We start from the raw sequence: 51,855 nt of genomic DNA, 5'->3' as shown, positions 1-51,855 counted from the left end.
TCGAAATTTCCACCAAAAGTCATGGAGATATGCACGACCTAACCGATGAAGTTAGTCGAATTGTGAAAAATTCTGGGATTAAAACGGGAATGGCTCACATTTTCAACATAGGCAGTACGGCAGCCATCGGCACGATTGAATTTGAGCCAGGACTGCAACGCGATTTACCCGAACTTCTAAATAAGCTGATTCCACCTAGTCGAGAATACGGACACGAACAGATGTGGCATGACGGCAACGGACATTCTCATTTGCAAGCAACGTGGCTGGGACCTTCTCTGACTGTGCCAGTACACAACGGCAAGTTAGAGCTAGGAACCTGGCAGCAAATTTTTCACCTGGAATGCGATATCAAACCGCGACAGAGAAAGATTATTGTGACCGTTTATGGAGAATAGTTAAAAAACAGCCATATACTCGATGCTTCTCCTTCAACCAAAACTAACAGGGCTCATGCCATTTTTACCATAAGCCAAGAGCTAATTTGCATAACGATCGTCCACTCATCGTAGAGATCGATATGGTAGAGCGATCGCCCATCTTTCAACTCATTCTTCACACAATTAGGAAGCTGAGTTGTACCGCTCTGGAATCATCTCGAAGGAGAGTACCTGATGATAGAAAACACGCCTGCTAATCCACATGACACCTGCGAATCCTTTGAAAAGCCAACCGAGATCGCGATCGTGCGCCCCGACGCGGCAATACTAACTCACGAACGGTTGTCCCATTTTGTTGGTATTTCCGCAAACACAACAGGGGCGAAGGGAATTTCAATGAATCTCGTAATTATTCCTCCTGGTGGAATTGCCGAGCCACATCTTCACCCAGAGCATGAAACAGCAATTTATCTTCTCAAGGGTCGGGTTGAAGTCTGTTATGGGCAGGGACTCCAGCAGTGCCGAGTCTGCGAAGCAGGTGATTTTGTTTTTACTCCCCCAGGCGTTCCCCATCAGCCGCGTAATCTCAGCGCAACAGAACCCGTTTACGTGCTAGCTGCCCGCAACGATCCAGACGAACAAGAGAAAGTTGTACCCTACGATCCGACATTGGAAAGTTGAGCGAATTTTAGAGCAGCAAACAATATCTAATTCTGAGTTAAGTAAGTTGATTTATTGTTAACTAAATTTAGACAAAGTTCGCTTTAAATAGTGCAACTAAATAGCTGAATTAAAAACGAATTGAGCGACTCAAAATATTCATAAAACTCGCGATTACTTTGATATGATACTTACATCTAAAACTTTGATTTTAGTAGTAGTTGTATCTTGAGTTTAAATGTCTGTCGATAATATTTGCAAATATCTTTCCGAACAGTACCCTGAAAGCTTTGTTAACTGGATTCTAGGTGTAACTACAACTGATGCTAACATTCTCAAATCTGAGTTAACTGTTGAACCAATTCGCGCTGATTTCGTTGCTTTATTGCGCCCCCAGGAACGGATTTTACATTTAGAGTTTCAGGTAGAAGCTATCTCAAATCCACCACTACCTCTAAGGATGTTGGATTACTATGTAAGGCTTTATCGACAGTACAATCGTCCAGTCGATCAGTTTGTTATCTTTCTCAAACGCACTGGCTCAACAGCAGCTTACACTGACGAATTCATAACTGATAGTATTACATATCGCTATCGAGTTATTCGATTGTGGGAGCAAGATCCAGCTCCTTTATTAGCAAATCCTGCACTGCTGCCTTTAGCAACACTGGCTCAAGCAGATTCTCCAAATACTTTGTTAGAGCAAGTTTCGACCCAATTGGATATGATTGAGTCACGGGAGCAAAGAAGTAATATTTCGGCTTGTGTAGAAATACTTGCAGGTTTAAGGTTTGAAGAAAGTATTATTCGCCAATACTTGAGAGAAGACATTATGAAAGAATCAGTAATCTATCAAGGAATCATCCGTGAAGGCATACAGCAAGGAAAGCAGGAAGAAGCCCTATCGTTTACCATGCGTCTACTCACACGGCGAATTGGTGAAGTTGCTCCCCAATTACAAGCCCAAATCCAAAACTTAACCACTCCCCAGCTTGAAGAATTGGGAGTGGCGTTGTTGGACTTCAATAATGCTGACGAGCTAGCTGCTTGGTTACAAAACCAGTCGTAGGATATGCTTCAGCTTCCTGCTTCTCGCTCGACATCTTCAACCCCATACTCTTGCTCTATCAACTGCAACACCTTATCCTCCAACGGCGTGAGATAAGTCTGTTTTCCCAAGTGTTCCAGCATGGTGTAAGCTACGCGATCGCGAAATCCAGGTACTTCTCTTACTTTCCTTATCCGCTGCAAAATCTGTGGTAACTGCCGATGGGATTCGGGAGAATCAATCTTATTCAAGTTTTCTGGCTTCACAGTTAGAGTTGCATCGTGAACGTCAACCATTACTGTAAAGTCTCTCGGTTCCACTGCGATCGCCCAACAACCGTTATATTTCTTTTCTTTACCTTCTAGCCTTACCAAGGTGAATACGTCACCAACCTGGCAGTAGTTTTTGGCATTCACCAGGGGCTTTTCTTTGAGCTGCTCGACGATCCCTTTGACCACCCGCCCTGATGGGACTTTACCGTTAGATGCAACTAATGCTTGTTGCCAAACTTCACATTGCTCGTCTGGCTCTAGAGCAATCAAAGATCTAACTTGACGTTCGCTGGTGGGTAAAATTTGGGAACCATTGGTTCCCATTTGTAGATTTTCTACCACTTGAGAACCAGCAATTAGATAGTTTACGTGACGGCGAGTAAATCCAAACCTGTCTTGGCAGTAAGCCTCAAAAGTTTTATGGGTAGAGCGATACAATCGTCGCTCTCGTAATTCTGCCAATGCTTTACCCGCCTCACAGAATGCCCTCTCTACACGCAATTCTAGACGATGGCGATCGCGCTCCTCACCTTCGTCTAGTTCTTCCAACACCTCGACTTGAACCGATTCAGCCTTAGCTAAACTCGATTCGTCGTATGATTCTGGGTCGGGTTCGCGGACGCGATGATGATTCGTAGCCATAGCCCGCTCTCCACGCTTGACGGTTAGGGTTGAGTTGTCTGTCACCATATCTGAAATATCTGTAACGCTGTCACTTGATGAGGCTATCGAGGTAGAGGACGCGGTGGAGGGCGATCGCTGCCAGTCTAGGGTCGAGACAATTTCCAAGTGCAGATCGCCGCTGCCTAACAACTGGGTCGCCGCTCTTAACTCCAATGGGTCTGTCCAACTCTTCGGCAATCCGAAAGCCGCCTCTAAAAATTCGGGATTGGCTACCTGATTTCTCCCCAGCAATCCCAACTGCTTGCACTTGCCCTCGAACTTGCTCGTACCAGGGGGTCGGCTCTTGGTTGAATTGTTGGACAACGCGCCTGGACGTGGCAACCAACAATAACCGAGCGCCAATCCAGGGCGTTTCAAAGTAGGCGCTGGAAACACAAACCCATTCCGCATCGTACCCGATGCTGTCAAAGGTTCGGAGCAAATTTCGGAAATATGAACCTGGTGGTTCCCCCGATCTAATTGGGCAGGTGAGCAATCCTGGGACGTTTTCGATGACTGCAAACTTTGGTTGGAGGATGGCGATTGCATCTGTGACTGCTGGAATGCAATCTCTTGGGTCGTCTGCTCCCAATCTTTTTCCTTCAAGGGAGAATGGTGGACAGGGGGGTGAAGCTGAGATGAGACTTGGCAGTTGTCCTCTCCACAATTGCCAATGACTTCGCTCTCTGACATCGTGGAAAATGGAGACGTAGGGAAACCGTTGGAGCAAGATATCTCTGATGTATTCATGTTCTCGGTCGGCGATGAGATCGCACAGTCCGACGAGTTCAAATCCTTCGGTAACGATACCAGCGACGGGGAAACCTGCGCCGATTCCCGAACAAAGATCGAGTTGGGTAAGGAGCACATTCAATGACTTCAAAATAGTCGCGGTGAAATAGGCTGTTGTCTGTCGTGCGTACCAAATCGAGATCTACCCTGTCTATCTCAAACTCCATTCCGGCACAGACAAAATGCAAATCGTTAATACGAATGCGTGAAGCGGAGCTATCCCGAAGGGAATCGCCTACTTGGGGAGTTGGGAGTCGGGAGTCGGGAGTCAAGCTAATAGGCAATGGGTAGTGGGTAATAGGTAATGAGTTTGCTTTTCCCCTAGAACTCGCCATGATACGCCTTCTCCTCGCACTCGTCCTCCAGTCCCAAGTCTGCCCGTTCCATCCGTTTCAAGTTGGCTCGTTCCATTTCCTCTTGCTTTTTGGGGTCTACGTTACAAGCTTCTTCATGCCGCTGCTGCACTTCCACTTCTTCATCTGGAGTGCGATCGACCGATCTCATGCTCATCCCCTGAGCCAGCAGCCTTGTTTCTAGAATCTGCCGCTGTCTCTCTTTGACCGTGGCAGTCCAATTATCCCGCTCGATCCTATCCAGTTCACCGCAAATACCTCGGTTGAATCGCTGGTCGTATTCCTCGCAGTGGGTATAGGCACTACCAGCAGAGCATCGATAACACGCCGGATGTAAGTCTTTGTCATAGTCGTAGCCTGGAATTACCAACTCGGCTAGTTTTGGTCTAACTATTCCAGTATCGTGACAGCAGAAGCAGCGCCAGTCTGGATACCAAATCTCAGCGTCAACACTCTTATCTTTATCCGGTCTGATTGGCTGGCGGTCTAGTTTAGGCAGGCTCATCGGCTATCCTCCCCGCGTATGCATTGGTTTTCTGCGCCCACATGAGAAAAGCAAGCCTTTCCTCCCTCTCAAATTCATTCTCAACCGCCCACGGATGTCCCTCCCAATAAGCCTTGTGCAACCAGTCCATCAGGCGCGGGTCATTCTCCCAGTCATATTTGCGGGCGATCGCTTCCTGTTTTGCCTCCCGTCCCGCCGAGGACGCTAAAAAATATTTGTAAAGTTCTGTAAAGTTCGCGGCAATCCATTTGTCTGGAAGCTCAGGGGGGTGTGGTAGGTTGGCTGCCTTCTTTCTGCCAAATTCCAAAAAAATCTCTCTCTCGCCTTCTGAGAGAGTCTGAATAAAGTCTATATAAGTCTTATTAGTCTGAAGAGTTCTGGGAGTCTTGTCTGGTAATGGTTCTGGCTGCTGGCTGTTTCCTACAGGAAACTCCGGTTTCCTATAGGAAACTTCGGTTTCTTCTGGGAAATCTTGGTTTCCTATGGGAAACCCTGGTTCACTCTGGGAAACGTCGTTTCCTATAGGAAACGATGCAACAGCAGACTTATCTGCCTTGATCCGGATCTTGACTCGTGTTAACTCTACGTGGACAAGACCTTTTGCATCCAAACTCTTGATAGCCTTTGAAACTGCTCCCTTAGATAAACCCAGATCCTCAGCCACCGCAGTGACGCTATACTCCAAGTTGCGATCGCCAAACGGATCTAGGGTTCGCACGTAGAGAAAAACCTTAATCTCTACTCCTGTCAAGTCTTTTAAGTCAAGCACCTCTTCATGGGTTAGGGGGTAGAAAAGAGGCTTTTTAGTAACTTTTTGCTCAGATGTCATTACTTCTTAACCTCCTCACCAGTAACTTTGACTGCAAAACCCAGAACCGCTACCTCAATATCTGCTAGTGCTAAGAGCGCACTAGCAGTTCCAAACAAGTGCAATCGTTTTTGGTGTTGTGGATAAAAACCTGAGTAAACCAGTATTTGACCTAGAGCCGCTTTCCAATCTTTGACAGCCTTAACTTCAATAATTTCAGTGTCGGTAAGCAAATCAATTCTCCCAGCAGGAGTAATAACTTCTACTAATCCGCCTAACTCGGCATGAAGGCGATCGCGTATTTGATATTCGACACTATTAGACTGATTACAAAAGAATAAGTTGGGAAAAAATTTTAATTCAGCAATCTTCTTCACAGATCGCTGGACAGTTCTCCTGGTAAGCCCCAACTGTTCTGAAATAAATGCGGTGTCTATTTCGATTCTTGAATCTGGAAACGGATTCTTAATCATTAAATAGAGGTATACCCGAAGCTCAGCATCAGTTAAAAGTGTGTTGAGCTTGAGAAACTCATCCATCGTCAATGGGTAGTGAGTTGGTTTTGACATCTCTATACCTCCTCACAAGTGACTTTGACTGCGAAGCTTAAAACAGCTGCTTCAATATCTGGCAATGCTTTTAACTCTTTGGTAGAACCAAACAAGTGCAGTCGTTTTTGATGTTGTGGGTAGAAGCCTGAGTAAACTAAGATTTGACCCAAAGCTGCTTTCCAGTCTTTAATTGCCTTAATTTCGATAATTTCGGCATTGGTGAGCAGGTCATTTCTGCCAGCGGGAGTAGCAACTTCCACTAATCCGCCCAACTCTGAATGAAGGCGATCGCAAATTGATTTTTCTATCGTGTTGACGCTGCGAACCTTGACCCACTTAGGCAGTAACTCCATCTCTTGGAACCTGGCTACAGCTCGGTAAAAGGTTGCCTTGCTCATGTTACACTCAGCCATCACTGTGAGCGTATCTAAGTTTTGATAGCGATCGCCCCAAGAATCCAACTTAGTTAGGTACGCCCATAGCTTCCACTCTGCGGCAGTTAGTTTTGCATCCATTAGTTTGTCCAATACACCGTGAGTTAGGAGGTAAAATTGCTCATCAACATTCATGCCTGTACTTCCTCCCCCATGACTTTGATTCCAAAACTAATGACTGCTGCCTCAATATCTGCTAATGCCTCTAGCTCACTAGCAGTCCCAAATAAGTGCAATCGTTTTTGATGTTGTGGATAGAAGGCAGAGTAAATTAATACCTGACCTAGTGCTGCTTTCCAGTCTTTGATTGCTTTAACTTCAATAATTTCTGCTTCAGTCAACAAATCAATACGACCAGCGGGTGTAGTGACTTCTGTTAGTCCACCCAGAACAGCATGAAGACGATTACGTATTTGGCATTCAAGATTATTGTTGCTTGACGTAGAAAAGACTCCAGGTTCTATCAATCTCCCTTGCTCTAATGTTCTAATAGCCTTTGAAACCGCTCCTTTAGATAAACCCAACTCCGAAGCTATTGCACTAACGCTATATTCCAAGTTGCGATCGCCAGACGGGTCGATGGAGCGCACGTAGTAAAGAACCTTAATCTTCGCACTAGTCAAGTCTTTCACAGTTTCAACCCGTTCGCTTCGAGTCAGTGGGTAGAAAGGAGCTGTTCTTTTCGTTCTCTGCTCTGCCTTCATTGGCTCACCTCCTTTACCCCCATCCCTATTTTTTGGCTGATAGGAGCATTTCCAGTTTCCTCTTGAAGGGTTAACCAAAAATAGATTTGCTCAAGTCCGATTGATTTTTCTATTCCGATACGAGTAGCAAGCGATAGTAGGGCTTGTAGAGTCGATTTTTGAATCAAAAGCTTAGTTTTCATTTACTGCACCTCCCTGAAGCATTGAGATGATGCAGCAGCTGCCAAGGGATTGCGACAGCGCCCCGAAAATGGTACATTCATAGGTAATCCTCCCTCGTAAGAGGGTAAATACATGAAAGCAAAAGTCAAACAGACTTACAACTGACATCCGGTGGCTCGGATGTTTTGTTGTTTGAAAATAAGCTATTATTGACGTAACCGTCAAAAACTTATGATGGCATTCTATGGCTATTGTGACTAAAAAGTCAAACAAGCAAAATTTTTTAGAATCTAAACTGTCTTTTTTAGCGCAAGAGACAAAGGTAGATGTTGCAACATGGTCTAGATGGCTTAATGGAAGTCGTTCGCCAACACTCGACACTCTTCGATGTCTGGCAGAAAGCTTAGATATGCCATTGTTGGATCTGATAGAAGCGTTTGAGGAAAGACGATCGCGTACCATCGCGGGAAGAAAGTCGGCTTGAGTTAAGCGATAGCATCTTGCATGTCGCAGCGCAGCGTAGTAAGGTTCAGTGCCAGCGCGTTGAATTGCTCGTGTTGTGCTACAGCTATGGCAGAGGGATGTATGTGTAATTACTGCACTGGGTTCCAGTAGGTTTAGATGATGCGTGGGAGCGATATGTTTCATACCTCGTCCCCCTTTACTGACTTATGTAGGATTTCGTCGGCAACGCTCGCATTTACGATTCTTTGGCGATGCCTTGTTGTCCTTACCTGGTACAAGCAGGTAGCAACATAACCCTTACGCCTGTAATTCTCAAGATAATCTTCTTTAAATTTCCTAGCATCTCCCCCCGTGAGCCGATTATGCTCGTGAAGGCTGAGGGTAGCATTAGTAGCTCGTCTTTCTAGGCTGTAAATACTTTCAAGCGGTACTGTTTCATGAATGGCGAGTCCGTAATCAGTAGCGTAAAGCTTTCCATTCAGACCTAGAATGCTGCCAAGGCAGAGTAGCCCTAAGCTACTAGCTGGGAAATCAGGATAAAGAATGACTGTCTGATTTGCTTGTAGATCCCACCGAAAAACGACACAGATGCCAATACGGGATGCAAGATAGACGGCAAACCGCTGCCACTTTGGATCGAGGGGGCGGGTGAGAAAATAACATGGCATTATCACACGCTCCCTGCTGATTTCGACTCACATAACCACTTGACAAAGCAGATACAATTGATACACCGCAGCACTACGTAGCGCAATCTTTGAATTGATGGCAGTGTCTGTGAGACAGGCGATGAGAGTGAGACTTCAATAACAGTTCTATTCTCATCAACCGTTGCTCTCAGTTCTTTGTGCGTATATACTGCTGCACCCAAGAATATATCTGGCATATTTGGCATAAACCAGTAAAAGCTGTTACTCATCGCTCTAGCAGATAACATATCTTTGGAAAACTTCCCCATATTCCGCGCTATAGCTTTTTGTGCGTCAGTTGTGATAAATTCGCTCATGCCGATTTTTCGCTCCTCACTAAGAAAGGCAATCCTGTATTAAGGTGGATTAGCCGTCTGAATAGTATTTATGTTTCACAGACGAACATTTTCCTAAAATACTACAGAGAATATAAGCTATCGTGAGACCCTAAAGCAATTTTTTGTAATAAATTCTTTATCAGGCAGCAATAATGATGTTAGACAAATCAGAATTTTGCACGGTAAAACCTAGCTTTCATCACCTTTCGCCCTTACTCTTGCCCATCAATGAGCGTTTTAGGGAATGTTTCATCTGGAGGCAACACACTCAGCTTGTAGCTAAAACCGATTTATATCAAAGTTTTTTAAATTGGCTTCATATCACTTTACAATATGTCCCATTTTGCAGGTATCTCGATGGACACTCGACTATAGAAACTATTTTTACTATTCCTGTTAGTCATTGCTTTGGGAAGCAGAATCTTCAAAACCATCCTCATCTGACTCTTCTACTTCTTCTTTTAATATTTCAAGGAAATCTTGAATTGGAGCTTTAATCTGATTGAGAATAGATGAACTCTGTGATTGTGGTCGTACTATATTAACAATTTGCTTGGTTACTCTAGATTGGCTAGATTCTGCTATTAATTCAGGCTCGCTAAACTGCTCTAAAACACCAAATGTTAGATCCCGTAAAATTAGAGCGGGAGTTCGTATAGGCTCATCAAACAAGATAGAAGTTGCTTTATAGATGGCTGACGATACTAGATCTGAAATATCGCGCGAACTAAGAGGTTGTCCTAAACTTGGAAGCTTATTAGTAGTTCCAAGTCGAATAAAGACTAGATTGTCCTTTGGTAAAATCTTTGGTAAAAACTGTTCAACCCAAACGTCTAAATCTTCTGTTAAAAGCCTGGGTATCTCAAACTCTTTATTTGTTTTATGTTTAGTATTTAGGCAAATTCTATAGTTATCCCGATCGCGAATTAGAGATTGTCCTAACTTTAATTCTCGAATTTCCCGTTGACGTAACGGTGTATAAGTCAACAAAGCTACAATGAGATATCGCTGCCAAGACCTCATAATCGCACTTTCAGAACGTGCTATTCCTGACTTTTGTAGCGGCGCACAACACTGATGAAGATATTCGACTACCATAACACTTTGTTTAAAAGTCATCGGTATTCGTTCGCTTTTTTCCTCTAAAGCTTCTTGAAATTTTTGATTTAAAGAGTGGAGGTACGCTTGTAAGTCTGCAACTGGCTTCTCTTCGATTTTAGACATGGAAAATAGCCAACGGGAAACGGACAAAGCTGCTTTAGTTACATTCAAAGCCCAGCCATATTCATTTTTTCTTGTTTGTATTCCCCACTCTACAAATTTCTGTAATTGGCTAAGATCTATAATTTGTTCTAAGCTAAGTTGTTTTAAATCTTCTCCTTGAACATTTTTGAGCCACCCTAAAATACATAGAATCTTAAACTTATAGAGTCTAAAAGTAGCTGGATCTATAGTATTTTCTCGATCTAATTGTACAGCCGTGCTTGTCCAAAAACTCTCCAGCTGTTCGAGGTGTTGCTTTAGAGTATCAGTGAGTTCTTCTTCCTTAAGAGCATAAGGATTTGCTACCAAGTTACGTCCCCCTCGACGTGATGAAGCCAAAGTATGACCGCTAGCCATCTGAGGTGTACGATCGCCAATCTCACTACTGCTCAGGTAACTTTGCCAACCTTGTGCATACAGCCATTCAAAGAATCTTACTAAAGCTGAGCGGTAGTTAGCGATCGTACCGTTAGATATTGATCGGGACGCATTACTTCGATCGGCTTTACTACTCAAATTGTTGAGCAGTTTTGTTGCATCTCCAATAAGCTTTGATAGCGGAACTTGAGCGAGGCATTCCTCAAGGTTACTCCGCTTCAAATCTTTTGGATTAAATCCATAAGTAGGTAAAATATACTGTCTGAAAACAGTTCGCAGATTGTGGACAAGTCTAGGATTCTTTTTACACGCCTGCCCTACGCTAAATTGCTTGTATGCTTCTAGGACTGTTTCTGGTTGCATAGTTGATTGACTGACAAAAGTATTGGATTACTTGCTAGAATAAGCCACCGAGCTGTGTAATGTTTACAGGACGAAAGAGACGATGCTGTTGATAGTAAATTTAGCTCAACAGATGAAACTTACCTCAAATATCTTGTATGATGCGCCACTTACACTGACAAATCAAGGTGGCACTTGGCGCTGCGGTTCGACTCTGCAAGTAGGGTAGTATTCTAGGGCTGTGAATTTGGCAGATTCGCAGAGTGGAAGTCTGGGGCTACTAAACTGAGTAGGCGTGAGTTGATGTTGAGTAGTGCAATAAAATGTGGGAGTGTAATAAAAATAGTGATGTAGAATTTTGGCTTCCAGCGAACCGTTTTATTAAGAATAGCCTACGAAAAAATGCCATTTTCCGGTTAGAGCATTTGCAATAAGAGACTTAGTTTAGAACAAAATGCTAAAAATCAGTACTATCACTATTTTATTAGGCTCCAATGCCGTTCGTATGCTCCCTGTTCATCCGTACAAAAGAGCTTAACAGATCGAACTGATTTAACTACAATCGCGAGCATCAAGAACTGAGGGAGGCGATCGCTTCCACCCCAACCGTGGGTACTACCCGAATAGAAATGGATGCAGGAGAGCGATCGTGGGGTGTTGGTCTTTTAATGCCTGGTTCTATTGTTGAATATTTTGGTGGAGCGGGACAGTGGACAGTCAAATATTCTACTGAAATCTTTGCCAAGATTGTCGTTCGCTATGGAGAAGAGGAGATAGTCAGCTGCGGATACTTGAGGTTAGCGGGGATAGTAGCATGAATAAAATTCGAGACTGTAAATTGATTTGTGGCAATAGTTAAAACCTGATTCTCAACCACTTAAAGTAAACTATTGCAACAACAAGACAACAAAGATGTCTATCCGACCCGAACTGATTGATGAGCTGCTCCAAGATTACCAAAATCCTCAAGACTTACATAGAATAAGCTTTTTCAAATAATCTTACCGAAAATTACAGGGCTTTCGGTTCAATGCCACCATGTTTTGTAACTTCTGTGCTGTGACGTTGAGGGCATTCAGTTGCTAGCCAAACAGTCATAAGACTTAACCAAGCTTTTTACTTATTGTACTCAACCAATCGATCTAGAACATCCCCCTATTTAGTTTGGCACTGTATAGCTTGAGTGAAATTATTGAGATTTAATATTTAGAGTTCCTCCTTTTTGTCAAAGTCTCAGTAAAATTTCAGTTGTATAGCTTCCTATTTAAAGATATAACACTTAACTAACATATAATTTACAGTCGATTAAATAGTCAAGTCTAACAATTGAGGCAAACTACTGTAATGTCATATCTAACTCTTATTAATCAAAAAAAATTTGCTTTGATTAAAACTTTTCAAGCTATTTTTATTTTGTTTCTCCTATTGTTTTCCTTCGTGATAAACTCACCTGCTAATGCTGCATCTGGTATCGACAAATTATTAGAACTAAAAGGTTATAGTAAAACTGAAAAGTTTGATGTGTACGATACCTCATCTTATCCTGACTATGAAAATCCTCATCACGATTATGTAGAAAGAGGAGATGGTGACATAAAGGTAATTCCTATAGATTTAGAACAAGGTATTTCATATGTTTTTTTAGGCTCAATAGCATATACTTATACTGACTCTTGCTATAATATGGAACTTAGTCTTTTAGACGATCGAGGAGAGCTGATTTCTGAAAGTGAAGGATATTCTAAAACACCCATGCTTCAAGTATCCGCTCAAAAAACAGGAAGATACAATCTTGTTGCCGCAACGCCTAACCACTCAAGCAATACTACATCTTGTGGATTTAATATAGACGAATATTCCAATCAGACTGAGAGTTGATATTAAACGATAGAGCCTTTATTGACACTCAAAAAACGAAAAAGCCATGTAGTATTTACTACATGGCTTCAATTCTTCTATGCTTGTTCAAAAGCTTGTTCGAGCTTTTTCAACATACGGCGATATCTTTTAGGAGTACTCGGAGCGCCTAAACGGACAATCCACATTAGGGCAGTATTGTGGTCTAGTTTTAATTTAGAAGCTACTTCCTCCACCAAGTCCCAGTCCATGTTCCTTAAGAGTACAGACTTGCGCTGTATATCTTCACTTGAACTACGGACAGAACACAACCAGCGAAGTGGCACGATTCTGTTGCCCATTTTCTGGTTTAACTGGGGTTGAAATCGCAGAATCATGGCTGTCTCAATCACGGACAATAGTCCGAGAGCGCGGCATTCTAACCAGGCGATCTTAATGTCCCCAGTTCTTGCCTCTAGCTCCTGAATTCTGTGATGAGTCCACCAACGCCGTAGAAGACTAGTTTTAGATAATCCGATATAAATAACTCGCTCGTTTTCGAGAACGAAATAAATTCCAGGCACATTTGGTAATTCTTGCCGTCGTGCCAAGGGGAGCCAAGGAAGAGATAAAACATCTGTATGAGCTGCAATCTCTTCGGCTTGCTGGTGGAATTGTGCATCTTCTGCATCTAATTCTGCCTTAATTGTTCGTAACAACTGAAGATTGTCATCTTCTAAGTTGGTAGGTGTTGAAAATTCGTTCATGGTTGAGTCCTTGCGGGGTTTGATTTGATAAATTGATAATTCCTTCCCGCGATCGCGTGGTGATTTAAACCAGCGATTTCGACTGTTGGAGACAGTCTCATCAGGCGGAAAAATAACCGCAGATGGAACAAGCCATCTGCGGTATTTAGGTGATTGCTGCTGACGAGTCAAGCATTAGTAAACTCGCCGCCACGATCTTGTAGAACATTATCTGTATGCATCCAGTAGGGGACGTGCAGCTCTTTTCCCCTTATATGAATTGGTTACGGCTTTGCATGGGACATTCTCGATGAAGACAAGCCCGCGACAAGCTAAGAGACATAACACTCAAAAGCTCTATCTGCCGATTGCAGCATAGGCTGGAACCTCACGGTATCCAATAATTGATAAATCTATTATTTTTGGCTACTACGAATCTCTTTCCACCACTACCCACGATTGAAAAGTAAGGGCAACTCCGATGTGGCTGAGAGGTTTGAATGTGGTGGCAAACTTTATATCCTAATATGTATTATTATACACAAAAATAATTTAATTGTCAAATGCTTTATGTTTCTAAGCTAAAAGCAGGATCGGGCTATGATGCGATCGCTGACAAACAGTAACCAGAGGTTGGCTGAACCATAACTTTTTTGACAAAATTTGGCGGATCGTCTTTAGCCAATGCTTTGATGCTACTGAATCAACAAATCTAGGTTATCTGCTGATAAAGTTTGAAAGTCAGTCGGCGCTGTTTCTCCAGCTCCCTCCTCAGATGCCGTTTGAATTGCAGCGCGAGCCGTTTCGTTTAATTCCTTTAGTTTAGTGGCGATCTTTTCCACCGTTGATTCCGGCAACCAACCAGATTCCACTAGCACTTTCACGCACTCTAGTTCGTGCATCCTCTCGCCAAGTACCCGCTCAATTGCCCATTGCGGCGGACCTCGGCGGACTGTTTTCGTGGAACGCTTAACTAACTTTACATTCCCGCAGCCATCTTCCAGAATTTCAGTCGTTTCCCATGTTTCTGTGGTGCCTTGAAATAGGTACTCAGCAAGACTTCTTTTTGCTTGTCGCTTCAAGGCTGTCGGACAGTTTCGTTGATATTCCTGCTTTGCTTGCGCGACCCCCTGCGCGAACTCGCCATGTTTTCTCAGCCACTCGTAAAAGGTGTTTTCGTTAATCTCTCCTGCCTCCCATCCAGCGCGATCGCCCCCTTCTTGGCGAATAGCTGCCAAAATTATTTCTACTCGTTCGGGAGTGTATTTTGTTTTCGCCATCCGAATCGCGTCCTTGCCACAGCAATTTTATCGTTCAAAATTTGGTGCAATTCATCTTAGCCGATCGCTTTTTTAAGTACGTCTAGTAGGATAGTTAACTAACACATTGCCATAAACATCGGCAATCATCCCAGCCAGATGCAAACCCAAATTAGATCCCGATTGCAACATTAGCAGCAACACGGGCGAGACTGAGGCATCACCCTACATCTGCATTATCATCGGAAGACACTCCCTCTAACTGCGCTTCCAGTTCCTCAATTGTTGGCAAACTGCCTTTGATCTTTTCTGGCAAAGCATTATGGAGCTGATAAGTAGAAACGCCAATCGGCTTGTTCAGATCGCGTAGGGCATACTCTGCAATGACTCGATTTTTGCTTCTACATAAAATAATACCAATGCTGGGCTGGTCGTCCGAGTGTCGTAGTAGGTCGTCCACTGCTGACAGATAGAAGTTCATCTTGCCCGAAAACTCCGGCTGGAAGTCCACTATTTTCAGGTCAACTACTACAAAGCAGCGCAAGCGTAAATGGTAGAACAGCAAGTCTAGGTAGAAATCTTGTCCTCCCACCTCTAAATGGTACTGGCTTCCGACAAAGGCAAACCCAACCCCTAACTCTAGCAAGAAATCACGGATGCGCTCGACTAAAGCTTTTTCTAAATCCCGCTCCTGCGCTGATTCTCCTAAACTGAGAAAGTCAAAATTGTATGGGTCTTTAACAATCTGTTGTACTAATTCCGATTGCGGTTTGGGGAGGGTGCGCTCGAAGTTAGTGACGGCTTTTCCCTGTCGGTGGTACAGTCCAGTAGAGATCTGATGGACTAAAACGTTGCGACTCCAGCCATGCTCGATTGTTTGCTGGATGTACCACAGTCGCTCGGTGGAGTCTTTGACTTTATCTAGAATGGTGCAGTTGTGGAACCAAGGAATTTGTCCAGCAAGCTGCTGGACAAATTGCTCGTCAGGGTAAGCTTCGGCAAATGCTCTCATGTAGAGCAGGTTAGTACGGGAAAAGCCCTTCATTTGGGGAAATTCCTGCTGCAAATCTTTTGCTAACTGCGTAACGACTTTTGCTCCCCAGCCTTGTTGCTGTTGACGAGTTAGAATCTCGCGCCCAATCTGCCAGTAAAGCAGCACTAACTCGCTGTTAACCGCAAGTATTGCCCGCACTTGGGCGCTGCGGATGCGTTCTTTGAGATCGTGCAGAAAGTCATTGTAGCCCGCAGCTATTGGAGATTGGTCATTCGCCATATATTTGTAGCATTTCAACAATTCACCATTTTGAGTTTTTGCGTGTTTAAAAACTTAAATTTTGTTCTGCTGGCATTCTATAACCTGAAGAAAAAGACGACAAGCAGTTTCTCCTCCCAATCGCTGCTATACTTGTCGCTGTCTCTAAACTTTTCAGATTTTTGCGTATTTAAAAACTCAACCATTCAACAGTTTAACTTTCTGGTAATCTAAAAACTCAAGTATGGCGATCGCGACACCATCACTCAAACTTTTAAAATTTTGCGTATTTAAAAACGCGAACACTTAAAAACCTAAGTATTTGACACTTGAAAAATTTAAAAGTAAAACCACGAATATGATTCTCACAGTTGCATCGTTCAAAGGTGGCGTGGGTAAAACTACAACAGCGGTTCACCTTGCTACCTACTTGCATTCAAAGGGCGAAACGCTTCTGATCGATGGCGATCCAAACCGCTCTGCCACAGGCTGGGCGAAGCGCGGCAATCTGCCTTTTAAAGTGATTGACGAAAGGCAAGCAGCTAAACACGCCCCCAAGTTCCAGCATATCGTGATTGACACCCAAGCCCGACCGGAGCAGGAAGATTTAGAAGCACTCTCTGAGGGATGCGATTTACTCGTACTGCCTACTACTCCTGATGCCCTATCGCTAGATGCTCTGATGCAAACTGTAGATGCCCTGAAGTCACTTGGGGCTGAAAAATTCCGCATCCTCATCACCCGCATTCCTCCCAAACCCAGACGGGATGGAGAAGAAGCAAGAGTTATGTTGAGCGAGGCGGGATTACCCCTGTTCGCAGGAGGTATCCGCGAGGGGGTAGCTTTTCAAAAAGCTGCGCTTGCTGGTGTTCCAGTCAATGCAGTTTCAGATCCACGCGCAGGGATGGCATGGCGTGACTATCAACGTATCGGTCAGGAGGTAATCGAGTGAGTAAATTTAAGAGTATTTTAAGCGCGGCTAAGAATAGAGAGCCAGAGCCGGAGCCAGAAGAATTCAGCCAAGATGCCGTTGTCAACCAACCGCAGCCAGTTGTTGAATCCCAGCCAACCCAGAAACGGGGCAGACCTAAAGGAAAGCGATCGCATCCCGACTACGAGCAAGTCACAGCCTATATCCGTAAGGAAACCCACCGAGACATCAAAATTGCGCTACTGTCTGAGGGCGATGGGCGAGAGTTTAGCGAGTTAATCCAAGAGCTACTGGAGCAGTGGCTAGTTTCGCGTACTTAAAAACTCAAAACTTCAAAAACTTGAAGACTTAAATATTTAAACGTCTAAATTTTTTTTGTATTTGCACCACAGCACGTTTGGGGGTAGCGGCAAAAGTTACCGAAGATGTCAGGCATTTGTTGCAGCAAACACCTATCAGTATGGAAGAGTTCGTGTGGGATTATCAGGCGAGATGGATGTTATAAAGCCAGCACCAACTGTAGCTGAGAATGAGGATTTTTAGTATCCTCTGGCAACGGTTCAGGAGAATCTTCAACGGCTGAGCAATAGCGCGAATAAGTGCAACGATAACTTCGTTAAGCTTCGCTAACGCACTGTTCCCCTGGCTGCGGTTCCCAGTCGCAATCCGTCCGCAGTTGCCAAGCAATTTTACCAATGACAGTCTCTACCAGCTGCTTGTGTTCTGGAGTAGCGTCAAAACTTACCTTCTCCCCCGTCCGCAGATAAATCAAACTCAACTTCCGCAAGCTCTGACGATACCGCTGCTCAAGGGCAAGGTAGTACAGTCCGATTTGTAAGTCGATTTCGTCCTCTTTTGGTAGTTTGATTTCCTTGGTTGACTTGTAATCAATTAATTCCAGCCCATTGTCCAGGTAGTCGAGGCGATCGTAACGTCCGGCGATCGCAAACTCAAGATTCGCCACCTGTAAGCTTGCCTGAATTTTTCCCTCTACCGCTAGGGGTTTATGAATTGCAACTTCAGAGGCGATGAAGTTTTGATAGTAGATTTCTAAAATCTGCTTGCCATCCTCAGCCTGGGCAGGACTTAAGCTATCGGTGTGCTGCCCCCAGCAATCTAACAACCAATTCATCTGGGGCAATGGTTCTTGGTAGTGCCAGTCACGGTAGGCTTGAGCCAAAGTTTGGTGTAGTGCTGTTCCCAGTGCTGCCGAACCAAAGAATGCATTAGTTTTCAGCCCTAATTCATACCTGAACTGATATGCCTGGGGGCAGCGGTGGTAGGTTTGCAACTTGGTGGCTGAAATTTGATAAGCCATAAGCCGGAGATACGAAAAGCAGCATTTGGGTCATCTTACATTGTTTCTCGCTGCCATTGAAACCCGCACTGAATGAGTGAGAGTAGTTAGTAACCCGTGTTAAGCGATTGGTTGTTGGTGAGGAGCGATCGCGCAATCGCGTGGTGAGCTAGTCGGCAATACGGCGTTGTCGATGCGATCGCTCCAAAACTGCTGTTGCCTCTATTTCTATCAAAAAGTCTTTAACAGCAAGGGAAGAAATACCAATCCAGGTTGTTGCAGGTGGATTACCATCAGCAAAAAATTCTTTCAGACCATCAGAGATCGCATGAATTTCTTTGTCTGGGTCGTAGTCAACCATGTAGATCCGCAATGACACGACATCCTTAAGCGACCCACCGATAGCCTCCATCGCTGATTGAATATTTCTTAGAGCTTGACGCATCTGCTCAGAGCGAGTGATACCGACAATTTGTTCTTGGGCATTAAATGGTGTCTGACCAGATAGATACACTGTCCGCCCACCACCACTAGTGACAATTTGAGAGAAGCCATATTTCAAGCCCGAAAATAAGGATGCTGGATTGACATATTCTTTTGACATACTGAACCACCTTTTCAAACGATATACAAGCAACTACAAATGTTGAGCGACCCTTAAGCAACTTGCAGACTGCGCTATTGAGCTTTAAGGCAACTCAACCTTGGCTTAACAATATAGATTTACCTCGTTTGTGGTCTTACAGGTTATTGCTTGTTTTACAGATTTTTGCTGCTATTGACAAAGGCTTTTGGCGTAGTATTTACTAGGCGTTTGAAGTGATAGCCCAGATGCCCTTGGTTAGCAAATCCACATTGAACAGCAACGTCAGCGATACTCAGATCGCGCTGTCGCAGGAGCTGCTTTGCTCGTTCCACACGTTGTCTAATCAAGTATTGATGAGGAGTAATACCCACTGACTGCTTAAATAGCCGCGCAAAATGGTATTGACTCATATCTACGACTTGAGCCAGTTCAGACAATCCTATATTTTGAGCCAGATATTCATCAATATACTCAACCACCTGAGCCAGTTTGTGTGTAGGCAATCCACCTCTATACTCTTGAATAGGTTTTCCCAGAGGCGAGTTGATTTTGAGTAAATGTACCGCCAGCATTGCTGCTGCTGATTCCCCATAAAGACGACCCGATAAACAACCAGACTCAAGTTCGGACTTAAGAGCATATGCAAGGTGTTGAATTAATGGATCGACAATCTTAAATTGCGGCGTAAATTCAATATGTTTTGGATCGAGCGACTCATAAGCAACTTGTTCGACCAATTGAGGTTCAAGGGCAAGCAGTATACAACTGTTCCTCTGTTTCCAAACTAATGATTTGCCAACAAGAGCGGGACAAAAGATGATATCTCCACCTTGGAAGTAATAGCGTTTAAGCCGTTCGTCTAAACAACATTCAATTAAGGATGGATTGCCTAATTCACTGCAAATTGTGAATGTATGTTGACTGAGATAGTGTTTTGGAATTTCACAGGCAGGTTGCTGATAATAGGCAAGAAAAATGTTATTCCACCCTGCTTGATGGCTCGATACAACAGGTGCAACAGGCACAATTTTGTCTGCTAAATTCTTCATTTGGGCTATCCTGACAGTAGGATCTTGCTTTCTTGTCATTAGATGCTTTATTTTCCGTCTTCTTCAGGTATAAGACAGCAATCGTACAACTTCAGCCAAAATCTAATTTTGAGTTTAATTTATAGGCTTGATACAATTGAACATTAAATTAATTTATCATAGAAAAATTTTAAACTACTGTCTCATCAACAACCGAAGCCGTATAACTAGTTATTAAACGGAAACTTTCTGACTATTCACCTTATATGGGGTGATATCAAGAACTGTTCGGGATATTCACTTTATTTAGAAAGATATCAAGAATTATTCTATGCTTCCATCCCGAAGGCTGGACAAACTGTAAATCAGCGCACATACTAGCTCTTTGCTGCTTAGCCTCAAATTCCGCCTCCACAAATAAAGCAGCATAATTGACATATTAGGCACAAATTTTTGGAGGGTAGCTTGCAGCCGGAGTACGTGCTGGATGGGGAGCGGTTTGACACCAAGCGCGGAATTTTACGCGCCCAGTTGGACGGGTGTTTGCTGATGGTGAGCCGTGGGGCGAGAACCTAGAGGCGCTTAACATCCTGTTGCAGGGTGGCATAAGACAGATACCAGGCATAGTTTCGGTTGGTTTGGAAACACGCCGAAGCGATCGCGCCAACAACTGGGCTATCCTGAAACAGTCCGGCAGCTAACGCTACAGCTAAGAGATTGCCACCCAACCGCACTCATCAAGACGGCGTGGGCATTACGAGCGGCACTGCGGGGACAAGGAGCAACCGCATTCGACTGGATAATAGCGCTCGCTCTCGGAGCATCCAAACGTAGAACTCCTTCTGGTAGAGACTGACTAAGACATTGCATTACTCTCATTTAATGGCAGCATGAAATAACCAGCAAATACTAACTTGAGCAATCCCCGATGCATAAATAGTTAGAAATTGAGGAATCTACTTAAGTTTTCTCATTTCAAAGTTAGGTGACTATGCCATTCCTGAACTCGTGTTTTTACTGATTTTCTTTCCGTGCTTCTTAAGCCAGAATCGACGCAAGCGGATTTCCCATTTTGCGGAGCAAAACTCGATGATTTCCGAAGCGCTGAAGCCAAACGTACAAGACTTGCAAAAAGATGTTATCGATTTGCTGGAACAAATTAGTTCTCTGATGCATCGCGCTAGTACAGCACTTAGCTCTGATGGTACTGGCAATAAGTATGAAGAATTTAAGCAGGAAGTAGATGAGGAAGCGAAAAAGGTAAAAAATCTTGAGTTGAGAATGGCGATTGTTGCGCCGATGAAAGCAGGTAAGTCCACTATCATTAACGCGATTATCGGACAGGATATTTTACCTAGCCGCATCACTGCTATGACAACTCTGCCAACAGAGATTGTCTTTAAGGCTGAGTTAACAGAGCCAATACTAACGCTGAGTCCTGAAATTTTCTCGGTGTTTCAAGAGACATTTTTGGCTTTGCAGAGCAAAATTCAAGCATTAGGAATTGAGGGGACGCGGCAAAAAATAGCTCATTACCCCCATTTAGTTAAGTTGGCAGAGGAAATTAGAGATACAGTAGAGCCGCCAAGCCGTACCAAAATTTTTGGGCGTGAAGAAATTATCAAGATACTGACGAAGCTGAATGACATAATTCGGTTATGTAGCGAGATAGTTCCGCTTCAAAATTCACTGAGTCAATTAATGAATGTTCCTCGCATTGAGGTTCCCTTTTGCCGATCGCAAAATACTAGTCACAACGAAAAGCTAGGTAATCTAGTCATTGTCGATACGCCAGGACCAAACGAAGCAGGAGAAAACCTCAGACTAACTGCTGTGGTAGAAGAACAATTGAGAAAAAGCTCAATTGTCTTGATTGTTTTAGACTTTACTCAACTGAAAACAAAAGCAGCTGAAGAAGTTAAAAAAGAGGTTCAGAAGGTTATTCAGTTACGAGGTAAAGAAAATCTATACGTTTTGGTCAACAAAGTGGATCAGCGTACAGAAGGTGACATGACTCCTGAGCAAGTACGGCAGTTTGTCGCTGCTGAACTCGGTATAGGTGACTCTGGTAACAAGAACCGAGTATTTGAAATAGCTGCAAGATGGGCTTTCTGTGCTACTAACTTTTTGTTAGAACTTCAGCAATATCCAGACCAAGATATCGAGCAGATGATAACTGCACCAGCCTTAGCTCAACAAGCTCTTGGGGCAAGGTGGGAAACAAAACTGAAAAAGGTAAGTGCAGAAGACTTGCAAGATGAAGCTGAGTATCTTTGGGAAGAATCAGGCTTTGCTCCATTTCTCGACCAGGCGATCGATGCACTTATGGAAAGTGCTGCGCCTCGTTGCATGAAGTCCGCACTTCATCTAAGCCGTAGCCGCTTGGAGAACCTAAAGGATTACATAGGTATCCGTAGTCGTGCCATTGCTCAAGATGCTGAGAAACTACAGAATGAAGTCGATCTGCTGGAAGCTGATTTACATCGTCTTGAATTGTGCCACGATCAATTAAAGCAAGTAAATACAATCAAGACACAACTTCATCAAGAACTTAATACAATTCTCAACGATCTCAAGAAAAAAGCTAAGGTTAGCCTTGAAACTTTTTTGGATCAAGAAGAGTATCACCGTGCTGACTTTATCAATAAACGGGGAATAGAAGCAAGGAATATTACTAACTGGTTTTTTAAACAGTTCAGGCTGCAAATAGAGATGAAAGGCAGTAATCTTATCGAATTTGAGACTTCTAGGGAGGCAGATGAGTTTGCGGAAAAAGCCGTACTTTATGCGAAACAGAGAATTGACGGCTTGTTAGATGACATCCGTGAAAAGACACAAAGGCGAATTGAAACAGCGCGTAAAAACTTAATCGTTCGCTTGGATAGTGAAACCAAGCCAATTATTGAAAAAGCACGTCAACGTCTAAAACAAGCTTTCGATGTAGAATTATCACTGCTGCCACCACATTTAGAAACAGAAGATATGGAGGTTGCTAAACCTCATATTAAGAGCCAATGTCGTTACATAGACCAGGGCTATGAAGAAAGAGAAGTCGAGAAGAGATCGTTTTGGCATTGGCTTTGGATAGTTCCGTATAAAGAGACGGAAAGAATTAAACGACCAGACAAGGAAGTAAATTACTATACTGTTTCCCTAGAAGAACTAGTTTCTCAAATCAACTGCTCCACCGAGACAAGTATCGATCATATTAACCAAGGAATAAATAAGTATCTTGATGTAGACTTTAAGCAGCAAGTTGATATCTTCTTTGAGAACCTTGATGGTTATCTCCGTAATTACAGAGATAGTTTGAAACAGGCACAAGCAGATCAAAAACTATTACAAACTGAAAAGGAAAAATTAGTAGAAGAGCTAAATTCATTGGTTCCAGATGCAATCAAAAAAATCAAAGACGCAAATATTTGTATAGAACGTGTAGATTCGTTATTGTCAGGTGAATAATGTTTGATACATCCTATACACAAAATGTAGGTATCCCTAGCAAATCAACCTGCCGTCTTGAAGAACTCCAACGTCAAGTTCCTGTAGTTGGTGACAAAGCTTTAGTAGACCTAATCAATGGGATTCACGTTAGCAAAGACATCATTCGCTATCGTAAGCGGCGGGGTTTCTTCGGGCAACTGATAGACACGCTGGATGGCAGCGATCGCCAGCGCCAACTTTTGTTAGATGGAAACCTGATTGCTGGTCAAGAAGCACTTTCCAACTGGGTACTAGAATTAACTGACTCGCTTCGCATCAGTCAAGTTGCCTTGGCTGTTACCCAAAACTCTTTGTTAGAGGCGCGGGATGCTATTCGCAGCCAGAAGCAACAATTACACGCACAGCAATATGCTTTACTGGCACTGAGCCAACAATTAGATCGAATCGCTTGTCATGTAAGCACGCGATTTGACCAACTGGAGGCACGAGTGCGTCAGTTAGAAGTGCGGGTTGCTGCTAACGAGGATTTAGACCGGATTGTAACTGCTTGGGCTGCGGGGCAAACGTATGCTAAGTTACCTTGGGCTGTGCAAGTTGCTTTGTTATCGCGGGAAATATTCAGCAGTTCTGTTGCTATTTACGAACTAGAAACGGGCGATAAAGAACGTTTCCGCCAACTACTGGTTAATAAAATCCTTGCCGATAGTAAACATCTACCTAAAAGTTTCTTTGGACTTGCTGATTTATTAGACCAAACTTGGACAGAAATAGCAAAAGGAGATCGGGAATTAGTCGCTGATTTACTAGAGGTTCGCTCTGTTCCATTTCAGCGAATAGTGAATACACCTTACCTATTTGTTATTGGGACAACTTTAGAACTAGTAAACCTTCCAGAAGCAGCTAGACCAAGTAAGCCAGGACAAAGCGCGATCGCACTGTGTCACGCCCAAGTTGATAAGATCTCTCGCACTACTGATGCTCGTGAGTTTGTGACTAATATTGTTGAAGAAACAGCCAATAATTGTTTAGCAATAATCTGAGGAATCCACCGTTCGCTTTGCATTTAAAGACTGTCAAACTCAAGAGAATTCGCTAAAAAAATAAAGTATTTTTTTAAAAAGCGATGGAAGTTTATTTAACAAATCTACAAAATGAAGCGAAACAATATATTTACTAAATCAACATTCTCAACATTATTAGATAAATTACACATATTAGTATGAAAGCTGCTAATCCTCACTTTGGACTTGTACTTACGGGTGGCGGTGCTAAGGGAGCTTATCAAGCTGGTGCATTAATGTATCTTGCAGAAATCGGAATAGAGCCACAGATCGTTGCAGGCACTAGTATTGGCGCTCTCAATGGTGCTGTTTTGTCAGCACACCGTCCCTTTTCCTATGCGGTTCGACATCTCAATCAACTTTGGGATCGATTAGGTCAATCGGAGATCCTACGCCCTAATACAAATGCCGCTCTCCATATTCTCAGCTACGCTGCCCAAACTTTCGTACCAACTCTAAGAGAATGGGTACTGGATTTTTTGATACACCAAGGGATGTTGAAAGACAGCAGCACGATCTTCGATCCCCTTCCGATTGAGCAGATGTTAAGGGCAGCAGTTAACCCTACCCAGCTAAGAAGTGGAATAGAGTTGTGGGTAACAGTCTTTCCCGCCTTAAAAATTCCTGGCTTGCACTACGACTGGTTAATTGACTTTGTGCGTGCCAAGACTGGGACTGATGCTTGTTGGTTGTGCGTCCAAGATGTTGCCGATGACGCTGAACTCTACAACTTACTCTTAGCCAGTGCCGCTATCCCCTTAGCATTTCCCTGCCGAAAAGTTAACGATCGCTTTTATGTAGATGGTGGTTTAGCTGATAATGTACCTCTAAGGGCTTTAGCTGCCCGTGGATGCCAAAATGCGATCGTCATTCACCTAGAAAATGGAGCAGCATGGAACCGCTACGATTTTCCAGAACAAACTATTATTGAAATCCGACCGGAACAGCCGATCGATAAATTTGATACTCCGCTTTTGGGTTCGGTAAGCAGCCTGCTCAATTTCAGTGCCGAACGCATCACTGAACTAAAGGCTCGTGGCTATGAAGATGCCCAACGCTGCCTAGAGCCTATCATCCAGACTTTTCTTACTGTTGGCAGCCAGCGCCAGTCTCATAATATTTTGCTCAACTCCACGCAGAGGCTTCTAGACGATTCCATACTTTGAGGTTGAAACTCTCTGTTTAGATAACGAGCGTCAACTTTATTGTCTCGCTTGTCTTTACTTACCACTGCATCTGTCGCATTTCGAGATCGTTTCTCTAATAACTATTCGTTTCGTTAGCTCTAGCCAATACTCGCAAATCACGGTGGGGAATTACAGCCTTGCGAGAGTCCTTATTCAGGTAAAATTATTTTCAGCTAACAATGTTTTCGGCTTGCGTCTTGGAGTGCCTAAATCTCTGCCTCCGCACAAAACACCTTTCTCCCAGCGCCGCGATCGCGAATTTCTCTACCTGAGCGAAGTCGATGCCTTGGTTGCTGCGTTGGGATCTACTCGCTCCCCCACCAGAAATCAGGCGATCGCCATCCTGCTATTTTGCCAAGCCCTACAGCCAGCCGAATTGTGTTGGTTACGTTGGCGTGACGTAGACTTTGCCGAAAAGATTTTGCGTGTAGATCGCATCCGCTCAAAGCCTGATTGCCAACAACCCCAAACTCAAGCCCCAGTCAATCTGCAACTTCTATGTGAGGCAGAGATTGACATTCTCCGACAGCTTGAGGAGCAACGCATTACCGATTGGTTATTTGCTTCGGAACGCAAGCAGCGGCTCAGTGAGCGATCGCTACACCATATCATTCAACAAGCCGGAGCGATCGCCAATCTACCTTTCCCGACTCACCCGTATATGTTACGCCGTTCTGGTTTGTATTACCGTGCTGCCATACTATTACAACCTCTAGGCTTAACGCTACGGCAATGTTGCTTGCTTTGGAATTGGCATGGAACCACAGTGGAGTTCTCCCCCCAAGAGCAGGAAGACTACCGCGCCATTGACCCAGCTACGGTCACGGCTTTTAAAGCAGCACTGGAAAAACTCAAAGCTTTTGCTGGGATTGCAGTCTATCAAAATGTCGTCGATTACCTGTTGGGTGCTTTCCTGCTGTTTCCCCGCCTCCAGGGTATTTCCCAAGACTACTGGCTGGCTCTCAATCGCTGGTATATCTAAACTTTGCCGAAAACATCGGGCAGTGACTCACGACGAAACACAAACAGATTTCCTGTTGCGCCTCGTCCTACCCTAACTTCAGAGTCTAAGTAGGAAGTCGTCCACAAAGCCTCATTCTGGAGGAACTCTAATACTGGGATTTTCAATTCGGGTAAACTCCAGTTAGACAGACCAAAGGGCTGTGTTGCTTGTAGAGAAAATGTGCTAAATTTCACCTTGGCAACCTGCTCGTCCATACCCCACGTCCAAACTCCCAATGCCCGTAACTGCCATTCTCCTAGCAAGGGTAAGTCTAGAGCGGCATTGTTGGAAGCAGAAATTTTTTCCGTACCGCCTGCAACCAGCTGTTGCCATACTCTTTTAATTTTTATTGCTTGCCCTATAGCTGGAATTGATACGAAGGAGCGCGTGACGACTGTTCCCTTAGAAGCATATACCAATTGCCAATTACCAAATAGAGAAGGTAGATGGTTGCGCGAGAGTGGATGTGGGATGGGATTGATGCTCTCCAGTTGTTGTACGATTTCATCGATTGGCTCTCCAGAGGATGGAAATAGGCAACGCTCCGGTCCCAATGCTTCTACTTGTCGCTCCAGTTCAGTTTTCAAGGCAGCTCTCGTTGCGTCATCCCCTATCATGTCCTGATGCTCCATTTCCATTACCAGGGCGATCGCATCTTCGATTTTAGCTCTAAGTGACGTTTAAAAAACCCATACATTGGAATATCTAAACTTTGCCGAAAAGATTCAGCAATCATGTCTCGCTCGAAGCAAGCTTATCGAAGCGAGCGCAGTTTTGTCAACCATTGGTTAACGGTGTCACTCCCACTACCAATTCCAAAGGCTGAAGTCTATATACTTTGCCGAAAACATATATCACTTTCCCTACCGCTCGTAGACAAACTAATTGCAGCATCATTCCCCTTTTTATGGCAAGATTACTTGTCAGAATATAACTTGCGAGAAGGGTAATTCTAATAAGTGATGCTCAAAAGTACTCCAGTCTCCCTGGTCCTAACCGCACCACTGCCCCTGACCGAGCATCCAGCGGCGGTATACATATCGTCCCTCGCACCAGGATCGCGTCAAACCATGCGACAAGCCCTAGACGCGATCGCCTCCTTGTTAACCAATGGGGAATGCGATTGCTTTACCTTGGACTGGTCTAAGCTGCGTTACAAGCACACGGCTGCTCTCCGCGCTGCTTTGATGGAGAAGTATGCGCCAGCAACGGCAAACAAAATGTTGTGTGCGCTACGGCGAGTGTTGAAAGAAGCCTTGAGATTGGAGTTGATAGAGCCAGTGGACTATGCCCGTGCTGTAGATATTAAAAGTATTAAGGTGACTAACTCTTTGCGGGGTCGCGCCCTGACTGAGGAAGAAATTGCGGCGCTGATGGAAGTTTGTTATGGCGATCTCACTCCTGCTGGTTACAGGGATGCAGCGTTAATGGTCATTCTGCGCGGGTCGGGGCTGCGACGACGTGAAGTTGTGAGTCTGGATTTGAATGACTTTACCCCTAGTACTGGGGCTATACTCGTGCGGGCGGGCAAAGGAAAGAAATACCGGACTGTATATCTGCCAGAAAGTGCAATTGGAGTGGTGTCAGAGTGGATCTATATTAGAGGTAAAATACCTGGTCCCTTGTTGTGCCAAGTTAATAAAGCTGGAAGGGTGGTATTGAAGCGGCTCACGCCACAAGCCGTACTGTTTTTGTTGCAGAAACGTGCCAAGGAAGCCTCTGTTGCATCATTTTCTCCCCATGACTTCCGGCGGACATTTGCAGGTGACTTACTGGATGCTGGCAACGATATTGTCACCGTACAAAAGTTGATGGGACATTCCTCACCAGATACGACTTCTCGCTACTGTCGTCGGAGCGAAGAAACTAAGCGCCGCGCCGTGCAGACATTGAAGATCCCTGGTACGGGTAGGAGGAAGGGGTAGCGATCACTCGCACGCTAACTAGCCACACCAACTCTAGAACGGGAGTTGGTTTGACAGGCGCGGCAGAGGAAACTGCAACGCCCGCGCCGTGCAGGTGTTGGATCTGCTGGGGAATGCGAGCAACTACAGATGAGATTCACGCGCTTCTTGACGGCGTTTGTCCAGTATTGAAATGTTTCCCCACCAATATACCTACTCTCCTCGCGGTAGATTTGCTCTAAGCAGCGACAGAAAGACTGTGCGTAACTCTCCAACCCCAAAGCCATCAAACATTTCAAAATTCGGGTGATGCGGAGGTAGTTATGATCCAATGGGCAAATCCATTCCTTTTTTCGGATGGGATACTCCTCCGATCTAGTGACAACAAATTGCCCGTTGTTGTCCGAATCGCCTTGCAGACCGTAAAATCCAAGCATGACGGTAAAAGAGCGAAGCAAATTCTGACGTAGGCGAGTGTTGGCGTGAAAAGCTTGAATTACCTCATAGTCAACAATTGGAGCGTTACTGTTAAAAGAACTCCTCTCTGGCAATGGAAATAGCCACGCTCATATAGTCGTGTTCGCATTCTAAGTCTTCAAAATCCCACACCCAGATTTGTTGGATCGTTCGCCCCTCAATATCGGGCTGCTCTCCTAGATAGAAAGGCACGAGCATCGCGGTCAATTGCTTTTTATTCATAAAAACCTAACTAAATATTTTCACTTTTGAGCCGCTCTACCCCCTACAATTGTTAAGCCCCAGTTTCATTCTTATCGCACGTTTCTTCGAGAGTGCGGGATAGTTTGCTAATTGTTTGCGCCTGTTCGATAGTAACTTCAGCCAGTCGGCTATTCGTTTCCGCCTGAGTGCGTAATAATTCGCTAATGAGCTTTGTTTGTTCGACAAAAGCTTCAGTTAGTTGACGATGGGCTTGCATTTGTTCTTGAAGGAGTAACCGCAAGTCAGCTATTTCTGACTCTAGGCGATCGCTCCTTTTTGCTTGCTCAAGAGTTAATTGTTTAAATTCGGACAGCAATGGCGATTCGTATTCAAAGGGTGAATACAATTTATTTTCAGTTTGAATTTCATTTACTTGCTCGTTTGTTCGATCTAACTGTGGTGACGATAGTTTATTTATAGGTATGACATTACTCTTGTGAATCCGCTCGTTTAAATTTAAATACTTAATTAAGTTTTCCGTGTCTTCCTCTTTTAAATACGATGGGATTTTATTAAGCGGCGGATTGAAATATTTAATCAGAATTGTTTCAATGCGTTGCAACGCCAATGAATCACTTTCTTTAAGCCACGCAATCCTTACGCCTTCTAAAGCTTCCAGTAGAGGTAGCCTATGATGCCCCCTCAAGCGTTCCCGAATATCAATCGAGCGCCCAATATACAAAACCCTACCTTGGGATGACAAAGCAAAGTAAATACCTGCAAAGTGAGGCAGTTTACCCTTATCAGAGAGAGGGACGCATGGAAGAGAAGAAAGGTCAAATGACTCTGGTGCGAACGCGGACATCGTGTTTACCTCACTCACGGGAATATCAAGAAATTCATCAACCTCTTAGACTTCTCTCCATTGCTCGCACTCAAGTCTATGGCGAGATAGAGCGTTGCTTCTCCACGATCGCCTATCTAATCCACGCTTCTACAGATGGGAAGCGATTTACCTAGCCGTCACTTTCTAGCGGCAGCATTGCGCTGACAAGCCTTTACCTGTACCTAGTCTCTCCTTCCTTATTAGTACACAACTTGAAAGCCCTGTCTAGACTGGTTTTGCTTTCGAGCATTCAAGCTTTTGAGGTTGTAGGTTTTTGCTTACCGGATTTTGAGTATCAATAGATACGAGCGAATTTCGGCAACGGTAGTTATATAGCTTATCTTTCAATGCTCGACAAATCCTCTCGCAGCAGATAATATGTAATTTAATATACTACTAAAAATCATTTTTCTAAGTATTCCCTCAGATGAATGACATAGATCGTCCGTCAGAAGAAGCTGCAATTAAATATATTGACGCAGTGCTTAAACAATTAACAACCCGCTGGACGAGTGTAAAGCAAGCAAGAACAGACTTGGACTTCAAGGCAGTAGCTCAATTACTTGATGGAGTTGATGAAAACATCACGCGACTGTCAACCAGTTGGAACGAGTATCAAATAGTCATTGAAAATGCGATACAAGTCGATCGGGAATTTGTTCTGTCAGATGAATATCCTCCGCAAGTAGAAAAGGCACTGAAAGATGCAGATGTTCCGATAAAAGGTGAATTTCCTAACTACGAGTTTCCTCCATTCAAGCTGACATTCTTTTGTGACGGTGGTTATGTAAAGCTTGGGATGGGACGGAAAACACGACAATCTAAGGCTCTAGCACCGACAACATTAGCCGCATGGGTAGCTAAAGAATATCAACGAGTAGTCAATAGCAAGTTGAATACCGAGCGATTCTGTCAAGAATTGCTTAGTGCTTACGAAATACTCAACCGACTAACTCTAAAAGAAGATTCAGTAGTTTGGGGACACCCTGTTACTCTTAAGGAAATCTACAAACTATTAACTTTAAAATATTCGTCAAAGCTAGAATATTCCGAAGCAATTTTTACCTACGATCTGGCGAGGTTAAAGGAGAATTTTGATATTTGTTATGAAGGACATCGATTTGAGCTTGTTCCTTCTCGCAATCAGGCTAGCGGTTTACTTTTAGTCAATAGTAAGAGACAGGAAAGCCGAGTTAGTAGTCTGATTATTTACGACAAAGATAATGAATGATTTGATTGCTAAATATATGCATATTGATGAACTAGATATTGAAGATCTCCGCTCAGGTCAACCTCCTTTAAACCCAGAATTATTAACAAAAATGACACTGGGACGCAAGTTATGGTTAGAGAGAGTTCGCGACTACTATTTGGTGAATTACATTGCTAATGGAGGTAGTAAAGTCAAAGTTTTAGTAGGAAATGAAGGGAGTGGTAAAACACATTTGCTTCGTTGCACTCTGCAAGATGCCGAAACTTTAGGATATGAAACAGTATATTTATCAGCACGAGATTGCGATGACTATCGCCTGAATAATCTGCCTCGCTTGTATCGCGCTATAACTGGGCAAATTGACAAAGAAAGGCTTGTCAGAGGACTATGCTGCTGCGTTGCTCGACAACTAGGTTATACAGTTGATAAGTACGACGGCACGGACTTCTTTTTACCAGTTTATATAGAAGATGCAGAATTACCGCGTGATGAAGCTATACGTGAAATAAAAAAGGCAGCAGGAAAAGTTTTTCGTCACATTGATTTTGGACCATCTTTTAGAGCCTTTGCCTACCGAATCGTTAACGACCGCATGATTCGGGGTAATGAAAAAGATATTAAACTCGCTTTAGAGTGGCTGAGCGGTGAGAAATTGGCTCGGCGTGAGAGAAACGATTTACTTCTATTTGAACAACTTCAGAAAACTAATGCTAGATATTGGTTAAACTCGCTGATCCGGTTGCTAAAAATTGCGGGAATGACTGGTTTGGTAGTAGCAATCGACGATCTAGAAGTCATCACCGAACGCTCTAATGAAACTGGTCGATTTATTTACACCATTAATGCTATTAAAGATACTTGCGAGCTTTTTCGTCAACTGATTGATGATGCCGAATTACTCAACGGCTTTCTATTGCTATTGGCAGGTCGTCGAGAAACGATCGAGGACGAAAAGCGCGGCTTTATCAGTTATGACGCACTATGGATGCGGTTGCAAACTGGGCTGGTGCAAAAAAAATTTAATCCCTTAGCAGACATGGTTGATACAGATGCCCATTTAGCAGTCAATGGGAGTGATTTTCCCAGTCGGGTTCAGACCCACTTACGCCAGATTTTGAGTGAAATGGGTTTAGAACTGCAATATCAGGGATTTCCCGATTTAAGCGAATATAGCGATTTACGAGCCAGAGTGATCGAGGTTGGCATGATGATACCGAAGGTAGGTTAGATAATGCAGGAATATGATGAAAATCGCCAACAAGCGATCGCAATAGTAGAATCCTTACGATCTGGTATTCCAACTCGTGCTTCCACTAGAGAACTACCCGACTTACGACCGTCGCTAACTAGACTTGTTAAGCAAGACTTAGCACAACTGGCTCAAGACAAGATTCCACAAGGTAGGTTAGTTTGGGGGGCTTACGGGCAAGGGAAAACTCACGCGCTAACAACAATAGAACACATAGCACTGGATTTAGGATTCGCGGTCAGTCGGGTATCTCTCAGCCGTGAAGTATCGTGCCATCACCTATTCAATTTCTACGGGCGGGCTGCATCAGCGATCCGCACGCCGAACTCACAAATATTTGGCATTCAGCCAGCGCTTGATAAAAAAGAATACGGAGACTTGCCTGACAGCCCAATTCAAGATCCAGACCGCTACATACATCCTCTACCTGCCATTGTCCTCGAAGATTACTTTAAAGCGAACGGAGAGGAGCGGGATTTGCTTTACGGCGACCTCATGGGAACCCGACTGGCAATTTCAGATTTGAGACGGATTCATCGTGCTTGTCGAGGAGAAGCGTTACCTAAGTTTGAGTCAACTTTCGGGGTGAAAAAACATGGAAGTGCTTATTTTGGGGTGATGGCAGATACCCTTACCTGGTGCGGCTACAAGGGCTGGGTGATTTTAATCGATGAAGTAGAACTCATTGGGCGCTTGGGTAAAGTCGGGCGACTTGATGCATATAGAAATCTGAATTGGTTGTTAAATTGGTCTGGAACAATGCCGTATCCCATCTACACGGTGGGTGTCGCAGCATTGAGTCTGAGAAACGATTTGTGGTTGAGTAGCGATCCGATTCAAAATGCCAAACGCGATCGCCAACAAATTCCCGATTTGGCTGGACTGAAGCTCGGTCATGAGGCAAAAGCAGAAGTAAACAAATTCTTTGAAACGGCTCTTGGTAGGCAATGTCCTACCACTGAACCCTTATCTCAAGATAAGTTGAGTAAATTACTAGAAAGTTTAGTAGAACGCCACCGGATTGCCTATGCTTGGGATGCCCAGCTAGACGTTCATAGCTTAATCCGAGACATGGGCAGTCAACCTGTACGCACCCATATTCGTGCAGCTTTAGAGGCTTTAGATATTAATTACACCTATCAGGAAATTATTATTCCAGAGGCAGCCAATTTAGTTGAAGGCTCTGTAGAGGAAGAGGAAGGATTCTTTCAAGAAAACGAAAGCGAGTAATTATTGGTGTTGAGAAACAAATTGTTGAACTGGAACGAACGATTTAAAGTCAAGCCAAGCTAGATAACCGAACGAAACACTGAAACCAACAAGTGAAAGCAATTAGAAAAGCTATCGGGTTAGTAATTATAGTTTTCGGAATCACCGTAATTGTCTACTCGGCTATTCCACCATCAAACCCATTCTTCCACACAATATCGATCGCTTTGCCAGAGGTATTTGTAGGAGGCATATTACTATTCTGGGATTAGATGCGATCGCGCCTGCATAATAAATTGTCAAAGCTGGCGTAAGCGTTGCTTCACGAAGCGATCGCGTCGCCGCCAAGGTCTGATGACCCAACTAACCCCAACCGCCCAGGCGATCGAAGCCATCCAGCCTGCTAAAATGTCGCTGGGATAATGTACGCCCAAGTATAACCGCGTCCAACCGATAACTAAGACAAAAATCGTCCCCGCAGCCAAAACCCACCAACGCCATCGGCTACCCCAAGTTAAAATTACTAAAACTACTACTAAAGTCATACTTGACATTGCATGACCGCTAGGAAACCCGTAGTCAAATTCTGGTGCGGGCGACTCCCACAAGTGGGGACGGACTCGATGCAACAATACTTTTGCCGTCCGGTTAATGATGATACTGCCTAATAGAGTAGTTATCAGGTAGGTGAGCGATCGCCACTGCCTACGAATAAATAGTATCAGCGCCGCGACAATAGCAACCGGAAACACCCCCCAAAACACGCCTAACTTAGTCAGCATGACTGCCAGGAAGTCCAGCTGAGGACTAGCCGTGCTATGAATCGCCAACAAGATCGGTACATCGAACGGGAAGCCGCCTTCGTTCTCCCAAACCTCCTCCGCCAGTTCCCCAAAAACTTGTAAGGGTAAATAAACCCCCACGAATAGCAACAGCAAAGAACGCCAGTGCGTGACTAGCAATCGCCCAAGAAATCGGACAAAGGATTGAAAAAGCTTCCAGATGCGTGCGTTAAACATCCACCTGCGATTTGTTTGTTAGTTGATAGATGGTAGCAAATCGCTTTGATAGTATTTTTGTACGATACAGGGAATTTAGTTTTAGAAGTTAGTTTATGTTACATTTATACTACAAACACCTTCATTGCTAGAAACAGCCACTCATGTTCTAGAGGGGAAAAATGTGTTGGGGCGATCGCAACGTTTGTGCAACGAGGAGCGCAACGATCGCATTTCACCGCGCTCCAATTCTCCCGCGTCGTCTACCAAAGCTTGAGGAGTCAATCTATGTCTACCAAATCGACTATTGTTCACGGTGACACGTTTCATTTTTACCACGAGGTACTTGACGAACACTACGTATACTTGTCGCTGCAAGGAGTCAGGTATGAGGCAAGTTACAACCGTGTCATGGTTCCTATCCCCATCCATATTTGGGAGGTGATTCGGCATCGCGGCGCACCCGATCTTTCACTTGTAAATAAAAGCGATGAAGAGTTGCTAATTAAAGTAGAGCAGGATGTTGACAAACGGATTAAAGCATACGAGCAAGATCCATCTGGTTTAGCTGCATTTGTTGGCAGCTTAGTCTATGGTATGGCAGACAGTCCCCGTGCGGCACAAATTCAAACAGGGATGGAATATTACAAAGCTCGGCGCAAGGAGCAGCAAGAAATAAAAGCGGAAATTGAGGCGTTGGAAGAGAAAAATCGTCGTTAAAATCTCATTTAAATAGCACAACCGAAACCCGTGGAGACATTAACTATTTATATTTATCTATTGACGGCGATCGCGCTTATCTACGACTGACTCGTGCCAAACAGTTAGCCGTCTAATTGTTTCAAAGAGTTTTGAATTAACTTGCGTTTAGCTAGAAGCTTTTGCTCTTGCACCTGTTTTGTTAATTCTTTTTCTCTAGCTGAGAAGAGACGCAGGGCAATCTCATAAAATCTGAAAAAGTCGTTGTTATGACTAAAAACAAATTTGATAAAATTTTCATCTAATTTAATACCTTCTTCATCATCAAGTTCCCCAATAATCATATAGTCTTCACCAGTTCTGGAATAGAGACGAACCTCTAGATCGTGTAATTCTAACCAAAAATCAAGCCAAACACATCTAGCCGTAATTTTATTCAAACTATCCTTGTTGTGACAAAAATATCGTTCGGCAGTTGGATAAAGTAGTCCGATCGCCAGAGATTGCTCCGGCTCGACATTTCGATTTCGTTCGATCCCATTTTTGGTAAGTTGACCTAATATCAAGTAATTTTCTCGATTTTGATCGTAGATTCTAATTTCAGAATTCTGAATTTCTAACCATACTTGATATTTAGAAATATACTTAGCAGGAGTCATGACAATAGACTTATAGTAAGATGAGAGACATTAAGCACGGTAAATATTTTCGCTCTTTAAACATTAATTTTTCTGAGCGATTGAAGGTAGAGAACGACTCAAAACGAATTAAATTCTAATCAGAATTGCGGCTAAAGAAACTTGTAACATACTAGGTTGGATGCCCTCATTGGCAATGAGATTGAGTTTGTCAGCATCTTGCACTAGTTGAATCACAAAATCGATATCGTTTAATTTGGCTTTATCTCCATCTGTGTAATCTCGCAACAGCTTTTGTACTTGTTTCATTTCCTTCCAGGCATTCAATTTCTGAAAAGTCTTCCTCACCGTAGTTCGCTCCATACCATTAGGAAAGCAATCGAGCTGACTGACGCGGCGGTTAATTCTACTAATGCGATCGCTGGTAATATTAATGTTCTCTAGCGATTCTGGTTGTTCGATTTGGGCTAGGCGCTGTTGCTTCAGGGCAACCAATTGCTGATAGATTTCTTGAGCCTGGGAGATCGGAGCTGTGGCTGGTAGCACGTCAGCTACGGGAGGGGTTTTGAAGGCAGTGGCGATCGCCATCCCGTAGCCATCCTTTTCTCCAGTTCGATCGTTCCAGAAAAGAGTCTGCTTGCGGTCTGGAATTGGTTCGCCATTGGGTCCAAAGTATTCGACACTCAAGGCTACTAATCCGGTGGGTTCTTCTGTCTCACCAGCACGGCGACCCAAAGCAATTGGATTGGCTTGATAATCTTCACCTAACTGCTGAACTAGCCTGCCTAACTCTTCGCTGTGGAGAATTTCGTTGTGGGTGTAAAGGTCGCGGCTGGTTTCTTGCTTTTGATAAGTCTCCTCTTGTAAGTTCCCCTGCTCCATCCGCCTCGCTTTGACCAAGCTGTTGAGAAAGTCAATGTAGCCAGGTAACACCTCATCATCGAATAGCGTATCGCCGTAAATCGAAGCCCCCAAAGTTTCAATGCTAGAAATGGTGGGGATTTGTCGCTCGTCTAGAGCAAGTTCGCCGACGAGTTTCTTGTGCAGGTTACTCAAGCGACTGGCTTGGCGTAGCAGTTGATTTTCACTGTTGGCGTAATAGATATAGATATTTTCGACTCGACGTTGTTTGGGGCGATCGATCCGACCGATTCGCTGTTCTAGAATCATCGGGTTCCAGGGCAGATCGATGTTAATTAAGTAATCAGCATCTTGGAGATTTTGCCCGACAGATAGGGTTTCCGACCCAATCAGGACGGCAAGTTCTGACTCTGGCTTTGGTCTTTCTTCTGGATCTTTACAGGTAGCGGCTGGGGCAAACAGCCGAAATATCTCCTGTCGCTTCATGCCTTGCCGTTGGCGCGTTCCTCGCAAGGCATTATTAGGATTGAATATAAGTGGGTTAGTAGAATTGCTGGGATAGTAACGCTTGGTAGAACCAATTGCCATCCCAATTCCTCGGTCGGCGATCGCCTCATCTCTAGCCATGTAGCGGTAGTAGTCGATGACTGTATCGCTGAAGGTGGAAATCAATAGCACCTTATGACCTTGACTCACCAGTTCTCGCACTTTCCTGGTCACTTGCTCCCGCTTGTGGTCGATAACGAATTCACCTGCTAGGAGCTGCTGGATCTGCTCCAATTGCTCCAGGTCGCTGTCACAATCAGCTAGTATCCGGTCGTAAACGGATTGAGCTTTACTCAAGTCGTTGCCCAGTGCATCAGTTGCGATGTCAATCGAACGCCGCAGTTGTTGACGTTTGAGTTGCTGTTGAGCCTGGGTCTCTTCGTCTTCATCCTCTTCGTCTTCGAGATAGTCTTCATCCCAAGCAAAGCTGTCGTCGTAGTCCGAGAAGTCCTGTTGTTTTTCTTTTTTCTCAGACTCAAAACCGTAGTGCAACAGCAGGAATTTTTTCAAACCGTCAGCATCGGGGGAGACATTTTCTAACCGCTGTTGAAGTTGCCGAATGCGATCGCTAAAGTTTTGGATTGTGCGGTTGAGGGCATACATACTCGATTCTGCCCGTTGCAGGAAAAAGCGGCGCTGGTTTTGTAAAAGACTGCGCTGTTCGACATTGCCCCGCAAATAACGGATCGGGTCGGCAAAGGGGATGAACAAGCTAGTTTCGAAGGAAGTAAATATCCGATCGAGCGCCTGTTCGGTACTGGCTTCAAATTCCACGGGCAACCATTCTGCTACCCGCTTGGCATACATATTTAAATCTGGCGTAGCATCGCGTAGCATCTGGCGCGTGCGCTGGAGAAACAATTCGCGGTAGGTGCGGCGGAATAGTTCTGTGTTGTCGGTGAAATTCTCAACGCCAATTTCCCGACTTTGAAACCATTGGCTCAGTTCTGGGGGAAATCCTAGATCGTTGAATCCTTCTGGACGACTGAGAAAAGGGGAAAGGATGTTGTAGATGTCGGCGCGGCGGTTGTTCCAGGGTGTAGCAGTCAGGAGAAGGAAATGCCGTTGTCTTCCCGTTGCGCGATCGCTTTCCTGAATTGCCGCACAGGTTTTATGAATCCGGTTGTTGTAGTTGCGGATGCCTTCGTGAGCCTCGTCGATAATTACTAAATCGGGACCGCCGTAGCGGTTGAAGTCCGTGAGAAAATTATTCCCCTTACGGCTCATTAAGTTTTTGTTGTAAAGCTCGTATTCATTGGGTTTGAAGCCCAATTCAGCCATTTCCCGCTCCCAGTTGGGATGGAGTTTCTTGGCAGCGACGATCGCGATTTTAGCACTTACGTTTTGTTGACGATACAATCGAGTCACAGCAGCAGCTAAACGAGTCTTGCCCAAACCAACAGCATCGGCACAGACGGCAACGCCAAAGTCTTGCATCACCCGCAAGCAGTGCTGCGCCCCAGATTTTTGATGCTCGAATAGGATATCTTGACCGAGTAGTTCGTCGAGTAGATCGCTGCGTTGAACGCGGAATTGATGCGGGCGCTGTTGTGCCAGCCAGTAGAGAAAGTCTTGTGGTGTACCGTGCTTTCTGGTGAGGATCGTTTCTACGGCTTGCTTGAATCCGATAATTTCGCTAAATTCTGGAATTTCTAACGATTGATTGACAGCTGCGGGTTGCTTGGGTGAGGTACGATAAACGCCCGTGCTGGTTTTGACTTGAAAATCTGTGAGGGGAATCGGTGGATGTTGGGGATCTACCTCAACTCGACCGACGATTCGTTCTTTTTCTTTGCTGTCAATCGTGACTTTGACGAGTTCGTTATCTGCTACAGTAATCTCGTCCGCTAAATCTAAGTTGCGACCAGTAATTTCAACTGGGGTTGTTTCACCAGGGGTAAATTCGTCAGGGGCGATCGCCTCGATGACTGGTCGCTCGGCTTGGGCGCGGCGATCGCGTTCGGCTAGTACCTGTTGTAAAAATTCCTGCGACAGGTCGAAGGTTGTGTCTTGGCGCTGCCATTCGGCATCAAACTGACGGATGCTATCGGCGATCGCTTCTGCATCCATATCTTCCCAGGAATAGAGAAATAACAAGCTTTCGGCATTTCTGCTATGTGCTGCGATCGTGAAGTTGTCGGAACCTTCGTGTAGGATGTGATTGTCGAGCGAGTCGCTGAATATACCCGTTTTCTTGTGGTAAATTGCCCGTCCCGATTCCATTTTTACTAACTTGATTTGCAAAAATCCCAGCCGGACTAACTCTGCTAGGATTTCTGTCCCCGTAAAAGCGCGATCGGCTAATCCCTGTAAAAATTCCTTTAAGGTACGGCAGAAGTATTGGGCGCGGTAGTTGGGATCTTGCAGTTTCTCCAGTTCTTCGATGTCTGCTTGTCTGGTAAAACCGTGCCAGTCTAATAGCAGACGAATCTCGCCTTCGTTTTGAATAATTTTTTGCAGGGGTTCTTCATACAGCTTGAGTACCCCACTGTCAAAATAAGCTGTCGATCGCCGATAGATGTGGCTGCGCTCTAAAACGTTACCGATAAAGGTATTGTATTTCTCTAGTTCGTCCGGCAAGTTGAATCGGCGACGGCGATCGCTTTGAACTTTAATGAAACTGCCTGCGAGTAAGGTCTTTTCCTCTGTGGTGCTTTCTAATTCTAGGAAGGGGGCGATCGCGCTTAGAGGGCTGGTTCGCAGCAGTGTGGTACTGGGGATGCTGCCAGTGAAGCGGGGAGTATAAGTGAAGACTTTGGCACGTTTGGGATCGATCCGCAGTAGTTTATGCGTAGCGTGTTTGCCGCCAATACCCAAAAAGGTGACGATATTCAGCAGCAGGTTGTCAGCGTCGCGGTGCTTGAAAACGAGCCAATGTTGGTTGTCAATGCCCTTGATGGGATTACCTTGGGGTAGGTAGTAGGGGCGCTGTTTGCGAATGAGATCTTGGATAACGTTTTCAAGCATGAGAGGGACACGAGCGGGGATTTAAAGCCAGGATTCAACTGACAATGTTTTTACTTGTTGAATGCGCGGAAAGTCACTATCGATTGATACAACGGTAAGACTGTGCTGCAACGCTATAGCAGTAATCCAGAGATCGTTTTCATCAAATCCTAAATCGGTAATTTTTGTCTTCCGGCGTTTGCTTTTCTCTTTAGGCGCAAACTGGTTAAATAATGCTGCTTTTAGTTGTCCGTAAGTATCTGCTGTTACTCCGTCTACAGAATAAATGTAAATACCTTGAAGAAAGCGATTAATTAAAGCTAAATTGCTTTCCCTGCGCCCAGAACGTTCTGCCATGTCTATCAGTTCCCCTTGCACAATGACGCAGGTTGAAATCAAGGTATTTTCCGCTTCGGCAATGCGATTCAAAACATTAGAATCGCCGAGAATTGCACGGCTACAGTGGTTGGTATCCAATAAATACATTACTCGTCAAAAGGATTAGACCGATCGAACTTAGCTTTGCCGCGAGTTGCGTATACCATTTCTAAGCATTCTTCAAAATCATCTCCTTCCCAAGTGCCAATAGTTTTTAGATGCTCTAGGAGCGATCGCCCTGTAGAATTAACTGGCGTGTGGGTGGTGGAGTCTACTACTTCTGGTGTTGGTTGTGTTTTGGCTTGCTTTATTTTTAAAAAGCGTAGAAAGTCTAAAGTTTCAGCCAAAAGAGTATCTGGGGTAGATTCTATTTCTTGAAGTAGTTGTTTTTTAATAGTCATAGTATGTTGTTTCCCTCTTGCTACAAAAATTCTGAAATATTCGCTCTTTTTTAGGAAATATTTATGTCAATAGTAATTTTTATTGTAATTCATTCACTTCACTTTGAGTTATAGATTTTTCTTCACGTAGCTGCTTTATATCGTTCAATAACTCTTCTAAACTAACTTCATCTAACCATTGATGACGCTCTGTTGTATAATCACCAAGCCCTAGATTGAATTGTTGTAGAAATCTAATCGTGTCAGCAACACCCAAAGTGTTTACCAATACCTCATAACCTTTTCTGCTAATTTCCATTGGTGTCATCTTCGTCTTCTTCTTCCTCCTGAGTAGCTTTCATTAACTATGTAAATCATGCCATTGTGGATTGAGGAATTCAATCAAAGCAATTTTTTTCACTCTCAGCCACCCCTTTATTTGCTTTTCTCTTGCGAACGCAGCCGTCACATTAGCAGTCTTTTTTGTCATTGTTGTATGATTTCCATAGTTTTCCGCTCGCTGCTTCTAGCTTTTCAGTTTTGAGTTGACATACCTCGTAAAGTGATGATTTGTCAATTTACAAATTCTGCCATGCTGCCTCTTCTTCCGGTTTGAGCCAGTCTTTTTGCAGCGAGGATTCGCTTAGTAGAGCAGTTTCCGATTTTTCCTGCTGGTGTTTAGTTTGTAGAAACTGGATAAAATCTAAAACTTCCTGTAGCAGTGGTTCTGGAACCTGTTCGATCGCTTGTAAAATGTGTTCTTTGATAGTCATGGGTTAATCCTGACGTTTCTTTACTGTTATCTAAAACTTATCCATAATGATAGGTAGATCTCTCTCGTAAGTGTAATGGCAAACCTAGATAGAGTTTTGGATGAGGCAATGGAGCTGCCACTAGAACAGCAGGAAATGCTGGTACAAATCCTACAACGTCGGATGATAGAGCGACGCAGAGATGAAATTGCTGCTGATGCCGCAGCTTCTTTAGCCCAATTCAGAGCAGGTAAGCTAAAAGCGCAAACTGCTTCTGAAGCGATCGCCGAACTACGAGAATTTCTTAACTCATGAATAATGAGTAAAATAGTCATCTCCAGTAAATTCAAGAGAGCGTTCCGCAAATTTACTCGCCGTAATACGCAGTTACAAGCACGGATTGAGGAAACAATTACTGCGTTGTCTGATGACATATTTAATCCATCTTTGGGGACTCATAAGCTAGAAGGAAAATTATCGGGTTTACTATCTTGTTCTTGTGGGTATGACTGTCGTATTGTCTTTGCGATTGAAACGGAGGAAGAAAGCGGTGAAACACTTGTAGTTTTGTTGGACGTTGGTACTCATGATGAAGTTTATTGAATGGGAAAGCCAGGAATGGCTGCGTCAATTTTTGCCATTAGCTCTATTGTCTCTTGCAGGGCAACGACGATCCGCCTATAGTGTAGGATGTCTTCATCGCTGAGGGTACGCCCTTTACGATCTTTGAGCCATTTTTGACAGACTTGGTAGCCGCCAACGTAGAAGTTCCAGACGTTTTCAGGTACTCCACTAAATCTGTCGCCTTTTTTGTTGATGATTACGTCACCCTGCTGGTATTTAAGTCCAGCATCAACTACTCGATCGCCACCGCGATCTTCATACTGGGTAATTGTGCTATCTAGCTTAGGTGATTTCATCAAATGTAGTGCTACCAGTTCTTCACCGTATGCAGCTAGCTGGCGGAAGAGTTCGTCGCTGCTAGTAAGGGGGACGCGGGGGAAGTCAATTTTGAGGAATTCAGCGTAGCGGGTGCGGTAGGTGGGCGAGTAGAGGATGGCGTAGATGTAGTAGAAGATTGCTTCTGGGCTGGGAGTATGGTCTAATTTCTTGGTTATGTCGTTAAGGAAATCTTGAGAAAAATTAGCTTGAAGTTGTTCTTCGTAAAGATAGAGGGGAAAAACGTATGAACCGTTTATATCCATAGAGATTGCTGTACATGGTACATCAGCAATTAGTGCGTGTTGCCATTCCTCTAACTTAACTATTCGAGGCAAGTTAAGAACTAAATTATTCTTCCCTGCAACATGATTAATCAGTTCACGCCGTGGATAATCCATTGCCACAGTGCTGAAATAACATGACCGTCTATCAAAAGGACGGTACAAACAAGAGGTTAATTTGTTTTGCCATTCAGCCTCACGACGTATAGCTCTACGAGCTTCATTTAATTTCCAATCACGGTTATCTTTAAGATCGTATTTTTCAGCATATTCTTGATTGGAGATACTTTCATCACACATTTCTTCAATTCGCTTGTAAAGTTCTGATTTTGAAAAATCAATAGCAAAATGATCGCGATGAGTCTGAAAGCCAAGTACATTAACTGGCATTGCTTCTGTAACTTTCCAGCCCTGCTCGTATTCGGCTAATAAATCGTTATCTTGCGGAACGAACAGATAAAAAGGTGACTGCGGCTTCAGTTTATTCCACCCAGTTGTAGTTACATCATTTTCCCTAAGCCAATGATATTTACCGCCAACAAGACATCGCCCGTCAGGAGTCTCCTTATATATCTCACGGATACCCCATAGGTGTGCATGGTAGACCTTCGCCACCTCCTTTTTTCCATTCAAACGCTTAACAAAGATGCTGATAGCTACTCCTTGCTGAATATCAAAAACATTCTCATCCTTTGAATCATCAGGACAGCGTTCTTTCTTTTTGGCGTTGCCGTGCAAGTCCAGAACATAGATCTCATCAAAGGTTTCCATCAAGCTCTGGCGCATCCCGCGAAATGTAGGATTGTCAAGGTAGCCGTGATTGGTGACAAAAGCTAGGATGCCATAGCCTGTTTTTTCAATTCGCCACTGAGCAAAGCGGATAAATTTTACATAATCGTCATTGAGCCACTTAGGATTTCTTTCACCAAGCGGCTTGCCATCTACTTCAAAATAGCTTTGAGTTGCTTGCTGCGAGATTATGTCTTTTCCTTTAAGAAGATTGCTAATCCAGGCTCCATTATTCGCAGAATGACCAGAATAAGGAGGATTACCCAGCACTACCATTACTGGCGCTTCTTGCTTGATTTTGTTGGCTGCATCTGCCTCGTCTCTAATCCAATTGTCATACCCATCAGCTGGAGGTATTTGGAAAGCTTCTTGCAAAGTATTAGTCAAATAAACTCGCAATCGTTCTTCAGTATCAAATTTATATCCCAATGCAGCTAACTGTAATCCCAACTTCATATGAGCGATAGCATAAGGAGCCATCAACAACTCAAAACCAAGTAGGCGAGGCAGTAAGTTTTGGGAGACATAGCGCGACCATACCTCTTGGCTGGGTTTGAGCGATCTATGAATGTGGTCAATTACAGAGTATAAAAAACCACCAGTACCAGTAGCAATATCTGTTATTAAGACTTTGTGAGTTTCACTTATACCGTCTTGCTTTTTCACCTCAACCTTTGTAGCATCAGCAAGTCCATCTGGTAATTCAAAATCAGTTTGAAGAATACGGTCAACAGAGCGCACGATGTATGATACTATTGGCTCTGGAGTGTAGTACACACCCCGACACTCACGCATTGTAGATTTGTATGCTGCCAGGAAATCTTCATAAAACCGAATCACAATGTCTTCCTGGTACATTTTCTGCTGGAAGTCCCAGAGAATTGCATCCATTTCGGCAGTGCAAAGGATGCTACGCACTTCTGTAATTGCCTCTATCAACTCATCGCCTAATTCTTTAAATTCTTCACGCGATCGCGCCAGCAAATCCTGAAATAGATGGCGCAGAAATGGATTAGTTTTTGGTATTTGCTGCCAAGCTGATTCCTGATTAAAAGGAGCTTTTTTATCTCTTACATAGCTAAATACTCTAGCAGTAAATAATCCATAAGTAATGGTTTGAGCATACATATCAGGAAAGCTGTAGTCATTCTCATCTATTGGATTTAATTCCAACGAGCGTAATAACTGCAATTGAAAGCTTTTTAGCAGCTTGTGTAGATAACCGTTTTCACCCTTATTGGGGTGTATTCGTTCCTCGTATTTATAAACAGTGTGAATAGCTTGCTCAATTTTATGTGCTGCTTCTGCAAGAGATTTTGCCAACTCACTAGCTGTTTTAACAGGCTCGTAGAAAACCCATTTTACTGAAGGGACTGAACAGATTGCCTTATGAGCAATGGGCAAATTATCTTTTTGTAGAAGGCTTATACGTCTCTGTAATTCTGGTTCATTCCATTCAAAAGTCTTAATATCTTTTTGGCGTAGTCCTCCCTCTCTAGGTAATACTAATGGCACTCGACTAGTACCTTCTTTAGATGGCAACAGCAAGTACATCACTGGTTGTTGCTCTGCCTGCCGATTACTGTAATGTCCGTAGATTTGCGATCGCAATTCGTCATTCAGTTCGGAGTAAAAACCCACCGCGACGGGGCAAGTTTCAGCCGCTGACTCTGCACTCTCACCAGGACGTAAATACCAGAATAGAGAGCTTGTGCGATCGAGTTCTTTAACTGGATATCCCAAAATTTTCCGCAATTCCTCAACACGATTTTCTAACGTGCCAGTCATAATAACCGCACGCAAATGCTCCTTGGTAAGAGTCATAAGCTACCAATCCCTGATTATTTAAAAGTGAAGAAATAAGTTATTTGCAAGTGTGGATTGTGGAGCAAGCTTTAACTCGTTTCTTATAATCAATTCGCTAAGTGCTTAGCTAACAATTCTTGACCGCGACTACCCATTGTATGTAGCAAATCTTCAAGTCGCGTAATTGCTAACCTTGAAGGCTTGCTACGTCCGTTTTCCTAGCGATTAACAGAGGAATATGTCGTTCCTAATTCTGCCGCAAATTCCTCTTGTGTCAGCTGATTTTCAAGCCGAAGCTCGCGAATAAGCTTGCCAATTTCTGGCTGATTTATTAATAGTATTCTTCTGACTGACATTTAAATATAATCCTACATAGAAACATTTGACATAGCATTTAGTGTGTTCTATGCAATATCGTATTTACTAATATTTCTCTTGTCATCAGAAAGCCTACTATTTAGTCCAGGCTATGCTTAATCAATATTTCAGCTTAAGCAGTGCTGTCTTTACTAAAAGTTTACGAAGTTTTGGTGAAACGTCGTGAAGTTGTTATGAATATTCAAAAATTCAAACCTCTTTTATGGAGCGATCGCCGTCTCAATTCAAGTATTCTTCACTTGAGACAATCAAATCGCGAAACTACGCGAGCGTGAGAATTTCGACTGTAACGCTGGAAATTCGTAGTTTTGTCGATCCAGAAGCTCTGAGCGGAATTTGCGATCGCTCTCAGCGGGAACGAGTTGTAGACAATAGCAATGTAATTCCAACTAGCTGCGTCAATCTAAAATGGGAATCATTACGGTACGTAGGAAGTAATGTTCCTAATGGTTGTGTTACAAGTTCTAATAACAGAGTAGTTTCTAGCGTGACAATCTCTTGCCGAGAGATTGATTCGTTAAACTAAACCTTTGATGCAAACAGGAATTTAATTGTGAATACTCCCATCGAGTTTCAACGAATTGATTTTGTTCCTGAATTCACTTTTCCCTACAGAGTCCAAAAATAAGCAGCAATAGATAGTTCTCTCACATCTGAGGCGAACGCATCTATTTTTTTTTTCTACTGTCTAAAAGCAGATTATGCAATATCAACTTCACGCCACCAGCTCAGCAACTTACTTGCAGCTTGGAGGGCAATGCGTATATTCTCATCGTTAAAGTCCAGCGGTGAAACTGGTGGAACTTCAAGCCGAAAGCTAGCCGATTTACCAGTTTTTACTATAGAAATACCTGTGCTGTTTAATGCTTGAGCGTATGCTCTAGCATTGCAACATCGTTTCTACGCCCATTTAACTGCAAATACACAACACAATCGCCAAGCTTAAAAATTTTGTATGTAATTGAGAAGCCTGGATAGCTCATGCTCACCCAATTTCCATAACCACTTACATCTCCTGGCGGTGAAATCTTTAATTCTGGAAACTCAGCGTCGGCTATTTCCCATACTCGTTTGCGATACTCCGTAGTTTGGGTATCTGGAGGTAGAGTGCTATTGCGTTTTGCAATTGCTAGCTCAAACAGAGAAGCGAAATATGCAGAGCGATCGCAGCCTCTTTGACTAAACCAATCTCTAAAAATAGAGTAATTGATGCGGATATTATACTTTTGGAAGTCATGAGAATAGTAACTTTGGGGAGCTAAAAGAACGGTTACACTGATTGGGAAAAACTGATTGTTTTTTGGGCTATTGAATGCAATTTTTACTCCTACAAATGCAAGTGATAGCGAGTACAAAAACAATTAATCTTTTGATACGTGCTTCCAAATTTTGTAAGCACCATACCCTGCTCCTGCTGCCACTACTGCTGGAGCTGCAACAGTGACAGTTACACCCGCAGCCATGCCACCCCCAACTACGCCTCCAATCGTTGCTAATCCTGAAGTTATGCCAGCAGCACTTAGACCAGTAACACTGCCGACAGCGGCTAATGTACTAACAGATCCTGCTGTAGCTGCTGCTGCACCAACTGTTGTCATTGTTCTACCAACTGCGCGAGCTTGGCGCTCATTGTCAGTAAGGTTCTCATCATCCTTCAAGACGCGATCCATAACCATTGTTGTTACAGCAGCTGGACCTGCACTAAGGACTCCAAGACCTGCAACTGCTCCACCACCAACAATAGCACCTGCACTTGCTAAACCTGACATAATCCCAGCCCCACCGCTTAAACCAGCGGCAGCACTTGTGGCAGAGGCAGTAGCCAACGCTGCCTCACCAACTTTTTTGGTTAATTGAATCAATTCGCGATTTTCATCGTCTAAGCCAACGGCAGCACTAGCGGCAGAGGCAGTAGCCAGAGTCGCCTGACCAAGTTTTTTGGTTAATTGGATCAATTTTATCTGCTTATGATTTCCACTCTGATTGTCAAAAATAGCTGTACTATTACTTTCAATAGGACTAGTTACTGTTAGTGCTAGTGTAGGCTTTACCATTGTTGTAAAACTAAGTACAAGTGCTAAAAAAAGAGAAATAACTAATTTAGATAAGCGTTTCATTTTTTCCTTTAGCTACCAGAGCTGTTGCCGAATAGTTTGAATTTTCCTGAATACAATTTTTGCTCAATTGTTAGTTTTCTACTTCAGCAAAATTGCCTAAATATCTTGGTCGTTTAACTTCAAGAAATAAGTAAGCTTATGAAATATTTATAAAATCTTAATGAATCAATCAAGCGAGTTATTAAAATACTTGGAAAACTCTATCGCTCTACTCTTAGCAGTTTGTTTGGCTTTTATGTTTCTACTTGTAGACCCTACTTAGAATTCAACCCCCTGTCTTCAAATGAAAGAGTTTTATAGTCAATATTAATTTGTGTTTCAGCAAGTCATGGGCTAGCTATAGCTAAAAATACTGATAGTAGAAAAGTATTAATACTATTAATTTAAAAATTGTTTATGTGGTGCATAGGTAGTTGCTTTACTTCTTTCAAATACCTGGCGCTTAAAATAAAGAAATAATTACAGTTAGCGATCGCTTGCGATCTCCTATCACTTCACCTCATAAATTTTCAGCATTTCATCACCGTAGTGGTTAATAATGGCTTCAATCGCAATCTTTGTCAGACCTTCCGTTCTTCACTTGAGGCGGAGCGAAAGATTGGCTTGTGGTGGAATAAATTGCCGACCGAGCATCTTCATCAATCTATACATTACCAACCTGTATTAGTTAGTCAAAAAGGTGACAGCTAGATCCGACAAGATTGAACCGATCGCTAATTGTTGAAATAACTTCTAATATCGAATTTGACTCTCATGAATCCAACCCCCTCCGCAAGCGGTGGTAGAATACCAACCATTTTGAGGTTCGACATAAACTTGGATTGTTCGCCTACGTGCGATCGTGCATTTCACGTTGCCATTGGGAGATGTCCGAATATTGGAAGGTGGATCGAAGACACGGACATTCATGAAGTCTCCAGAATCATCAACACCACCACAAGCCAAGTAGTTAGAATTGACCCAGCCTTCCAAACCATTTATCCGGCGGTTAGGACCATCTAGGACGCGAATATAGCGCCAAACTCCAGAACCACCTCGAAGTGATTCCACGGTATTACCGTTATCCAGACCAGCTCTCGATTTACCATTAGGGGAAAAGCGCAAAGCTAGTTGACCAGTGCGAATATTAACTACACTACAATTGATGTTTTGAGCTATTAGTAGTGGTGTCGTATTGGTAAATTTGTCAACTGCTGGACTCGCAGTGGCTGAAGTCAAAAGTGAACTAACTATAGAGAGTGATAATAGTGGAATTGGCAGTAGTAAATTGGCGAGGCTCTTCATCATATATGTCCCGATTACTGAGAGGAAAGACTTAAAGGTTAATTAGGAATAGATGCAGCCAGACTGAGAAAGCGTACCGCTCACTCTAGCTACATACTTGCAATAGTTAATAATGCTGGCGATTGAGACGAGTGCAATCGCGTTCATCTCGCTCCAGATGCGATCGCTGAGTTTGCCATCTGTACTAATGGCTGCTCTTCGCCATTTTTAGCCGTTACCCGATACAAGATTCCCTGCACTTGCCATTCCACTGCTGCCGTGCAATATGCACCGCAAGTATTCCAGAAAATCCCTTCGATCCCGTTGGCTAAGCGTATATTCTTATACGTTGAACCTGCTAAGTCATCCGGTGATGTTAGTTTCCCTCCTCTTTGTGCCTCAACTGCGCCGATATAGCAGGCTGTTGCTCCTCCACAGTTAGGGGAAAAGTAGATTGAGACGTTATAACTGTCACTTTTTGCCTGAATGTCGAAGTAAGTTCGTTCCTCAATTGCTGGCAGCAGGCGATCGGGGAGTAAGACTGGTAAACTTGTCTGGCGCTTCACTTGAGGTAGAACTGAAGCAAAAAAACCAGCTTTAGGCGCTGTGGTATTTCCCGCACTGGCAACAGGCTTAAATTGGCGCGTGAACTTCATCCACCGCTGGACTTTGCTACCAGTGATATTTAAGACAGGGATCGGACGAGTTTTAGCTATGGGAGATCCTGCTTCCTCCTGAGAATACTCGATTGTGGTTGGCTTGGGCTTGCCTAATCCATAGGCTGCGGCGATCTTGTTTGCCAGTTCGCAGGTAATGTTGAACTCTCCCATGTCGATGTTGCCATTCCCAGCAAAGTAAAACCAAGATCTAGAGCCAGCATTAGGAATTTCTTGGCAATCAGCGCGTGTCACTTCAAACATCTTGGCAACGTGAGCGTCATAGAAGCGTAATTGACTACCGTTTACAAACTTGGTGGTATTGGAGTTCGGCACGGTGAGCGTATATGTTCCCTCAGCGTGTTGAAGTTTCATTGGTACTTCCGGTTGAGCAATGGCAAGAGGGATTACCACATTCGATGCGACTATCCCAACAGCTAGAGACAACAGAAAAGGCAACAATGTGTCTTTTTGGGAGCTTTGAGTCATTTTGTCCTTACTAGTTCAAGAAAAAATAGGCAGTACATAACTAAATTGCAAAGCTACTTTCAATCGGAGCAGTTTCCAGGGTTTGTCATAAAAGTCATTAGGTAGAATGGGGAGCTAGGCGAGTAGGGTGAAGGCGATCGCACTTAGTAGTTTGTTCATCAGCAATCCAGCATAAAAATCAAGATCTGTGCGGTTAAATGTCTCAGTTTTCAGGGTTTATTGACCAACCAGTAACATTTAAATCTTCAGGTTCATTATCTGCCTGACCTGATGTAGTAATATTTATTTTATTTCCATAACCATCACCAAATGAAAATAAGCAGTGACCAAGTCCAGTGCCACTGCAAGCTTGTATATCAGAATAACCTTTATCTAAAATTAAACGTTCTCTAGCAGACCACGATTCAGTTTCTGACCAATGGAGTGAAATTGGAAACCAACCATTATTTGTTAACAATTTCCTGACTTCTTTATAAGACATACCTGCTTTAATCGGAGGTAACTCTACTTCACAACTCAAAACAGAGGCTTGAAAACATAGTTGAATTATGAAAGGCATTACGAATATAACTTTCTTCATATTTTGAGCTTTCAATTTTATTGAATTAACATCTCTGTCTTTAGATAAATTTTTTAGTAGTATTAGTATTATTGCTAAATGCACTAACTAGTCGTACAGCAACAGCCAGCCTGCTTTTCTACTACAAGTTATAGACTCTTTGCTATCTCTCTTACTATCTCGGCAAATACTTTTGCAACAACTCCTTCCCGCGATCGCCCATTCTTTGCAACATCTCTTCAATCAGTTTTAAAGCCAGCGCCCGAAGGTTTACCGCGCTGATTCTCAATTCTCAAGGGCAATTCACCGAAGCACAAGTAACGCCTAATTCGGCAGCGAACTCCTCTTGGGTTAACTTGGTTTCCAACCGCAATTCTCGAACAAGGTTGCCGATCTGTGGTTGATTGGCTACAAGTGCTTTCTTGACGGGCATTTAACTGAGTCCTTGCTGCGCTATTGGACGCTAAATGTGATGCGTTATGTTATGTATCCTATTTGCTCTCCTTAGAGAAATCGGCAGCGATTACACCGAAATCTAAAAAGATCAGTGTCTACTAAGGACTTCATGAAATTTTAATTGTGGAATGCTGCGATCGCACCTGACTAACTGCTCTACCATCACCGCTGCTCTACCTGAGTTAAAGGAAGCGATCGCCTGCTTGCTGCAACCAAGAGACTTTTATGTAACATGACTAGAAAATGGAGAATCGTTATTAGTTATGGTTCATCAGTCGCAACTCGAAATTTCCACCAAAAGTCATGGAGATATGCACGACCTAACCGATGAAGTTAGTCGAATTGTGAAAAATTCTGGGATTA

61 protein-coding genes and 1 pseudogene are annotated in these 51,855 nt (G+C 43.6%); 24 read left to right on the top strand and 38 right to left on the bottom strand.

The features are described from left to right. The first annotated feature begins 5 nt into the window (after nucleotides 1–5). The 3 genes from C7Y66_RS11075 (at nucleotide 6) to C7Y66_RS11065 (ending at nucleotide 2,109) form a co-directional block, all read left to right on the top strand. Nucleotides 6–398: a secondary thiamine-phosphate synthase enzyme YjbQ gene (locus C7Y66_RS11075; protein ID WP_370143932.1), complete on the top strand. Its 393-nt coding sequence runs from the start codon at nucleotides 6–8 to the stop codon at nucleotides 396–398. A gap of 216 nt (nucleotides 399–614) precedes the next feature. After that, the gene (locus tag C7Y66_RS11070) at nucleotides 615–1,061 is read left to right on the top strand and encodes a cupin domain-containing protein (RefSeq protein WP_106545618.1); all 447 of its coding nucleotides are present in this window, start codon (nucleotides 615–617) and stop codon (nucleotides 1,059–1,061) included. A 217-nt stretch (nucleotides 1,062–1,278) separates the two neighbouring features. Beyond that, nucleotides 1,279–2,109: a DUF4351 domain-containing protein gene (locus C7Y66_RS11065; protein ID WP_106545617.1), complete on the top strand. Its 831-nt coding sequence runs from the start codon at nucleotides 1,279–1,281 to the stop codon at nucleotides 2,107–2,109. 8 nt (nucleotides 2,110–2,117) lie between these two features. Here the strand turns inward: C7Y66_RS11065 and C7Y66_RS11060 are convergent, their stop codons facing one another. The 8 genes from C7Y66_RS11060 to C7Y66_RS11025 all read right to left on the bottom strand — a co-directional run bounded on the left by C7Y66_RS11060 (nucleotide 2,118) and on the right by C7Y66_RS11025 (nucleotide 7,352). Continuing rightward, a complete protein-coding gene (locus C7Y66_RS11060; protein ID WP_233222629.1) occupies nucleotides 2,118–3,002 on the bottom strand; it encodes a hypothetical protein in 885 nt (294 codons plus the stop codon). 70 nt (nucleotides 3,003–3,072) lie between these two features. Continuing rightward, the gene (locus C7Y66_RS11055) at nucleotides 3,073–3,891 is read right to left on the bottom strand and encodes a DNA cytosine methyltransferase (RefSeq protein ID WP_158265904.1); all 819 of its coding nucleotides are present in this window, start codon (nucleotides 3,889–3,891) and stop codon (nucleotides 3,073–3,075) included. 245 nt (nucleotides 3,892–4,136) lie between these two features. Continuing rightward, nucleotides 4,137–4,673: a hypothetical protein gene (locus C7Y66_RS11050; protein ID WP_106545615.1), complete on the bottom strand. Its 537-nt coding sequence runs from the start codon at nucleotides 4,671–4,673 to the stop codon at nucleotides 4,137–4,139. After that, on the bottom strand, nucleotides 4,660–5,502 hold the full coding sequence (locus tag C7Y66_RS11045; RefSeq protein ID WP_106545614.1) for a helix-turn-helix domain-containing protein: 843 nt from the start codon (nucleotides 5,500–5,502) through the stop codon (nucleotides 4,660–4,662). Before C7Y66_RS11045 ends, C7Y66_RS11050 begins: the two co-directional genes overlap by 14 nt. After that, nucleotides 5,502–6,050, bottom strand: coding sequence for a hypothetical protein (locus C7Y66_RS11040; protein WP_106545613.1), 549 nt, complete (start codon nucleotides 6,048–6,050; stop codon nucleotides 5,502–5,504). The genes C7Y66_RS11045 and C7Y66_RS11040 overlap by 1 nt, the downstream gene beginning before the upstream one ends. 2 nt (nucleotides 6,051–6,052) lie before the next feature. Then, the gene (locus tag C7Y66_RS11035) at nucleotides 6,053–6,601 is read right to left on the bottom strand and encodes a hypothetical protein (protein WP_106545612.1); all 549 of its coding nucleotides are present in this window, start codon (nucleotides 6,599–6,601) and stop codon (nucleotides 6,053–6,055) included. Then, nucleotides 6,598–7,170 carry a helix-turn-helix domain-containing protein gene (locus C7Y66_RS11030; RefSeq protein ID WP_106545611.1) on the bottom strand — a complete coding sequence of 191 codons (573 nt, stop codon included), beginning with the start codon at nucleotides 7,168–7,170 and terminating at the stop codon, nucleotides 6,598–6,600. Before C7Y66_RS11030 ends, C7Y66_RS11035 begins: the two co-directional genes overlap by 4 nt. Continuing rightward, nucleotides 7,167–7,352 (bottom strand): hypothetical protein, encoded by a 186-nt coding sequence (locus C7Y66_RS11025; RefSeq protein ID WP_106545610.1) that lies wholly within the window; start codon nucleotides 7,350–7,352, stop codon nucleotides 7,167–7,169. Before C7Y66_RS11025 ends, C7Y66_RS11030 begins: the two co-directional genes overlap by 4 nt. A 224-nt stretch (nucleotides 7,353–7,576) precedes the next feature. On the opposite strand from C7Y66_RS11025, the gene C7Y66_RS11020 reads away from it, so the two are divergent. Continuing rightward, entirely contained in the window at nucleotides 7,577–7,816 is a 240-nt protein-coding gene (locus C7Y66_RS11020; protein WP_106545609.1) for a helix-turn-helix domain-containing protein, read from the top strand. 160 nt (nucleotides 7,817–7,976) lie between these two features. Here the strand turns inward: C7Y66_RS11020 and C7Y66_RS11015 are convergent, their stop codons facing one another. The 3 genes from C7Y66_RS11015 to C7Y66_RS11005 form a co-directional block, all read right to left on the bottom strand. Further along, nucleotides 7,977–8,465, bottom strand: a complete 489-nt coding sequence (locus C7Y66_RS11015) for a hypothetical protein (protein ID WP_106545608.1) — start codon at nucleotides 8,463–8,465, stop codon at nucleotides 7,977–7,979. Between the two features lie 2 nt (nucleotides 8,466–8,467). Then, on the bottom strand, nucleotides 8,468–8,803 hold the full coding sequence (locus tag C7Y66_RS11010) for a hypothetical protein (RefSeq protein WP_106545607.1): 336 nt from the start codon (nucleotides 8,801–8,803) through the stop codon (nucleotides 8,468–8,470). Nucleotides 8,804–9,220: 417 nt separating this feature from the next. Then, nucleotides 9,221–10,828, bottom strand: a complete 1,608-nt coding sequence (locus C7Y66_RS11005; RefSeq protein ID WP_106545606.1) for a site-specific integrase — start codon at nucleotides 10,826–10,828, stop codon at nucleotides 9,221–9,223. Between the two features lie 82 nt (nucleotides 10,829–10,910). Between C7Y66_RS11005 and C7Y66_RS32895 the strand changes: the two genes are divergently transcribed. The 3 genes from C7Y66_RS32895 (at nucleotide 10,911) to C7Y66_RS10995 (ending at nucleotide 12,685) form a co-directional block, all read left to right on the top strand. Next, nucleotides 10,911–11,036 carry a hypothetical protein gene (locus C7Y66_RS32895; protein WP_255409967.1) on the top strand — a complete coding sequence of 42 codons (126 nt, stop codon included), beginning with the start codon at nucleotides 10,911–10,913 and terminating at the stop codon, nucleotides 11,034–11,036. Nucleotides 11,037–11,415: 379 nt separating this feature from the next. Further along, nucleotides 11,416–11,625, top strand: a complete 210-nt coding sequence (locus tag C7Y66_RS11000) for a hypothetical protein (RefSeq protein ID WP_106545605.1) — start codon at nucleotides 11,416–11,418, stop codon at nucleotides 11,623–11,625. A gap of 526 nt (nucleotides 11,626–12,151) precedes the next feature. Then, nucleotides 12,152–12,685 (top strand): hypothetical protein, encoded by a 534-nt coding sequence (locus C7Y66_RS10995; RefSeq protein WP_106545604.1) that lies wholly within the window; start codon nucleotides 12,152–12,154, stop codon nucleotides 12,683–12,685. Between the two features lie 77 nt (nucleotides 12,686–12,762). On the opposite strand, the gene C7Y66_RS10990 is transcribed toward C7Y66_RS10995, so the two are convergent. The 3 genes from C7Y66_RS10990 to C7Y66_RS10980 form a co-directional block, all read right to left on the bottom strand. Then, nucleotides 12,763–13,410 carry a GIY-YIG nuclease family protein gene (locus C7Y66_RS10990; protein ID WP_146149776.1) on the bottom strand — a complete coding sequence of 216 codons (648 nt, stop codon included), beginning with the start codon at nucleotides 13,408–13,410 and terminating at the stop codon, nucleotides 12,763–12,765. A 674-nt stretch (nucleotides 13,411–14,084) separates the two neighbouring features. Continuing rightward, nucleotides 14,085–14,669, bottom strand: a complete 585-nt coding sequence (locus C7Y66_RS10985; RefSeq protein ID WP_106545602.1) for a hypothetical protein — start codon at nucleotides 14,667–14,669, stop codon at nucleotides 14,085–14,087. 199 nt (nucleotides 14,670–14,868) lie between these two features. Beyond that, nucleotides 14,869–15,921 (bottom strand): YhcG family protein, encoded by a 1,053-nt coding sequence (locus tag C7Y66_RS10980; protein WP_106545601.1) that lies wholly within the window; start codon nucleotides 15,919–15,921, stop codon nucleotides 14,869–14,871. A gap of 337 nt (nucleotides 15,922–16,258) precedes the next feature. Between C7Y66_RS10980 and C7Y66_RS10975 the strand changes: the two genes are divergently transcribed. Together C7Y66_RS10975 and C7Y66_RS10970 are read left to right on the top strand one after the other, a co-directional pair. Beyond that, nucleotides 16,259–16,852, top strand: coding sequence for a ParA family protein (locus tag C7Y66_RS10975; RefSeq protein ID WP_106545600.1), 594 nt, complete (start codon nucleotides 16,259–16,261; stop codon nucleotides 16,850–16,852). Then, a complete protein-coding gene (locus C7Y66_RS10970; RefSeq protein WP_106545599.1) occupies nucleotides 16,849–17,151 on the top strand; it encodes a hypothetical protein in 303 nt (100 codons plus the stop codon). Before C7Y66_RS10975 ends, C7Y66_RS10970 begins: the two co-directional genes overlap by 4 nt. Nucleotides 17,152–17,330: 179 nt before the next feature. Here the strand turns inward: C7Y66_RS10970 and C7Y66_RS10960 are convergent. From C7Y66_RS10960 to C7Y66_RS10950, 3 genes and pseudogenes are all read right to left on the bottom strand, one after another. Continuing rightward, nucleotides 17,331–18,149 (bottom strand): annotated as a pseudogene (locus tag C7Y66_RS10960) (RecB family exonuclease). A gap of 148 nt (nucleotides 18,150–18,297) precedes the next feature. After that, entirely contained in the window at nucleotides 18,298–18,732 is a 435-nt protein-coding gene (locus C7Y66_RS10955) for a RidA family protein (RefSeq protein WP_106545598.1), read from the bottom strand. 155 nt (nucleotides 18,733–18,887) lie between these two features. Continuing rightward, entirely contained in the window at nucleotides 18,888–19,802 is a 915-nt protein-coding gene (locus C7Y66_RS10950; protein ID WP_106545597.1) for an AraC family transcriptional regulator, read from the bottom strand. 393 nt (nucleotides 19,803–20,195) lie between these two features. Between C7Y66_RS10950 and C7Y66_RS32890 the strand changes: the two genes are divergently transcribed. Continuing rightward, a complete protein-coding gene (locus C7Y66_RS32890) occupies nucleotides 20,196–20,318 on the top strand; it encodes a hypothetical protein (protein ID WP_255409966.1) in 123 nt (40 codons plus the stop codon). Here C7Y66_RS32890 and C7Y66_RS31025 read toward each other — a convergent pair. Further along, on the bottom strand, nucleotides 20,315–20,476 hold the full coding sequence (locus tag C7Y66_RS31025; protein ID WP_158265903.1) for a hypothetical protein: 162 nt from the start codon (nucleotides 20,474–20,476) through the stop codon (nucleotides 20,315–20,317). The genes C7Y66_RS32890 and C7Y66_RS31025 overlap by 4 nt on opposite strands. 391 nt (nucleotides 20,477–20,867) lie before the next feature. Between C7Y66_RS31025 and C7Y66_RS10945 the strand changes: the two genes are divergently transcribed. From C7Y66_RS10945 to C7Y66_RS10930, 4 genes are all read left to right on the top strand, one after another. Further along, a complete protein-coding gene (locus C7Y66_RS10945) occupies nucleotides 20,868–23,204 on the top strand; it encodes a dynamin family protein (RefSeq protein ID WP_233222628.1) in 2,337 nt (778 codons plus the stop codon). Continuing rightward, nucleotides 23,204–24,226 carry a diguanylate cyclase regulator RdcB family protein gene (locus tag C7Y66_RS10940; protein WP_106545595.1) on the top strand — a complete coding sequence of 341 codons (1,023 nt, stop codon included), beginning with the start codon at nucleotides 23,204–23,206 and terminating at the stop codon, nucleotides 24,224–24,226. The genes C7Y66_RS10945 and C7Y66_RS10940 overlap by 1 nt, the downstream gene beginning before the upstream one ends. A 179-nt stretch (nucleotides 24,227–24,405) precedes the next feature. Continuing rightward, nucleotides 24,406–25,413, top strand: coding sequence for a patatin-like phospholipase family protein (locus C7Y66_RS10935; RefSeq protein ID WP_106545594.1), 1,008 nt, complete (start codon nucleotides 24,406–24,408; stop codon nucleotides 25,411–25,413). A 223-nt stretch (nucleotides 25,414–25,636) separates the two neighbouring features. Further along, on the top strand, nucleotides 25,637–26,416 hold the full coding sequence (locus C7Y66_RS10930) for a tyrosine-type recombinase/integrase (protein ID WP_106545621.1): 780 nt from the start codon (nucleotides 25,637–25,639) through the stop codon (nucleotides 26,414–26,416). Here C7Y66_RS10930 and C7Y66_RS10925 read toward each other — a convergent pair. Next, nucleotides 26,413–27,024: a PAP/fibrillin family protein gene (locus C7Y66_RS10925; protein WP_233222627.1), complete on the bottom strand. Its 612-nt coding sequence runs from the start codon at nucleotides 27,022–27,024 to the stop codon at nucleotides 26,413–26,415. The genes C7Y66_RS10930 and C7Y66_RS10925 overlap by 4 nt on opposite strands. Before the next feature lie 147 nt (nucleotides 27,025–27,171). Between C7Y66_RS10925 and C7Y66_RS32425 the strand changes: the two genes are divergently transcribed. Both C7Y66_RS32425 and C7Y66_RS10920 read left to right on the top strand, forming a co-directional pair. Next, nucleotides 27,172–27,387: a hypothetical protein gene (locus tag C7Y66_RS32425; protein ID WP_146149775.1), complete on the top strand. Its 216-nt coding sequence runs from the start codon at nucleotides 27,172–27,174 to the stop codon at nucleotides 27,385–27,387. A gap of 12 nt (nucleotides 27,388–27,399) precedes the next feature. Next, nucleotides 27,400–28,362, top strand: coding sequence for a tyrosine-type recombinase/integrase (locus C7Y66_RS10920; RefSeq protein ID WP_106545593.1), 963 nt, complete (start codon nucleotides 27,400–27,402; stop codon nucleotides 28,360–28,362). A 14-nt stretch (nucleotides 28,363–28,376) separates the two neighbouring features. Here C7Y66_RS10920 and C7Y66_RS10915 read toward each other — a convergent pair whose 3' ends face one another. Genes C7Y66_RS10915 through C7Y66_RS10910 form a run of 3 tightly spaced genes read right to left on the bottom strand, consistent with a single transcriptional unit; the run spans nucleotide 28,377 to nucleotide 29,743 of the window. Then, on the bottom strand, nucleotides 28,377–28,892 hold the full coding sequence (locus tag C7Y66_RS10915; protein WP_199197366.1) for an opioid growth factor receptor-related protein: 516 nt from the start codon (nucleotides 28,890–28,892) through the stop codon (nucleotides 28,377–28,379). Next, nucleotides 28,870–29,040 carry a hypothetical protein gene (locus C7Y66_RS31765; RefSeq protein ID WP_199197365.1) on the bottom strand — a complete coding sequence of 57 codons (171 nt, stop codon included), beginning with the start codon at nucleotides 29,038–29,040 and terminating at the stop codon, nucleotides 28,870–28,872. Before C7Y66_RS31765 ends, C7Y66_RS10915 begins: the two co-directional genes overlap by 23 nt. A gap of 52 nt (nucleotides 29,041–29,092) precedes the next feature. Further along, nucleotides 29,093–29,743 (bottom strand): GIY-YIG nuclease family protein, encoded by a 651-nt coding sequence (locus tag C7Y66_RS10910; protein ID WP_146149774.1) that lies wholly within the window; start codon nucleotides 29,741–29,743, stop codon nucleotides 29,093–29,095. A gap of 14 nt (nucleotides 29,744–29,757) precedes the next feature. On the opposite strand from C7Y66_RS10910, the gene C7Y66_RS30495 reads away from it, so the two are divergent. The 4 genes from C7Y66_RS30495 (at nucleotide 29,758) to C7Y66_RS10895 (ending at nucleotide 33,579) form a co-directional block, all read left to right on the top strand. Beyond that, nucleotides 29,758–30,021 (top strand): hypothetical protein, encoded by a 264-nt coding sequence (locus C7Y66_RS30495; protein WP_146149773.1) that lies wholly within the window; start codon nucleotides 29,758–29,760, stop codon nucleotides 30,019–30,021. Nucleotides 30,022–30,314: 293 nt separating this feature from the next. After that, nucleotides 30,315–31,118, top strand: a complete 804-nt coding sequence (locus C7Y66_RS10905) for a hypothetical protein (RefSeq protein WP_106545591.1) — start codon at nucleotides 30,315–30,317, stop codon at nucleotides 31,116–31,118. Next, on the top strand, nucleotides 31,111–32,328 hold the full coding sequence (locus C7Y66_RS10900) for a BREX system ATP-binding domain-containing protein (RefSeq protein WP_106545590.1): 1,218 nt from the start codon (nucleotides 31,111–31,113) through the stop codon (nucleotides 32,326–32,328). The genes C7Y66_RS10905 and C7Y66_RS10900 overlap by 8 nt, the downstream gene beginning before the upstream one ends. Nucleotides 32,329–32,331: 3 nt before the next feature. Next, a complete protein-coding gene (locus C7Y66_RS10895) occupies nucleotides 32,332–33,579 on the top strand; it encodes a BREX system ATP-binding domain-containing protein (RefSeq protein ID WP_106545589.1) in 1,248 nt (415 codons plus the stop codon). Between the two features lie 278 nt (nucleotides 33,580–33,857). Here the strand turns inward: C7Y66_RS10895 and C7Y66_RS10890 are convergent, their stop codons facing one another. Next, on the bottom strand, nucleotides 33,858–34,577 hold the full coding sequence (locus C7Y66_RS10890; RefSeq protein WP_106545588.1) for a phosphatase PAP2 family protein: 720 nt from the start codon (nucleotides 34,575–34,577) through the stop codon (nucleotides 33,858–33,860). A gap of 141 nt (nucleotides 34,578–34,718) precedes the next feature. Then, a complete protein-coding gene (locus C7Y66_RS32885; RefSeq protein WP_255409964.1) occupies nucleotides 34,719–34,841 on the bottom strand; it encodes a hypothetical protein in 123 nt (40 codons plus the stop codon). Nucleotides 34,842–34,844: 3 nt separating this feature from the next. On the opposite strand from C7Y66_RS32885, the gene C7Y66_RS10880 reads away from it, so the two are divergent. After that, nucleotides 34,845–35,276, top strand: a complete 432-nt coding sequence (locus C7Y66_RS10880; RefSeq protein ID WP_106545587.1) for a hypothetical protein — start codon at nucleotides 34,845–34,847, stop codon at nucleotides 35,274–35,276. 104 nt (nucleotides 35,277–35,380) lie between these two features. Here C7Y66_RS10880 and C7Y66_RS10875 read toward each other — a convergent pair whose 3' ends face one another. The 6 genes from C7Y66_RS10875 to C7Y66_RS10845 form a co-directional block, all read right to left on the bottom strand. Then, a complete protein-coding gene (locus C7Y66_RS10875; RefSeq protein WP_106545586.1) occupies nucleotides 35,381–35,914 on the bottom strand; it encodes a hypothetical protein in 534 nt (177 codons plus the stop codon). A 108-nt stretch (nucleotides 35,915–36,022) separates the two neighbouring features. Next, nucleotides 36,023–40,267 carry a helicase-related protein gene (locus C7Y66_RS10870; RefSeq protein ID WP_106545585.1) on the bottom strand — a complete coding sequence of 1,415 codons (4,245 nt, stop codon included), beginning with the start codon at nucleotides 40,265–40,267 and terminating at the stop codon, nucleotides 36,023–36,025. A 21-nt stretch (nucleotides 40,268–40,288) separates the two neighbouring features. Next, a complete protein-coding gene (locus C7Y66_RS10865; RefSeq protein WP_106545584.1) occupies nucleotides 40,289–40,732 on the bottom strand; it encodes a PIN domain-containing protein in 444 nt (147 codons plus the stop codon). Continuing rightward, nucleotides 40,732–41,025, bottom strand: coding sequence for a DUF2281 domain-containing protein (locus C7Y66_RS10860; RefSeq protein ID WP_106545583.1), 294 nt, complete (start codon nucleotides 41,023–41,025; stop codon nucleotides 40,732–40,734). The genes C7Y66_RS10865 and C7Y66_RS10860 overlap by 1 nt, the downstream gene beginning before the upstream one ends. Nucleotides 41,026–41,104: 79 nt before the next feature. Continuing rightward, a complete protein-coding gene (locus tag C7Y66_RS10855) occupies nucleotides 41,105–41,332 on the bottom strand; it encodes a hypothetical protein (RefSeq protein WP_106545582.1) in 228 nt (75 codons plus the stop codon). A 250-nt stretch (nucleotides 41,333–41,582) separates the two neighbouring features. Continuing rightward, entirely contained in the window at nucleotides 41,583–41,777 is a 195-nt protein-coding gene (locus C7Y66_RS10845) for a DUF2281 domain-containing protein (RefSeq protein ID WP_106545581.1), read from the bottom strand. Nucleotides 41,778–41,852: 75 nt separating this feature from the next. Between C7Y66_RS10845 and C7Y66_RS10840 the strand changes: the two genes are divergently transcribed. Both C7Y66_RS10840 and C7Y66_RS10835 read left to right on the top strand, forming a co-directional pair. Then, nucleotides 41,853–42,071 (top strand): hypothetical protein, encoded by a 219-nt coding sequence (locus tag C7Y66_RS10840; RefSeq protein ID WP_106545580.1) that lies wholly within the window; start codon nucleotides 41,853–41,855, stop codon nucleotides 42,069–42,071. A gap of 3 nt (nucleotides 42,072–42,074) precedes the next feature. Then, complete coding sequence (locus C7Y66_RS10835) at nucleotides 42,075–42,359, top strand: type II toxin-antitoxin system YafQ family toxin (RefSeq protein ID WP_106545579.1); 285 nt, start codon at nucleotides 42,075–42,077, stop codon at nucleotides 42,357–42,359. On the opposite strand, the gene C7Y66_RS10830 is transcribed toward C7Y66_RS10835, so the two are convergent. After that, complete coding sequence (locus tag C7Y66_RS10830) at nucleotides 42,353–45,592, bottom strand: type ISP restriction/modification enzyme (protein WP_106545578.1); 3,240 nt, start codon at nucleotides 45,590–45,592, stop codon at nucleotides 42,353–42,355. The two genes, C7Y66_RS10835 and C7Y66_RS10830, sit on opposite strands and share 7 nt — an antisense overlap. 200 nt (nucleotides 45,593–45,792) lie before the next feature. Then, complete coding sequence (locus C7Y66_RS33370) at nucleotides 45,793–45,930, bottom strand: helix-turn-helix transcriptional regulator (RefSeq protein WP_199197364.1); 138 nt, start codon at nucleotides 45,928–45,930, stop codon at nucleotides 45,793–45,795. Nucleotides 45,931–46,223: 293 nt separating this feature from the next. Between C7Y66_RS33370 and C7Y66_RS10820 the strand changes: the two genes are divergently transcribed. Further along, nucleotides 46,224–46,478, top strand: a complete 255-nt coding sequence (locus C7Y66_RS10820; protein WP_158265902.1) for a CpcT/CpeT family chromophore lyase — start codon at nucleotides 46,224–46,226, stop codon at nucleotides 46,476–46,478. A gap of 334 nt (nucleotides 46,479–46,812) precedes the next feature. Here the strand turns inward: C7Y66_RS10820 and C7Y66_RS10815 are convergent, their stop codons facing one another. From C7Y66_RS10815 to C7Y66_RS32420, 6 genes are all read right to left on the bottom strand, one after another. Continuing rightward, complete coding sequence (locus C7Y66_RS10815) at nucleotides 46,813–47,307, bottom strand: hypothetical protein (RefSeq protein ID WP_146149772.1); 495 nt, start codon at nucleotides 47,305–47,307, stop codon at nucleotides 46,813–46,815. Between the two features lie 6 nt (nucleotides 47,308–47,313). Then, complete coding sequence (locus tag C7Y66_RS31755) at nucleotides 47,314–48,006, bottom strand: hypothetical protein (protein ID WP_233222626.1); 693 nt, start codon at nucleotides 48,004–48,006, stop codon at nucleotides 47,314–47,316. 795 nt (nucleotides 48,007–48,801) lie between these two features. Then, nucleotides 48,802–49,287 carry an SH3 domain-containing protein gene (locus C7Y66_RS10800; RefSeq protein WP_106545575.1) on the bottom strand — a complete coding sequence of 162 codons (486 nt, stop codon included), beginning with the start codon at nucleotides 49,285–49,287 and terminating at the stop codon, nucleotides 48,802–48,804. A 209-nt stretch (nucleotides 49,288–49,496) separates the two neighbouring features. Further along, nucleotides 49,497–50,477 (bottom strand): hypothetical protein, encoded by a 981-nt coding sequence (locus C7Y66_RS31750; RefSeq protein ID WP_199197362.1) that lies wholly within the window; start codon nucleotides 50,475–50,477, stop codon nucleotides 49,497–49,499. Between the two features lie 202 nt (nucleotides 50,478–50,679). After that, a complete protein-coding gene (locus C7Y66_RS10790) occupies nucleotides 50,680–51,141 on the bottom strand; it encodes a hypothetical protein (RefSeq protein WP_146149771.1) in 462 nt (153 codons plus the stop codon). Between the two features lie 187 nt (nucleotides 51,142–51,328). Next, nucleotides 51,329–51,469 carry a helix-turn-helix transcriptional regulator gene (locus C7Y66_RS32420; protein ID WP_233222625.1) on the bottom strand — a complete coding sequence of 47 codons (141 nt, stop codon included), beginning with the start codon at nucleotides 51,467–51,469 and terminating at the stop codon, nucleotides 51,329–51,331. Between the last annotated feature and the right edge of the window lie 386 nt (nucleotides 51,470–51,855).

Source organism: Chroococcidiopsis sp. CCALA 051, from assembly GCF_003015105.1.
Classification (GTDB): domain Bacteria; phylum Cyanobacteriota; class Cyanobacteriia; order Cyanobacteriales; family Chroococcidiopsidaceae; genus Chroococcidiopsis; species Chroococcidiopsis thermalis.
The sequence above is the reverse complement of the archived record's forward strand: the minus strand, read 5'-3'. Positions and strand labels throughout refer to the sequence as shown.

Bases quoted from the DNA above. Each gene is read 5' to 3' on its own strand.
- C7Y66_RS30495 (WP_146149773.1), top strand. From the start codon at position 29,758: ATGACAAAGCAAAGTAAATACCTGCAAAGTGAGGCAGTTTACCCTTAT.
- C7Y66_RS10845 (WP_106545581.1), bottom strand. From the start codon at position 41,777: ATGACTATCAAAGAACACATTTTACAAGCGATCGAACAGGTTCCAGAA.
- C7Y66_RS10855 (WP_106545582.1), bottom strand. From the start codon at position 41,332: ATGACACCAATGGAAATTAGCAGAAAAGGTTATGAGGTATTGGTAAAC.
- C7Y66_RS31765 (WP_199197365.1), bottom strand. From the start codon at position 29,040: ATGAATAAAAAGCAATTGACCGCGATGCTCGTGCCTTTCTATCTAGGA.
- C7Y66_RS10880 (WP_106545587.1), top strand. From the start codon at position 34,845: ATGTCTACCAAATCGACTATTGTTCACGGTGACACGTTTCATTTTTAC.
- C7Y66_RS10905 (WP_106545591.1), top strand. From the start codon at position 30,315: ATGAATGACATAGATCGTCCGTCAGAAGAAGCTGCAATTAAATATATT.
- C7Y66_RS10875 (WP_106545586.1), bottom strand. From the start codon at position 35,914: ATGACTCCTGCTAAGTATATTTCTAAATATCAAGTATGGTTAGAAATT.
- C7Y66_RS10865 (WP_106545584.1), bottom strand. From the start codon at position 40,732: ATGTATTTATTGGATACCAACCACTGTAGCCGTGCAATTCTCGGCGAT.
- C7Y66_RS31755 (WP_233222626.1), bottom strand. From the start codon at position 48,006: ATGGTAAAGCCTACACTAGCACTAACAGTAACTAGTCCTATTGAAAGT.
- C7Y66_RS10890 (WP_106545588.1), bottom strand. From the start codon at position 34,577: ATGTTTAACGCACGCATCTGGAAGCTTTTTCAATCCTTTGTCCGATTT.
- C7Y66_RS10940 (WP_106545595.1), top strand. From the start codon at position 23,204: ATGTTTGATACATCCTATACACAAAATGTAGGTATCCCTAGCAAATCA.
- C7Y66_RS10870 (WP_106545585.1), bottom strand. From the start codon at position 40,267: ATGCTTGAAAACGTTATCCAAGATCTCATTCGCAAACAGCGCCCCTAC.
- C7Y66_RS11035 (WP_106545612.1), bottom strand. From the start codon at position 6,601: ATGAATGTTGATGAGCAATTTTACCTCCTAACTCACGGTGTATTGGAC.
- C7Y66_RS11040 (WP_106545613.1), bottom strand. From the start codon at position 6,050: ATGTCAAAACCAACTCACTACCCATTGACGATGGATGAGTTTCTCAAG.
- C7Y66_RS11005 (WP_106545606.1), bottom strand. From the start codon at position 10,828: ATGCAACCAGAAACAGTCCTAGAAGCATACAAGCAATTTAGCGTAGGG.
- C7Y66_RS10830 (WP_106545578.1), bottom strand. From the start codon at position 45,592: ATGACTCTTACCAAGGAGCATTTGCGTGCGGTTATTATGACTGGCACG.
- C7Y66_RS10995 (WP_106545604.1), top strand. From the start codon at position 12,152: ATGTCATATCTAACTCTTATTAATCAAAAAAAATTTGCTTTGATTAAA.
- C7Y66_RS10950 (WP_106545597.1), bottom strand. From the start codon at position 19,802: ATGACAAGAAAGCAAGATCCTACTGTCAGGATAGCCCAAATGAAGAAT.
- C7Y66_RS31750 (WP_199197362.1), bottom strand. From the start codon at position 50,477: ATGACTCAAAGCTCCCAAAAAGACACATTGTTGCCTTTTCTGTTGTCT.
- C7Y66_RS11020 (WP_106545609.1), top strand. From the start codon at position 7,577: ATGGCTATTGTGACTAAAAAGTCAAACAAGCAAAATTTTTTAGAATCT.
- C7Y66_RS10980 (WP_106545601.1), bottom strand. From the start codon at position 15,921: ATGGCGAATGACCAATCTCCAATAGCTGCGGGCTACAATGACTTTCTG.
- C7Y66_RS11015 (WP_106545608.1), bottom strand. From the start codon at position 8,465: ATGCCATGTTATTTTCTCACCCGCCCCCTCGATCCAAAGTGGCAGCGG.
- C7Y66_RS10985 (WP_106545602.1), bottom strand. From the start codon at position 14,669: ATGGCGAAAACAAAATACACTCCCGAACGAGTAGAAATAATTTTGGCA.
- C7Y66_RS32425 (WP_146149775.1), top strand. From the start codon at position 27,172: ATGTCTCGCTCGAAGCAAGCTTATCGAAGCGAGCGCAGTTTTGTCAAC.
- C7Y66_RS11030 (WP_106545611.1), bottom strand. From the start codon at position 7,170: ATGAAGGCAGAGCAGAGAACGAAAAGAACAGCTCCTTTCTACCCACTG.
- C7Y66_RS10900 (WP_106545590.1), top strand. From the start codon at position 31,111: ATGAATGATTTGATTGCTAAATATATGCATATTGATGAACTAGATATT.
- C7Y66_RS32895 (WP_255409967.1), top strand. From the start codon at position 10,911: ATGCTGTTGATAGTAAATTTAGCTCAACAGATGAAACTTACCTCAAAT.
- C7Y66_RS10840 (WP_106545580.1), top strand. From the start codon at position 41,853: ATGGCAAACCTAGATAGAGTTTTGGATGAGGCAATGGAGCTGCCACTA.
- C7Y66_RS10860 (WP_106545583.1), bottom strand. From the start codon at position 41,025: ATGACTATTAAAAAACAACTACTTCAAGAAATAGAATCTACCCCAGAT.
- C7Y66_RS11050 (WP_106545615.1), bottom strand. From the start codon at position 4,673: ATGAGCCTGCCTAAACTAGACCGCCAGCCAATCAGACCGGATAAAGAT.
- C7Y66_RS11065 (WP_106545617.1), top strand. From the start codon at position 1,279: ATGTCTGTCGATAATATTTGCAAATATCTTTCCGAACAGTACCCTGAA.
- C7Y66_RS11010 (WP_106545607.1), bottom strand. From the start codon at position 8,803: ATGAGCGAATTTATCACAACTGACGCACAAAAAGCTATAGCGCGGAAT.
- C7Y66_RS10935 (WP_106545594.1), top strand. From the start codon at position 24,406: ATGAAAGCTGCTAATCCTCACTTTGGACTTGTACTTACGGGTGGCGGT.
- C7Y66_RS10895 (WP_106545589.1), top strand. From the start codon at position 32,332: ATGCAGGAATATGATGAAAATCGCCAACAAGCGATCGCAATAGTAGAA.
- C7Y66_RS11045 (WP_106545614.1), bottom strand. From the start codon at position 5,502: ATGACATCTGAGCAAAAAGTTACTAAAAAGCCTCTTTTCTACCCCCTA.
- C7Y66_RS10990 (WP_146149776.1), bottom strand. From the start codon at position 13,410: ATGAACGAATTTTCAACACCTACCAACTTAGAAGATGACAATCTTCAG.
- C7Y66_RS10955 (WP_106545598.1), bottom strand. From the start codon at position 18,732: ATGTCAAAAGAATATGTCAATCCAGCATCCTTATTTTCGGGCTTGAAA.
- C7Y66_RS11060 (WP_233222629.1), bottom strand. From the start codon at position 3,002: ATGGCTACGAATCATCATCGCGTCCGCGAACCCGACCCAGAATCATAC.
- C7Y66_RS11025 (WP_106545610.1), bottom strand. From the start codon at position 7,352: ATGAAAACTAAGCTTTTGATTCAAAAATCGACTCTACAAGCCCTACTA.
- C7Y66_RS10835 (WP_106545579.1), top strand. From the start codon at position 42,075: ATGAGTAAAATAGTCATCTCCAGTAAATTCAAGAGAGCGTTCCGCAAA.
- C7Y66_RS10975 (WP_106545600.1), top strand. From the start codon at position 16,259: ATGATTCTCACAGTTGCATCGTTCAAAGGTGGCGTGGGTAAAACTACA.
- C7Y66_RS10920 (WP_106545593.1), top strand. From the start codon at position 27,400: ATGCTCAAAAGTACTCCAGTCTCCCTGGTCCTAACCGCACCACTGCCC.
- C7Y66_RS33370 (WP_199197364.1), bottom strand. From the start codon at position 45,930: ATGTCAGTCAGAAGAATACTATTAATAAATCAGCCAGAAATTGGCAAG.
- C7Y66_RS32420 (WP_233222625.1), bottom strand. From the start codon at position 51,469: ATGCCCGTCAAGAAAGCACTTGTAGCCAATCAACCACAGATCGGCAAC.
- C7Y66_RS11070 (WP_106545618.1), top strand. From the start codon at position 615: ATGATAGAAAACACGCCTGCTAATCCACATGACACCTGCGAATCCTTT.